The organism is Achromobacter aegrifaciens (genome assembly GCF_902859965.1).
Taxonomy (GTDB): Bacteria; Pseudomonadota; Gammaproteobacteria; order Burkholderiales; family Burkholderiaceae_B; genus Achromobacter; species Achromobacter aegrifaciens.
On record NZ_CADIKO010000001.1, the window covers coordinates 850456 to 907866 of the forward strand.

Here is a 57411-nt window from a genome sequence, read left to right on the forward strand (position 1 = left end):
CAGCTGGAAGCGTCGCTGGGGCTCCAGGTCTTCACCCGTTCCCGCAAGGAAGTGGCGGTAACGGCGCTGGGCGAACAGGTCATCGATCACGCCCGCGCGATGCTGTCTCACCTGGAGTCCATCCGCGCCCTGGCCGACGACAGCCAGGGACTGAGCCAGGGCCGCATTCGGCTGGGCAGCTTTCCCTCGGTCATCTCGACGCTGCTGCCACCCCTGCTGCACGGCTTCCGGCTGCGCCACCCCGGCATCGAGGTGGTGGCCTTGGAGGGCACGGATGAAGAGGTCGAGGAATGGCTGTCGCGCGGCGCCATCGATCTGGGCGTGGTGATGAACCCCGCAACGCAAAGGCAAGCCCTGATCCTGGGCCGCGATCGCTGGATGGCGCTGCTGCCCGGCATGCATGCGCTCAGCCGCCGCGCGTCGTCGCGGGGCGTCGCACTGGCCGAGCTGGCCGATGAACCGTTCATTCTCGCGACCGGCGGCTGCGCCGTGAATGGCCTGAGCCTGGCGCGCAAGGCCGGACTGGAACTCAACGACATCCGCGTCACGGTCCGCGACTGGGCCAGCGCCTGCGCGCTGGTGCGCGAGGGCATGGGGGTCGCGGTGGTTCCCGAGTCCACGCTGCCCGCGGACATGCGCCAGTTGCGCGCCTTGCCGCTGAGCCCGGCGGCGCGCCGGGAGTTTGGGCTGGTGCGCTCTGCCGCTGGACGGCAATCCGCGGCAGTGGGCGCGCTGTGGCAGCATGCCGCCCACGCCCTCAGCTCAAAAGCTTCGGCCAAAGTACGTACCCACTGAGACGAATCGCACGCGTATCCCAACCGCCAGCCGAAACTCCGCGCTACGATCTGATCATCGTTCCATCCCGCTTTTTCCGGACACGATCGCCGAAGCGCTGCCCAAGGGAAACACCGCGCCATGACACCCCGCCTGTACGCGCTCACCCTGCTCTCCATGCTTGCCTTCGCCGGCAACTCGCTGCTGTGCCGCCTTGCGCTCAAGCAGACCGCCATCGATCCGGCCACCTTCGTCGCCATCCGCATCGCTTCCGGCGCATTGGTGCTGTGGCTGGTATTACGCATGCGCAAGCCGGCCAAACAGCTGGAAGGCAATTGGCATGGTGCGTTGGCGCTGCTGGCCTATGCCGTGGCCTTCGCCTATGCCTACACCCAGATCCCGGCAGGAACCGGCGCCTTGCTGCTGTTCGCGTCGATCCAGATCAGCATGATCCTGTATGGATTTTTCATCGGCGAGAGGCTGAGCATCACGCAGGGGCTGGGCATAGGCCTGGCGGTGGCCGGCCTGGTGATCCTGATGTTGCCCAGCGTCAGCGCCCCGCCGTTGTTCCACGCCTTGCTGATGATCGCGGCCGGCGTCGCGTGGGGCGCCTATTCGCTGCTGGGCCGCAGCGCCAGGGACGCGGCCTCGGCGACGGCGGGCAACTTCATCCGCGCCACCCCTGTCGCATTGTTGCTATTCCTGCTGCACGGGCTGAGCTCACGCGTGGGCTACGACGCTGCGGGCGTGGCATATGCTGTGGCTTCCGGCGCGGTGACCTCGGGCCTGGGCTATGTCGTCTGGTATGCGGCGCTCAAAGGCCTGAAAGTGACTCACGCCGCCACCGTGCAGCTCAGCGTGCCAGTGTTGACGGCATTTGGCGGGACCCTGTTCCTGGATGAGCCCGTGACCGGAATCCTGGTGACGGCGTCGGTGCTGATCCTGCTCGGTATCGCGTTGGTGGTGCTGGTCAAGCGGCCGGCTCGATAGCCCTTTTCAGTTCACGCGCTTGGGCAGCACCGCCCGCATCCAGCGCGACAAGCGCGGCCGGATGCGCTGGTTGTGCAGCAGCACGGCGCCCACGGCGCCGATGAACGCGCCGACCACCGTATCCAGGAAGCGGGCCTCGATGACGGCCGCGGGATAGCCCTGTCCCAGGTGCGGCGCCTCGGCCAGGAAGATCGTCAAGGGCGTGATCAGCACCACGGCGCTGGCGTAATGGCGCACCACCAGCGTTTCTATGCCGAACGACAGCGCCATCATCACCAGGCTCAGGGTCCATACGTTCAGCGGCAGGCTCAACAAGGCCCATGCCACGCACAAGCCCACGGCGGTGCCCAGGATGCGATGCAGCTGACGGTTCCAGGCCGCCATCAGGGTCGCGCCCTGGATGATGGCCAGGCAACTGACGGGTACCCAGTAGGGGCGCGGCAGTTGCAACAACTCGGCCACCAACAGCGACACACCCACGAACAGGCCAATGATCACGGAGTCGTAGACCACGAAATCGAACGTGGGCCTGGGCAACGCGGTTTCGGGCGGCGGCGGCGCGACCCGCGTCATGTGCAGGGAATACACAAACGCCACCAGGCACGCGACCAGGCTGCCCAAGGCCACCATGCCGACGCGTGTGGGGATTTCTTCCACGCTCCCCGGCGTGTAGGCCGCGATCGCAGTCGCCATGATGTAGAACAGGCTGCCCGGCGGCCCCAGCCGGTAGCAGCGGCAGACCATGTTCACCACCATGGCGATGAAGGTCAACGCCACCAGCATGACGGCAGGCCAGAACTGCGTCAGCGCGCCCACCGCATAGCAGGCCACCATGCCGAAGGACGCCGCCAACAGCATCATCATGCGGTGCTGTAGCGATGAATTGGGCAGGCTCAGGAACACCATGCCGCCCAGGCTCGACATCAGGCCGTAGTCCATGCGGCCGAAATAGGCACCCACCAGCAAGGGCAGCCCAGAGGACAGGGCCGCGGCCAGGGGCATTTCCCAGGGCCGGTCGCTGGCGTTGACCCGGATCAGTTCGCGCCACACGCCCAAAAGGCGCGCTTTTGCAAAGGCGAATGAACGCCAGGAATCGGGACGGCCGCCGCCGCCCTGCGGCTCATCGCTATTGTTCATGTACAGGCCCGATCGGAAATTCCATGCTTGCCATTGTCGCCGCCTGGCTGCAATGTGGATAGAGGCGGCAAGGACGCCCAACCGGCGGCATCACAGTAAAATCCGTGCTCAGTCCGTACGTTCAGCACGTCCAATGCGTGTGCCGTTGACAAAAATCATGATGCTCATTGCATTGCTTCGGATAGGCTTATGCGCAATATAAAAGGCAAGTCCTCGTCCAATACGGATGGCTATTTGTTTTCTGATCAAGTCGGTCACCTGCTGCGGCGCGTGTACCAGCGGCATACCGCCCTATTCCAGCAGTACATTCCCGATTCCCAACTCACCGCGGCGCAGTTCGTCGTGCTGTGTTCGGTGCGGGACAAGGGCGCGAGCTCGCTGGCCGATCTGGTCAAGGCCACGGTCATCGACCAGGCCACGGTGCGCGGCGTGGTCGACAGGCTCAAGCAGCGTGAACTGGTCCAGGTGGACCATGACCCCGTCGACCGCCGCAAAGTCGTCATCAACCTGACGCCCATCGGCCAGGAACTGGTGCAGCAGATGGAGCCGTTCGCCAAGCAGATCACGGAAAGCACGTACGGCAACCTGAATCCTGCCGAACGCCTGGCGCTGAACTATCTATTGACGAAAATGCTGAACGGCGACGAACAGGGTTGACTGTTCGCCGCCGTCCGTCAGGCAAAGGTCAGTCCAGCGCGCGGTTGCGCGATTCCACGTCGACCGACCAGATCGCGATGGCGCCTGCGACCAGCATGCTGGACAGCACGGCCAAGGACAGCGTGAAGTGGCTGGCCATGATGGGCGCGATGATGGCCGGCGCGAAAAGTCCGCCGAAACGCGCCACGGCTCCCGCCATGCCCATGCCGCTGGCACGCAGGTCGGTCGGATACACCTCCGGCGTGAACGCGTACAAGGCGCCCCACGTTCCCAGCAGCGAGAAACTCATCAGCAGGGTAGATCCGATCACCACGAACGGCGACGTGCCCAGGCTGTACAGCATGCATCCCACCGCGCTCAGCAACAGGAATCCGACCAGCGTGGGCTTGCGTCCCCAGCGCTCCACGCCGTAGGCGGACAGCGCGAAGCCGGGCAGTTGCACCAGCGCCAGCACCACCAGGAACTCCTGCCCGCGCATGAAGGCGAAGCCTTCAGTGCTGAGCTTCACCGGCAGATAGACAAAAACGCCGTAGTACGCGATGGAGATCAGCGCCCATGCAAGGAACAGCCCGATACTGCGGCGCCGATAGTTGCCCGAGAACAGCGCGAACATGGACTTATGCACCGGCGTCTCGGGCTGCAAGTGGGGCATGTCCACATCGCGGCGGTTGACCCGCGCCACCCTTTCCAGCACCTTGCGCGCCCGGTCCGACTTGCCGTTGCGGTTCAAGTACATGGGAGATTCGGGGATATAGAAGCGCAAGGCCACCCCGACCAGCGCCGGCAGGCCGGTCACGAAGAAGATCACGCGCCATGCATCGTCGCCCCACGACGTCGCCGCCAGCGCCAGCAGCGCGAGAAGAATGGTGCCCACGGCCCAGAACGATTCCAGCAGCACCAGCCAGCGGCCGCGGCGGTCGCTGGGCAGGAACTCGGCCATCATCGTGTAGTCCACCGGTAGCGTGCCGCCCACGCCGATGCCGGTCAGGAAGCGCAGGAACAGCAGCCAGGTGAATTCAGGCGCAAAGGCCGACGCCACGCCGGCGCAAGCGTCGATGATCACCGCAATCATCAGGACAGGGCGGCGGCCAATGCGGTCGGCCATGCGTCCGAACACGAACGCGCCAATCAGCATGCCGATGAAGAAGAACGTGCCGCTTTGCAGTGCCTGCGGCACGGTAATGCCAAAGGTCTTGGCGATCGACGGCGCGCTGAAGCCGATCGACAGCACCTGCATGGCATCGGCCATCCAGACCAGGCCAAAAATCACGAATAGCCGATACTGGAACTTGCCGACGCCGGCCACCAAAATGGCCTTGTCCACTGAAACCAATGAAGCTGACATAGATGAAACCCCTTGTTGTGATCAACACAAACTGCCGCACGCGTTGTGGCCGCGCTTCCTTTAGTTCAGCTCCGCGTGCTCGCGCAGCTTGCTAATCGTGTTCGTCGTGTCTGGCCAGGCGTCTTTCCCTGGCGCGTGGCGTTCCCGCAAATAGCCGACCAGGTCCGCGATCTGTCTGTCGTCAAGGCTGTCCTTGAATCCCGGCATGTAGCCCAGCTCGTCATTGGCCGGATTCTGGATGCCGTTGAGAATCACCTGGATCAGGTTGTCGGGCGTAGCGGCGTGCAGATTGGTGTTCGCGTTCAATTGGGGTTTCACGCCAAACAGCGTCGGGCCGCTGCCTGCCTCGTGGCAGACCGCGCATGCGTTTTGGTAGACGCGTTCGCCGTTTGCCCGCCGGCCCTGTAGGGATTGGATCGTGGCTGCGGCCGGCGCGGGAGCCGGCGAGGCCTCAGCAGCTTTGGCCCCGGCAGAGCCCGCCGCTTGCGGCAAATCCAGCAAATACGTGGTGATGGCCCTTACGTCGCTGTCCGGCAGCTCGGCCAACCCCTGGATCACCGGCGCCATCGGACCCGCCGCCACACCGTGGCGGGGCGAGTACCCCGTACGCAGATACTGGAACAGTTCCTCTCCCGTCCAGGCCCGCGAGCCCGCAGCCAATTGGTTCAGTGCCGGCGCGGTCCAGCCCTCGGCCTCGCCGCCAGCCAGGTAATGCACGCCCGTCTTTTCCGCCCCCAGGCGGTTGCGCGGCGAGTGGCATGCCGCGCAGTGTCCGGCCCCCTGCACCAGATAGGCTCCCCGCAGCCACTCCGCGCTGCGCGACGCATCGGGCGTGAACGGCGTGGCGTCGTGAAACAACGCATTCCAGCCTGCCAGCAAGGGACGGAAACTGAAGGGGAAGGCCAGCTGCGTCTTTGGCGGCTCGGCGCGCACGGCGGGCTGCGACATCAGATAGCCGTACAGCGCCTGCATGTCGGCGTCGCTCAGCTTGGCGTAGGCCGTGTACGGAAAGGCCGGGTACAGCTGGCGCCCGTCCTGATGCACGCCTTGGCGCATGGCGCGCTCGAACGCCGTGTATGACCACCGGCCGATGCCTGTCTCGTTGTCAGGCGTGATGTTGGTGGTGTAGATCGTGCCGAATGGCGTGTCCAGCGCCAGGCCGCCGGCATTGGCCTTGCCGCCCGGCGCGGTGTGGCAGGCAATGCAATCGCCCGCCGCCGCCACCAGGCGACCGCGCTCGATCGCGCGTGACGAATACAGCGACACGTCGGGACCGGCCGTCAACGGCAGCGCCGGTTTGACAGGCCAGAGCGCGGCGGCCATGCCGGCGACGCCCGCCATGCCTGCCGCCAGCCAGACCCAGCCGCGCCTCAGCGGATTGCGCATGCGCTCGCGGCGACGGCTGGCGAGCGCCAGCCGCAACTGCTCGGAATCGAAAGGCGCCTGCCGCAGGCGCACGCCCGTTGCGTCCTGGATGGCGTTGGCAATGGCGGCTGCGGCGGGCAGCGTAACCACGCCATCCATGCCCAATTGTCCCTGGACCAACACGCCGTCCTCGGTTGCATCACGGCGCGACAGGCCATCGTGTCCTTCGTATAGGCTCAATGCGCCGTGCTGTTCGTCTTCGGCATCCAGCGCTGGACTGCGCCAGTCATCGAAGACTGGCGGCCCCGCCAGCAGGCGACGGGCATTGGCCAGCAGCCGGGGCGTCTGATGCTCGATTGCCGCACGTATCGGCGCGCCTTGGGCCTGCTGCAAGTGCTGGCTGTCATGCCCGGCGACCACCCGCGTCACATCGACCTGACCGGTAAGAGGCTGTACGGTGACCTCGGCCACCCAGGCGCTCCATACCGTCCGCGCGGCGCCCGTCTCGTCCTCGCACTGCACCTGCGCCGTGGCGAAGCCTGTGCCGCGCAACGCGCCGATGCGCGGCGCGTCGTTGTCGTCCCTGGACAGCTCCGCCCGCTCCACCACCTGGCGCGCGAGTTCGAGCCCCGGTCCTTCGGGCAAATGCCGCAGGCGCCACGCGAGCGGTTCCTCGCCGCGGGCCAAAGCCTGCTCATGCCACAGGCTTTCCTGGGCAAACACTTGCGCCGCATTCAATTCGTCCACGCTGGCGCGCAGGGGAAGCGCCGCCCGAGTACCGGCCTGCACGGCGAAATCGCTGCGCACCGTCGCTTGGGCGGACGCGCGCGCGTGCCCGGGCTGGCTCAACAAGCGCGCCAGGCTCGGGCGCATGGCCCAGGATGCGTCCGCCCAAAGAATCGCGGGCTGATCGCGAGTGCTCTCGACGCCAGGCGTCGTTGCATGCGGGTTCGAGGCAGGTTCCGGCGCTACCGCTGATTGAGGGACTTGCAACACCAGTTCGTCCGCAGCCTCTGCGCGGCAGGCCACGCACACAGGCCGGCCCACGGCCTGCGACAGCAAGGCAGCGTCTGCAGCCGCATCCATCAGATCCAGCGGATGCGGCATGTTCTGGTGGACTGCGGTCGCACCATTGGCGTCAACAATGTTCAGCCGTATCGCCGCCTCGGGCAGCTGTAGCAAGGCCGCGAGCTCACGCCGCAGAATATGCTGCACGCCAGGCGCACACGCCGGCAGCCATACGCCTGCATACCCATCGACGCTCCAAGCCGTGACGCGAACGCCGGCTTGCGGCTCGGCCGACGGCAGGCGCAAGCCGTAACGGATCTGCTCCGAGCCGGACATGGACATGCGTGTTGTCTCGCCCGCATCAGCCGATTGCCACACGGGGGCCAACTCTGCCGCGGCTTGCCGGGCATACAGCAGGGTCACCGCAACCACGCCGATGAACTGCGCACGCTGCGTCGTCGCCACCACGCCAGCCAGGGCTCCGGCCTCTGCCAGTCTCGCGCTCAGCAGCCGGCTCCCGCGGTAGCGCAGGCCGTCCCACGCCAGTTCAGGCGGCCGCAGCGCAATGCCATGCAATACGTCGGTGGGCAAAACCGTCGGCAGGCCGCCATTTGCCGGCGGGGCCCCGAAAACGTGCGCGCTCATGGGGCGGGATCGTCCGCGACGCCAGCCGTGCGCAATTGCACGGCGCGCACGGCCGCCTGCATGATCTCTACATGGGTGCCGCAGCGGCACAGGTTGTGGTGCAACTCGCTGCGCAATGCTGCTTCAGTGGGGCAGGGATTGCGCCGCAGCAGCGCCTCCACCGTCATGATCATCCCGTTCAGGCAGTAACCGCATTGCGCCGCCTGACACTCGATGAAGGCTTGCTGGGTTGGCCCGGGCCGTTGCCGCGTACCCAGGCCCTCCAGCGTGGTGATCGCACGCCCAAGCGCGGCCTTGACCGGAATCACGCAGGACCGCGCCGCCACGCCATCTATCAACACCGTGCAGGCCCCGCACTCACCCAGGCCACAGCCGTACTTCGGGCCATTGAGTTCGAGATCATTGCGCAGCACGTGCAGCAGCGCCGTGCCGGGCGCAGCCGGCACATCGTACGCGCATCCATTCACCATCAGGCGGATCGGCTGCGGGGCGCTGCTTGGATAGACGGTGGATCCCATGGGCGTGGCACGTGGCTGAGTTTGAAAGGTAGGAAGGTTGCCGCTACGCAGGCCGGGGATCAAGTCCATTTTTCCCCACGCAGCGCAAACCCTTACGCCACGGCTCGCGCCTTGGGTTCGACCAACGGTTCGTTGAACACGTCATAGCCGAAGCACCACGAAGGGTCTTCATTGGTGCGCAGCCAGGTGTTGTCGTGCGAAATGCGCTGCACCTTGCTGGCGCGTTCCGCGCGGTTCGCCTCATACAGTGCAAACGCCAGTTCATGCTTATCTACGCCTACTTCCCGGAAGCAGCGCGCCAGCATTGCGCCGTCCTCGATCGCCATGGCTGCGCCCTGCGCCATGTGCGGCTTCATCGGATGGCAGGCGTCGCCCAACAGCACCATGCGCCCGCGGCTCCACAGCGGCAGCGGATCGCGTTCCAGCAACGACCATTTGGTCACTTCGACGGTGGCGTCGATCAGCGCCTGCACCGTGGGATGCCAGCCGTTGAAAGCCTCGCGCATTTCATCCTTGCTGCTGGGCAGCCAGCGGTCGTTCAAGTCCCAGTGTTCTACCGGCACGCCGGTCACGTAATAGAGCTCGTCGGCCTTTCCTGTCACGAAATAGACCATCATGTGGCGGTCGTCGCTCCACCACTTGACGCAGGAATCGAAGGGCAGCATGCCGTTCTTGACCGGCGGCGTGGGGAACACCGCGCGGTGCGCCAGATAGCCCGCGTACTTAGGCAGTTCCGGCCCCAGCAACTCTTCGCGGATGCGGGAGTTCACGCCGTCGGCGCCGATCACGATATCGGCCTCTTCGGACGTACCGTCGGCAAAGTGCATCACCACCACATCGCCCCGGTCCTCGACTTTGGTCAGCGATTTGCCGTAGGCGACGGCGCTTTTCGGCAAGGCATCGATCAGCAGCGCGTGGAAGTCGCCCCGATGCACGGTGAGATAGGACGCGCCGTAGTTCTTGACGGCGTAGTCGCCCAGCGGGATCTGCGCCAGGATATCGCCCGTCTCCCAATGGCGGCTATACCAGTAGTCCGGGTGGGAGCCTTGGGCATTCAGCGCATCTTCGACGCCGATCCGCCGCAGGATCTTCATGACGTTCGGCCCCACATGGATGCCAGCCCCTAGCCGCGAAAACCCCGACGCCTGCTCGTAGACACGGACGTTCAGTCCTTCCTTGAGCAGCAGCGCAGCGGTTGCGGCGCCGCCAAGACCGGCGCCAACAATGGCGATACGAGGGGATTTGGACACGGGGGCTACTCCTTGCTGAATGATGAATGACTGGACAAGTGATTGCGCGAACGCGTTGCCGGCCGGCTTACGAAGATGCTGCCGCCAGGCGCTGGAGTTGAAAATTTATGAAGTACACACTTCATTTTTTGATATCAAGAATTTCAACTTGCTCGCAATTCCGAAAATCGAAATCAAAAATATCGTATATTTTTCACCTTATTAGGTGAAAACCACTACTAAAACCAGGTTGGCTACCGGCCTCACTCTTTGCAAGAATAGAGCGTATACACTTTATTTTGAATTTATCGGAAACCCTAGGTCCGATTCTCAAGGCACCCCCATGACGACGAACTCCAGCACCTATCTCTACGGCGGCCAGGTCCATGCGAATGGCATCCGCCAGCACTACCTGCGCTATGGCGGCCCTGAGGGCGAACGCGCCGAACGCCTCGCGGTCATCATCATTCCCGGCATCACCAGCCCCGCCGTCACCTGGGGCTTCGTGGCCGAACGCCTGGGCCGCCAATTCGACACCTATGTGCTGGACGTGCGCGGACGCGGGCTGTCGGCGTCCGGGCCTGACCTGGACTATGGCCTGGACGCGCAAGCGGCCGACGTGACGGCGTTCGCGCAGGCGCTGGGACTGGAGCGCTATGCGCTGGTCGGCCATTCCATGGGCGGCCGCATCGCCGTGCGCGCCGCGGGCAAGACGCCGCAGGGGCTGGCGCGCCTGGTCATCGTCGACCCGCCCGTCTCGGGCCCGGGCCGCCGCGCCTACCCCGCCAACCTGGCGTGGTACGTGGACTCCATCCGGCAAGCGGCGCGCGGCATGACCGCCGAAGACATGCGGGCGTTCTGCCCGACCTGGACCGAACCGCAACGCCAGTTGCGCGCCCAGTGGCTGCACACCTGCCATGAACCCGCCATCGTCCAGAGCTTCGAGGATTTCGGCCGCGACGACATACACGCCGACCTGCCTGGCATCGCCTTGCCCCTGCTGCTGATGACCGCCGAACGGGGCGGCGTCGTGAGCGATGAGGACGTCGCCGAATGGCAAGGCCTGGCGCCGCAGACGCAGCACGTCCGGGTGTCGGGCGCCGGCCACATGATTCCGTGGGACAACGAAGCCGGCTTCTACGCCGCCTTCGGCGATTTCCTTGGCCACGCCGTGGACTGATACCGCGCACGGGACCTGCACGCCCCCCCATTCAGCCGCTCCAAGGAACCCTCATGTCCGTCAGCGATACCGATCTGATCCATGCCTGGAAACAGGTGCTCACCCTCTCCCGGCTGGAAGCCGGCCAGATTGTCACCGTGCTTACCGGCGCCGACACACATCCGCAGACCCTGCGTTGCGCCATCGCCGCAGCCACCGACATGGGCGCGCGCGTCACCCGGCTGGACCTGCCGCCCGTCAACGCCGACAAGTCCATCAGCCGCGACGCCCTGGCGTATCTGGGCGCTACGCCACTTACCGGCAATGCCGCGGCCATCGCGGCACTGACCGCCAGCGACCTGGTGCTGGACCTGATGACACTGCTGTTCTCCCCCGAACAACACGAGATCCTGCAGACCGGCACCAAGATCCTGCTGGCGATCGAGCCGCCCGAAGTGCTGTGCCGGCTGGTGCCGAACGAGGCGGACCGCGCCCGCGTGCAGGCCGCCGCCCGCCTGATCGAAGCATCGCGCCAGATGCACATCACGTCGGCGGCCGGCACCGATCTGCGCTGCCAGTTGGGCGACTTCCCCGCCATTTCCGAATATGGTTTCGTGGACCAGCCCGGCCGTTGGGATCATTGGCCCAGCGGCTTCGTGCTGACCTGGCCCAACGAGGGCCATAGCCAAGGCCGCGTAGTACTGGACCGCGGAGACATCCTGCTGCCTATGAAGGATTACGTGACCGATCCGATCGAGCTCGTGGTCGAAAATGGCTACGTCACCCGCATCAATGGCGGGCTGCAGGCCGACATTCTCAAGGAATACATGGCCGCGTATGAAGATCCCGAGGCCTATGCCGTATCCCACATAGGCTGGGGCCTGCAGCCGCGCGCCCAGTGGTCCATGCTGGCCCACTACAACAAGGAAGCCCATATCGGCATGGACGCCCGCGCCTTCGAAGGCAATTTCCTGTGGTCCATGGGCCCCAACAACGAAGCTGGCGGCAGCCGTACTACCGCCTGCCACATCGACATCCCGATGCGCCGCTGCAGCGTCGCCCTGGACGGCCAGCCAGTCGTAATTAACGGAGTCGTGCAGGATGCACCGGGACTGGCCCGCGCTGCGCGCCGAGGAGAGCTCAAATGAACGCGCCCCAGCAACCCGCCCGCATCGATGACACAGCCGGCGACATCTCCACTTATGCGCGGCAGGGTTTCGGCACTCCGCTGCCGCTCAAAGCCCCCTATGGGCTGCTGATCATCGACTTCGTCAACGGCTTCGCCGACCCGGCCGTTCTGGGCGGCGGCAACATCCCCGAAGCCATCTCGCAGACGCGCCATCTGTTGGCCCACGCCCGCGCGCAAGGCTGGCCGGTAGCGCACAGCCGCATCGTGTTCTCGGACGACGATGCCGACAGCAATATCTTCTGCCTGAAGGTACCGGCCATGCTGGCGCTGAAAGAACACAGCCACAACAGCGCCATCGTGCCGGAACTGGCCCCTGCCGCCGGCGAGTATGTGGTGCGCAAGAGCACCCCGTCCGCCTTCTTCGGCACCATGCTGGCGCCATGGCTGGCGCAGCGCGGCGTTCAGACCCTGCTGGTTGCGGGCTGCGTCACCAGCGGCTGCGTGCGGGCCAGCGTGGTGGACGCCATGCAGGCGGGGTTCCGGCCGCTGGTCGTGTCCGATTGCTGCGGCGACCGCGCGCTGGGGCCGCACGAGGCCAACCTGTTCGACATGGCGCAGAAGTACGCCGCCGTCATGCCCATGGACCAGGCGATAACCAACACGCGACCATGAACGGCGGCCCTGCCCTTGGCGTCCGGTAATGCCGGCATAATCATCCACCGGCCCGGACTCTGTCAGCCCCATGAACCTGCCTCAACCTGAAGAAATGCCTGGCGCGCTGCTCGCCCATACCGACGCCTTGCTGGTCGTGCGCGAACCCACGGCCCCGCCGCGCCCCGCGCCCGGCCAGCCCGGTGTCGCGTCGGACTATGTCCAGGCTACGCCGGAGATCTTCATTGCGTTGCTGGGCGACAGCGGCCAGCCATCCCAGGACACCGCGTCCGCCGGCTGGCGCGTGCTCGCCTTCAACGGCCACGTGGACCTGGGCACCGGCATCCGCACTTCGCTGGCCCAGATCGTCGCGGAAGAACTCGAGGTTCCCTTGTCGCGCCTGGAGATGGTGCTGGGGCACACCAATGCCGCCCCGAACCAGGGACCCACCATCGCCAGCGCCAGCATCCAGATATCGGCGGTACCGCTGCGACGCGCCGCGGCCCAGGCCCGCGAACATCTGCTGATGCTCGCGGCTCGGCAATGGGACATCCCGCGCGATGCCTTGCGGGTGCGCGAGGGCGTCATCCAGCCCGCCGACGCCAACGACCCGCGGCAGCTGTACTATGGACAGCTGCTGCGCGGCCAGCACATACGGCTGCTCCTGGCGCCCCCTGACCAGGAGGTCCGCCTCAAGCCCGCCCACGAATACAAGATCGTGGGACAGGGCGTCGCCCGCGTCGACATTCCCGCCAAGGCCACCGGCGAACTCAGCTTCGTGCACGACGTGCGCGTGCCCGGCATGCGCCATGGCCGCGTGATCCGCCCTCCCCATCCGGGGCGTGACGCCGGCAGCTTCATCGGCCGTTGCCTGGCCGATCTGGACCGCGACTCCGTCGCCCACCTGCCGGGCCACGTGCAGGTGGTGGCGCAGGGTGATTTCATCGGCGTGGTCGCGGATCGCGAGGAACAGGCGATCGCCGCCATGCGTGCGCTGAAAGTACGCTGGAAGCCTGTTCCGCCCGCGCCGCGCCTGGATGATCTCGAGCAAGCCATCCGCGCCAATCCATCGACGGCCCGGCCGCTGATCGAGGAAGGCGACATCGATACGGCCTGCGCCCGCGCCGCCACGCATCTGCGCCGCAGCTATGTCTGGCCCTATCAAATGCATGCCTCCATCGGCCCGTCTTGCGCTGTCGCCGACTTCAGCGGCGGCCGCCTGACGGTCTGGACCGGCACGCAGAATCCCCACATGCTGCGCGCCGACTTGAACCGCTTGCTCAAGCTGGGCGAGGATCGGATAGACCTGATCCGCCTGGAGGCCGCGGGCTGCTATGGCCGCAACTGCGCGGACGACGTCTGCGCCGACGCAGCGCTGCTGTCGATCGCCGTCGGCGCCCCGGTCCGCGTACAGCTCACGCGCGAACAGGAACATCAGTGGGAACCCAAGGGCACAGGCCAATTGATGGACGTGAGCGCCGCGATCGATGCCGACGGCGAACTGCTGGCCTATGACTTCGGCGTCCGCTACCCCTCCAACGACGCGCCATTGCTGGCCCTGCTGCTGACTGGCGCCATTCCCGCCGAACCTCGCACGCTCGAAATGGGCGACCGCACGGCCGCGCCGCCCTATCGTTATCCCAACCGGCGCATCGTCTGCCACGACATGGCGCCGCTGGTACGCGCATCGTGGTTGCGCGGGGTGTCGGCCCTGCCCAACTCCTTTGCCCATGAGTGCATGATCGACGAACTGGCGCACGCGGCCGGCGCTGATCCTGTCGAATACCGACTGCGCCATCTGGAGGATCCACGCGCCATCGCGTTGCTGCAAGCCACGGCCGCCCGCGCGCAGTGGCGCCCGATGACGCCAGGCAGCCGGGGCCGCCCCGGCGCCGATGGCCGCTTGCATGGCCGGGGCGTCGCCTATGCGCGCTACGTGCATAGCAAGTTCCCCGGTTTCGGCGCCGCCTGGGCCGCATGGGTCATCGACCTGAGCGTGGATCCGGCAAGCGGGCGCATCGAGGTCGAGCGCATCGTCGTCGGCCAGGATACCGGCATGGTCGTCAATCCCGACGGCGTCCGCCACCAGATCCATGGCAACGTCAATCAGACGCTAAGCCGCAGCCTGTTGGAGAAGGTCGTTTTCGACGACGCCGGCGTGGCCTGCCGGGAATGGGGCGGATACCCCATCATCGGCTTCAAGAACCTGCCTGCCATCGACGTGCTGTTGATGCCGCGCCAGGACGAGCCGCCCATGGGCGCCGGCGAATCCGCGTCGGTTCCCGGCCCCGCGGCGATTGCCAATGCGCTATTCGACGCGACGGGGCTGCGCTTCTACGAAGCGCCTTTCACTCCTGAAGCCGTGCATGCCGCGCTATTCCCGGCGGCTCGCGACGCGTAAATTCCGCCTCATGGATTTAACGGGAATTCCCTGATACTCCCGCCCCGGCCCGCTGGCTACCATTCGCCGCACCTCAGCCTTCGGCTGATCGCTACAAATGCGCCGGATGGCGCGGAGACACCCATGAAAGCACTCAAACTGGCCGCGGCAGGCACCGCCTTACTCATTTCGTCCTTGACCGCCCACGCTGGCGCGACTTTCGAGGCGGTCAAGAACAAGGGCTTCGTCCAATGCGGCGTGTCCACCGGCGTCGCCGGCTTCTCGGTGAACGACAGCAAGGGCGGCTGGATCGGCCTGGACGTGGACCTGTGCCGCGCACTGGCCATCACGATGTTCGGCGACGCCTCCAAGGCCAAGATCATGGCGGTCAGCGCGCTGCAACGCTTCACCGCCCTGCAGTCCGGCGAAGTCGACGTGCTGCCCCGCAACACCACGCTCTCGCTGACCCGCGACACCACGCTGGGCCTGATCGGCGTGGGCGTGAACTACTACGACAGCCAGGGCATCATGGTGAACAAGTCCCTGAACGTGAAAAGCGCCAAGGAGCTGGACGGCGCCACGGTCTGCGTGCAGCCCGGCACCACCACCGAACTGAACCTGGCCGACTGGTTCCGCTCGCAGAACATCGTCTTCAAGCCCGTGGTCGTCGAGCGCCTGGACGAGATCATCCGCGCTTTCGCAGTGGGCCGTTGCGACGCCTTCACCGGCGACAAGTCGCAGCTGGCCGCGGCGCGCAGCAACCTGGAGAACCCGGAAAAGTACGACATCCTGCCGGAGAACTTCTCCAAGGAGCCGCTGGGCCCCATGGTCCGCCAAGGCGACGAACAATGGTTCAACGTCGTGCGCTGGACCATGTTCGCCATGCTGGAAGCCGAGGAATACGGCATCACGTCCAAGAACGTCGACGAAATGCTCAAGAGCACCAACCCCAACGTGCAGCGCCTCCTGGGCGTGACGCCGGGCATGGGCAAGAACCTGGGCGTGGACGACAAGTGGGCCTACAACATCATCAAGAACATCGGCAACTACGGCGAGAGCTTCGAGAAGAACCTCGGCCCCAGCAGCCCGCTGAAGCTGCCGCGCGGCCTGAACGCTTCGTACCGCGATGGCGGGCTGATGTACGGCTGGCCGGTGCGTTAAAGTCACAGCAGGACCACGCCAGGCATCGCCCGCTACGGCTTCGCGCCGTGGAACAGCGGCGATGCCTGGATTCTTTCCAGCATGCCTCTAGCCGCGCTGGTCAACGGTCGATTCGCCCGCACGATCAAGCGCGTCTGCGCCGCCTCGAAGATGGGATTAGTGGTGCGCAGCGCCACCAACTCACCCCGAGCCACCTCCTTCACCACCGAGTTCGCCGACGTGAAGGTCAGCCCCAGGCGGCTTTCCACATAGCGCTTGAGCGTCACCACCGAGTTGGCGATGAAGCTGGGCGACAGCACGATGTTCTCCGATAGTTCCGCCATCTCGATCAGCTGGCGCAAGCCGAAGCCCGGCCCCATCAGCGCAATCGGATAGCGCTCCACGTCCTTCAGCGTCGGCCGCTTGCGCTGCCGCGCCAGCGGATGATCCGGCCACGCGATCACGCACAACGGATGGTTGCGCGTGTGAACCACGCGTATGCCGGGGTCCGCCGGCGCGCCGAACACCACGCCAATATGGGCGTCGTCGTGCACCACGGCGCGCACCGCGTCGGAAGCGCCGGCCACTTTCAGCGAAACCCGCACGCCAGGATGCTGCCGGCAGAATTCATCCACCACGCCGCTCATCAGGATATCGACGAAGCCCTCGCTGGTGACGATCTGGATATCGCCGCGTTGCAAACCATTGACCTCGTCCAGCCGGGCCCGCAAGGCCTGCTCGCTGGCCTGCCGGTCGCGGCAGTGGTCCATCACAATCGAGGCCATGTCGGTGGGCACGATGCCCCGGCCCTTGCGCTCCAGCAGCGCCACGCCCAGCTCCGTCTCCAGCAACTGGATCTGACGGCTGACGATGGAAGGCTCCACCCCCAGGCGCTCGGCGGCGCCGCGCACCGATCCGGTCGTCACCGCCTCGAAGAAGTATTGCAGGCGCCGCGCGCTCAGCCCCCCGTCCATGCTTGTCCCCTTTTTCTACGATTTCTCTAAATCGTTGCCTTTTTGGCAACAAACTCCCTCGCAGCTTACATTGATTTACAGGCCTGCGATTGCGAATAATGCGCGTACTTTCAAATCCGCTCGGTTGCGAGCCGCAAGCTGGAAGCCAGCGGCGGCGGCAATGCGAGGTAACGCCCATTTCGAGCCTTTAAGCATGAAACTCTTCGCTTCGATCCTCGCTGCCGCAACCCTGAGCGTATTCAGTCAACAGGCCGCTTTCGCCTCGCCGGAAGCTGCCTACCCGAGCAAGCCCGTCAAGGTCGTGGTCGGCTACGCGCCGGGCGGCTCGTCCGACGCCGTGGCGCGGCTGATCGCCGGCCGCCTGTCGGACAAGCTGGGCCAGACCTTCGTGGTCGAGAACCGTCCCGGCGCCGCCAGCAACATCGCCGCCGCGACCGTGGCGCGCTCGCCCAACGACGGCTACACCATCCTGCTGGGCTCGAACGCCAGCACCATCAACGTGTCGCTGTACAAGGAACTGTCCTTCGACTTCCAGAAGGACTTCGCGCCGGTGGCGCTGCTGACGCGCTTTCCCAACATCATGGTGGTGAACAACACCGTGCCGGCCAAGACGGTGCAGGAGTTCATCACCTACGCCAAGGCCAACCCCAAGAACATTTTCTTCGCCTCGTCCGGCGCAGGCTCGTCGACCCGCCTGTCGGCTGAACTGTTCAAGATGATGACGGGCGTGGAAATGGAACACGTGCAGTACAAGGGCAGTGCGCCCGCCCTCACCGACCTGATGGCCGGCCGCATCCAGGTGATGTTCGACACCGCGCCTTCGGTCATGCAGCTCATCCAGGGCGGCAAGCTGCGCGCACTGGGCGTCACCAGCGCTACCGTCCAGCCCTTTGCGCCCGAGATCCCCACCATCGACGCCACCGTCAAGGGTTACGAGATGACGTCCTGGTACGCGCTGTTCACGCCTGCCGGCACCCCCGCCGACATCGTGGAAAAGCTGAACAAGGAAGTCAACGCGATCCTGGCAGAGAAGGAAATCCAGGAAAAGCTCGCCGGCATGGTCGCCACGCCCGGCGGCGGCACGACGGAAGAACTGCGCCAGCACGTCGCTTCCGAAATCGCCAAGTACGCCGACGTCGTCAAGGCCTCTGGCGCCACCGCGGACTAAGCACTCGTACCATGCGCGTTTTCACCGGTTCGCTGTCCACGGAGACCAATACGTTCGCTCCGCTGCCCACCTCGCTGGATGATTTTGCCGACCGGGGCTACTACCCCGCAGGCACCCATCCTCCCGAGATGACCATCTTCAGCGGACCTCTGTGGGCAGCGCGCCAGCGCGGCGCGCAACACGGCTGGACCGTGATCGAAGGCATGGCCGCCGGCGCCCAACCCGGCGGCATTACTACGCGCCATGCCTACGAGACTTTGCGCGATGAACTGCTGCGCGACCTGCGACAGGCCTTGCCCGTCGACATGGTGGTGCTGGGCCTGCATGGAGCCATGGTGGCCGAAGGCTACGAAGACTGCGAAGGCGATCTGCTGGCGCGCGTCCGCGGCATCGTCGGCCCCGAGGTCGTCGTGGGCGCGGAGCTGGATCCGCATTGCCATCTGTCGGACGCCATGGTCGCCAACGCCGACATGCTGGTCGCCTACAAGGAATATCCCCACACCGACATCCGCGAACGCGCGCTGGAACTGGTGGACTTCTGCGCGGCAATCGTCGATCGGCGCATCGCCCCGGTTGCCGCCGTGGCCGACTGCGAGATGGTCGTCACCATCCGCACGCCACAGGAACCGGCGCGCAGCTATATCGACCGCATCAGCGCGCTGGAAGGCAGCGACGGCATACTCTCCATTTCCGTGGTGCACAGCTTCGCCTGGGGCGACGTACCCGACATGGGGACGAAGCTGCTGGTCTATGCCGACGGCAATGCCCAAGCCGCCCAGGAGCTTGCGCGGCGCCTGGCCGACGAGCTCATAGGCATGCGCGAAGTGTTGACGCCCATCTACCCCAAACCGGACGAAGCCATCGACCAGGCTCTGGCATATGGCGCAACGCCTGTCGTCATTGCCGATGCCGCTGACAATCCCGGCGGCGGGGGTGCGGGCGACTCCACCTTCCTGCTGCGCCGCCTGCTGGAACGGGGCGTGCGCAATGCGGCGATAGGCCCCATGTGGGATCCCATCGCCGTCCGCATCGCTTTCAGCGCTGGCGTCGGCGCGCGCTTGCCCTTGCGCATCGGGGGCAAGATCAGCCCCCTGTCAGGGGAACCGCTGGACTTGATGTGTACGGTCAAGGCGCTGACGCCGGACATGGTCATGACGGGCTTGTCCGGATCGCCGGCTGTCGTGGGGAATTCCGCCCTGGTCGAAGCAGATGGTATCGAGATCGTGCTGATCACGGTGCGGGCCCAGGCCATGGATATCGATGTGTTCACGCAGTTGGGGTGCCGGCTGGAGGAGAAAGCGCTGATCGTGGTGAAGTCGGCGCAGCATTTCCAGGCGTCGTTCTCGAAAGTAGCGCGGCATGTGATCTTTGCGGATGCGCCGGGGTCGGCGACGCTGGATCAGAGGAACCTGCCGTATAAGCATATTCATAGGCCAAAGTGGCCGATCGATATGTGACAAAATTTCCGGAACGCTGGCCCCCGGACGTCTTGTATTGAAGGGATACACAACAGTCGTCAGTGGTTCATCATCCGCGAGTTACCCTAGCCTAGCCAGCGCCAGTCCGCTGAATGCGTTACTCTCCCCCTCCCCAATTCAAGTCCGCAAGGAGCCCCAAATGGCACAAGCCTCCGCCCGCCACATCCTCGTCTCCACCGAAGCCAAGGCCAACGAACTGAAGACCGCCATCGAGAACGGCGCCGACTTCGCTCAGCTGGCCAAGGAAAACTCCAGCTGCCCGTCCTCGCGCGACGGCGGCAACCTGGGTACGTTCGGTCCGGGCCAGATGGTCAAGGAATTCGACACCGTGGTGTTCAGCGCCCCGGTCGGCGAGGTCCAGGGTCCGGTGAAGACCCAGTTCGGCTACCACCTGGTTGAAGTGACCAGCCGCAAGGACTAAGTCCAGCAGCAGTCTCAAAGAAAGCCGCCGCCAGGCAACTGGCGGCGGCTTTCTTTATGGCTCGCGCATCTGGGCCGCCGCTCTCAGGCAGTCCACGAACGCGGTCAATCCGGCGCTGTCACGGCGGCCACTGCGGGTGACGATGGCGTAGTCCAGCGCGACGCGGGGCGTAAGGGCCCGGAGCTGCACGCGCCAGCGCGTGCCGGTCAAGGCGGCAAACGAGGGCACGACGGCTTGGCCCAGCCCGGACTCGACCATGGCCAGGATAGTTTCCAGGTGGCTGTAGACGCGGCGCGGCGGGAGGTTCGCGACATCGGGCATGCGAGGAACGTGCCGGTCTATCAGTTGCTGGATGGGGTTGCTGGAAGGCAGCACGATGAGACTGGCGGGATCGAGCCGCTGCCAGGGCAAGGGAGCGCGGCGGGTCCGGGCGATATGTTCGGCCGATTGCGCCAGCACCAGTTCGGCGGGGAACAACCCGCGGCGGCGCAGGCCAGCCGCCTTCTGGAAGAAGGCGCCGAAACCGGCGTCCAGGGTTCCGTCTTCGACACCCTGTTGGATCAGGCTGCGGTCCATGTCGGCCACTTCGACACGCCATTCCGGCTGTGCTGCCGAGCAGGCGCGCAGCACCTGCGGCAGGATGCTGCTGGCGATGAGCGGGGTGACGCCCACGCGCAGCACGCGCGCCTGCGGCGTACTGGCGGCGGCCAGTTGACGCAGCGTGCCGCCCAGTTCATCGACCATGCGCTGGGCGACGGGCAGGAGCGTTCGTCCCGCATCGGTGAGCAACACGGCGCGGGTGCTGCGTTCGAACAGGCGGCTGCCTATGCTCTGTTCGAATTCGCGCACCATGGCGCTCAGGCCGGCCTGCGTCAGGTGCAGTTGGGCCGCGGCCTTGGTGAAGCTGGCATGTTCGGCTACGGCAAGGAAGCCGCGCAGTTGGCGCAGGGAGAAATTCACGCGTGGACTACCAGATAATTAATAAAACTTCTTTGTTAATAGACAAGATAACGCAGTTTTACTTGTTTATCCGTTTGCGTTGCAATTGCGAAATGCGCTGCCTTCCGTCCGGATGGGCCCAGAACAAAAGCGCAAATGCGCCTACAGGAGACAAGCATGTTCCGATTCCCCCTGCGAATTGCCTCGGCATTCGCCATCGCGTGCGCGGCCCTTGCGCCGGCGCCCGCCGTCCAGGCTGCGGACTTCCCCGAGAAGCCGATCCGGCTAGTGGTGCCATTTCCGCCCGGTGGCCCGACCGACACGAGCGCGCGCCTCTTCAGCAAGACCATGGCCGAACAGCTGGGCCAACCGGTCATCGTGGAGAACCGTGCAGGCGCGAGCGGCTCGGTGGGCACCACGTCGGTAACGCGCGAACAGCCTGACGGCTACACGCTGCTATGGGGCGGCACCAGCAGCATGGTGGTGGCGCCCGCGCTCTATCCCAAGCTGGACTATGACCCCATCGCCTCCTTCACCCCCATCGGCATGGCGGTGCGCGGCCCGCTAATCCTGGTGAGCCGACCCGCCCTGCCCAGTGCTGACCTCAAGGCGCTGCTCGACCTTGCTCGGCGCCAGCCGCTGACGGTGGCCTCGGCCGGCACGGGTTCGGTCGGACATCTCACGGCCGAACTGTTCGATCGCAGCGCGAACGTGGACATTCTGCACATTCCTTACCGCGGCGGGGCGCCGGCGCTCAGCGACGTGCTGGGCGGCCAAGTTGATCTGTTGTTCGACACGGTGACTCTGCTGTATCCGCAGATCGCGGCGCAGAAGCTACGCGCCTATGCCGTTACCGGCGCGCAGCGCTACCCGCAACTGCCCAACGTTCCCACCGTGGCTGAAGTGCTGGGCAAACCTTTCGAAGCCTATTCCTGGTTCGGTCTCATGGCGCCCGCCCACACGCCGCAGCCCGTCATCGAACGCCTGACCAAGGCGCTGGCCGCCGCAGCGCGCGATCCCGAGGTCAAGCGCCAGCTGGCCGACCTGGGCCTGGAGCCTGTGGGCGATACGCCGGAGCAATTCGCGCAATCGATCCGCACGGACCTGGACAAATGGACCCAGGTCGTCAAGCAAGCCGGCATCAAGCCTGACTAACCCACACCCCCGCAACATATGTCTCACAACGCCTCCCCCCTATATCTCATCGCCGGCGCGGGCCTGGGCGGCCTGACCGCCGCGCTGGCCCTGCAGCGGCGCGGCTTGCGCGTGCGCGTGCTGGAGCAGGCACAGGAGCTGCGCGAAGTCGGCGCGGGCATCCAACTTAGCGCCAACGCCAACCGCGTGCTGTATCAACTGGGTCTGGAACACGCCCTGACGGAGGTCGCACGCCCAACGGCCGGAAAGCGTATCCGCTTGTGGTCCAGCGGACGAACCTGGCCACTGTTCGACCTGGGTGCGGAATCGGTGGCCCGCTATGGTTATCCGTACCTGACGATCTATCGCGCCGACCTGCACCGGATTCTGGCGCAGGCGGTGCAGGCCAATGACCCGCGAGCCATCACGCTGGGCGCCAAGGTCACCAGGTTCACGCAGGACGACACAGGCGTCACCGCCGTACTGGAGTCGGGCGAAAAAATCGAAGGCGCGGCGCTCATCGGCGCCGACGGCGTGCACTCGCGCGTGCGCGCCGCGCTGTTCGGCGCGGACGCCGCGGCGTTTTCTGGCACCGTCGCCTGGCGCGGCGTGATCCCGGCCGAAAAGTTGCCCGCGCATCTGCGCGAGCCCTATGCCTGCAACTGGGTAGGCCCGGGCGCCCACGTCATCCACTATCCGCTGCGGCAGGGAAAACTGGTGAACTTCGTGGGCATCCTGGAGCGCGACGATTGGCAGGTGGAGTCCTGGACCGAGCGCGGTAGCGTAGCGGAATGCGCGCGGGATTTCGCGGGCTGGCATGAGGATGTGCAGACACTGATCCAGGCGCTGGACGAACCCTACAAATGGGCGCTGATGCTGCGCGAACCGCTGCCTGAGTGGTCGCAGGGCCGCGTGACGCTGCTGGGAGACGCCTGCCATCCGACGCTGCCCATGCTGGCCTCGGGCGCGGCGATGGCAATCGAGGACGGCTATGTACTGGCGCGCGCATTGGAGGCGCAGCCGGACGATGTTCCCCAGGCATTCAAACGCTACGAAGCGGCGCGCGTGGAACGGGCATCTCGCGTGGTGCGCGGTTCGGCCGAGAACGCTCGGCGCTTCCACAATCCGGCACTGGCACACGCGCAAGGCGCCGCCGACTACGTGGACCGCGAGTGGAACGAAACGCGCGTGCGTGAACGCTATGAATGGCTGTTCAGCTATAACGCGGATGAAGCGCCGGTCTGACTCTGCCGCCACATGAAAAAAAGGCCGCCGCCGGGTCTATCGCTGGCGGCGGCCTTTTTCATTCGCATGGCCGCTGGGGCCAAGCGCGGCCTTACTCTTTGCCCGTCATCACCATATGCGCCAACGCGTCCGCATCCAGCCCGGCCACGTCGCGCTCGATGACCTTGGTTCCGCTCTTCAGGATCGCCACCCTGTCCGCCAGCGCCACCACGTCGGCCATGTTGTGGCTGATGAGGATCACAGTGCGGCCCTCTTCGCGCAGCTTGCGCACCAGGTTCAGAACCAGCGCCGTTTCCTTGACGCCCAGCGCGGCGGTGGGTTCATCCATGATGACGACGCGGGCGTCCCAGCGCAGGGCGCGGGCGATGGCGACGGCCTGGCGCTGGCCGCCGGACATGCGCTCCACGGGCCGGTCCATGTCATCGATGGGCACGGACAGGCGTTGCAGGTAGCCGCGCGCATCCTCGGCCATGCGGCGTTTATCCAGGATGCTGAGCGGCCCCACGCGCCGCACCAGTTCGGCGCCCATGAAGATGTTTTCCCAGATCGACAAGCGCGGAGCCAGCGCCAGATCCTGGTAGATGGTGGCGATGCCTTGCACCAGGGCGTCGTGGGGCGATCCGAACGCGACCTGCTGCCCGTTCAGGCTCATCGCGCCGGCGCTGGGTTCCTGCGCGCCTGAGATGATGCGGATGAGCGTGGACTTGCCCGCGCCGTTGTCGCCGCAGATGGCCATGACCTTGCCCTGGGGCACGTCCAGGTCCACGCCCTTCAGAGCTTCGACGGCGCCATACGACTTCTTGATCTGGCGTAGCGACAACGCGGCGGTCATGGCTCTTGGCTCTTACTTGGCGGGTTGCAGGAATTTCTGGACATTGCTGGCGTCGACCAGGACGGAGTCCATGAAGAGGTAGGGCCCGGCGGCGATGCTTTCCCTGGGTTCCTTCTTTACGACGATCCGGTCGATGGCGTAGATGGCCTTGGTGCCCATCTGCTCGAAGGGAATCATCATGGTCGCGGTGATGAGACTGTTGGGATCGGCGATGCGGCGGTAGGTCTCCGGGCTGCCGTCGACGGACACGAGCGTAATGTCGCCTTTTTTCATGCCCTGGGCCTGCAACAGATCGTCGATGACATAGGCCTGGCCGTCGAACGAGGCCCAGATACCCTTGAACTGGCCCTGATGGCGCAGCAGCAGCGCCTGCATGCCGTTGCGCACATCGTCGCGCCAGCTCTGGGTGCGGGCCATGCTGAACTTGGCCAGGTCCTTGACGGCGGTGTTCTCGGTCAGGACGGCGTCCAGCATCTTGCCGCGGATGCGGGTGCCGGAGTTGCCGTCGAAGCGGGCGGACAGAATGTTGCCCTGGTAGCCCATCTTGCCCAGCATATAGAGGACGGACTGGGCGCCAGTGGCGTATTCGTTGACCTCGACGTCGAACAGCATGTGGGGGCTGGCGCCGGACATCACGCCGACGACGGGTATGCCCTTCTCCTTGGCGGCCTGCAGCTGCGCGTCGGTTTCCACGGGCTTGCCCATGGCGATGACGATGGCGTCGACCTTCTTGTTGACCAGGGTGTCGAGCTGTTCGGCCAGCTTGGGCAGCGAGCCTTCGGCGTTCAGCTGGGTCACGGTCCAGCCCTTGGAGCGGGCGGCTTCGGCAGCGGCGTTGGCGACGCGCGCGTGGGTTTCCGAAGACATCTGGAACGCGACGATGCCCACGTCGAAGGCGTGCGCCGCCGCGCCCATGGCCAGGGCCGGCACCGAAAACGCGGCCAACAGCAGATTGCGCATCAAGGATTTACGCATGGTTCTCTTCCCCTTCCGATCAGAATTTGAAGGCCGCTTTCTTCAGCACGGCCGATGACACCGCGACGGACGCGATGATGATGAAGCCCAAAACGATGTCCTGCACGTAATACGGCGCACCCATGAGGACCAGGCCGTTGCCCAGCACCTTGAGGATCAGCGCGGCGACCAGCGTGCCGGGTATGTTGGCATGGCCGGGGTTGAACATGGTCATGCCCAGCAGCACCGCGGCGATGGCGTACAGGAAGTAGTCGCCGGCCATATTCGGCGCGGCCGAAGACAGGCTGGACGTGAGCAGCACGGCCGCCAGCCCCGCGCACAGGCCTGAAAGCGCCAGGCCTATGCTTTTCATGGCACGTATGTTGATGCCGGCCAGCCGCGCGGATTCGCCGGCCTCGCCGGTGGCGGTCATGCGGGCCCCGGTGCGGGTCCATTTCACCAGGAAGAACGCCAGCAGCACGGCGCCCAGCATCCACAGCACCAGGGCAGGAATGCCGAAGGGCTTGCCGCGCGCCAGGTCGGTGAAGGCGGCGGGCCAACGGCCCACATAGGACACGCCGTCGGTCAGCATGAAGGCGAAACCGCGCGCCATGGCTGCCATGCCCAGCGTCGCGATCAGCGAGGGCACGCGCAGCCGCGTGACGGCGATGCCGTTCACGAGGCCGCACAGCAGGCCTACGCCCAGGCCCGCGCCTATGGCCAGGAGCACCGGCTGGCCGGTATGCACCAGGGCGCCCGTGACGACCGCCGCGAGGCTGGCGACGTCGGCCACCGACAGGTCCAGTTCGGCCGTGACCAGCGCCAGCGTGAAGCCGATGGCAATGATGGCCAGGAAGCTGGTTTCCTTGGCGATGTTCAGAAGATTATTGGGCGCCGCGAAATTCGGGGCTGCCAACGCGAAGAAAACCACCAGGACCAATCCCGCGATTGCCGTGCCGTACTTTTCCAGGATGCCGCGCATCGACTCAACCCTTGCTGCGTTTTGCTTGTTATGTGGGCGCGTCGCTGCGCCCCGCTGATGGCGAGGTAGTTTATACCTGGGCCATCAGCCCATGTCGATGCCGGCCAGCGCGCGCGATACTGGCGCCAGCGCGGCTTCCGCGGCGCGGAACTGGCGATACATGCGGCGATAGGCGTGCGCCCGCTCGGCCTGGGGTTCATAGCGTTGCGCCACGCGCACCAGCGCGTCCTGGGCGGCCGCGAAGCTGCCGTAGCGTCCCAGGCCCGTCCAGGCGGCGACCGCCGCGCCCAGTACGCCGGGCTGTTCGGCCTGGCCGACCACCAGAGCGCGTTCGCAGATGTCGGCCTTGACCTGGCACCACTGGGCATTGGACGCCGCGCCGCCGCCGAAGCGGATCTCTTCCACAGGACTGCCCAGTGCGCTTTCGGCGCGCTCCAGCACGATGCGGTTGAGAAAGGCCACGCCTTCCAGCACGGCCCAGGCCAAGTCGCCGGGGCCGTGGCGACGGTTCAAGCCCAGAAAAGCGCCGCGCAGGTGCGGATCCCAATACGGCACCCGTTCGCCTTGCAGATAGGGCAGGAACAGCGCCGGTTGCGGATCGCGCGGCGCATCGAGCAAGGCGTCCATGGCCTCGCCCACCCCGGCCATGCCTTCGTCGCCCAGGCGGCCCAGCAGCGGCAAGAGCCACGCCACCGTATCCGCGCCATTCTGGCCTGGCCCGCCGATCTGATGATGTCCGCCGCCCCAGTCCACCGTCATCAGGCCTTGCGCCTGCACCGGCTCGGCGCCCACGGCGCCGAAAACTTCGGTGGTGCCGGAGATGTTGTAGGCGTAACCCGGCCGCAGTGCGCCCAGGCCGGCCACGGCCGCCCAGGTGTCGTTGGCGCAAGCCACGACAGGACGTCCCGACAGACGCGCCAACGCGCCCGATAGACCCTTTTGCACGACGCCGACGACCTCCAGCGGATCGAGCAGACGCGGTACCCAGGCCGGATTGGCCCCCACCGCCGTCAGCAGGTCGGCGCAGTCCGGTCCGGCCGTGGCGGCCGCCGCCAGGCGCGCCATCGACACGGTGTCGCTCACGGTGCGTCCGGTCAGGCGGAAATTCAGATAATCCTTGGGTTCCAGCACCAGCCGCACCCGCGCCGCGTGCTCTGGCTCTGCGTGCAACAGCCAGGCCACGCGCGCCCAGGGATGGAAGGCGTTGATCTGTCCATGCTCGGGATGGGAGGACGGCATGGACGCGAGCCACGCGCCCACGTCCGCCGCCGCGCGCGTATCGCGCCAGGTGATCGCCGGCCGGATGGCAGCGCCGTGCGCATCGATGAAGACCTGCGTGCGCGTGACGCCGCAGATCGCGATGGCCTCTACCGCACTGAAAGCGGCGTCCGCCTGCGCCGCCAGCGCATCGGTCAGGGCTTGCAGCCCGTTCCACCAGGCATCGGCGTCGATCTCGTCCCAGCCAGGATGAGCGGCGGGGCTGGCACGCGCCGGACTTTCGATGAAGCACGAATGCGCGATGCCGCCGCGATCGTCCACCAACGCGGCGCGAAAGCGCGTGCCACCCAGATCCACTGCCAGGACGTAGCTCATGCCGGCACCTGCATCAGGCGGATCTGGCCGCGCCCGGGCTGCATGGCCCGCAGCGGGCGGAGGGTCTGGATATCAAGCATGGGAGGCGGCTTCTGCGTGATCGGATGGCCGTCGGAACGGGCGTTCCGGCATAGGCAAATTGTAGTCCTGTCAGGGCTGGCGCGCAGCGCTGGCGTCCAGCGTCGCTGCACCGCAGCACCGGAAATCCTATCAATTGATTATTTCTGTTCAGGTGACACGGGCCGCGGGCGTGGGACAGAATGGCCCACACCCGGAGGAGACAACCGGGGCCATGAAAACCATCAAGAACGCATGCGCAAGCGCGCAGCCCGAGGCCCATGAAAAAGTCCAGGAACAAGGTCATCATTACCTGCGCCATCACCGGATCGGTCCATACGCCGTCGATGTCGCCCCATCTGCCCGTCACGCCCGATGAGATCGCGCAGTCCGCGTTGGATGCGGCCAAGGCCGGCGCCGCCATCGTGCATCTGCATGCGCGCCAGCCCGATACCGGGCAGCCTACCCAGGACCCCGCGCTGTATGCGCAGTTCCTGCCCCGCATCAAGAACGCTTCGGACGTGGTGATCAACATCACCACGGGCGGCTCGCCCGTGCTGCCGCTTGCCGACCGCATGGCGCCCGCGCTGCAATTCAAGCCCGAGGTGGCCTCGCTGAACATGGGTTCGATGAACTTCGGCATGTATGAACTGCTGGAGCGATTCAAGGAGTTCAAGCACGCCTGGGAACGTCCGTATCTCGAAGGCAGCAATGACCTGATCTTCAAGAACACCTTCAAGGACATCGAGCGCATCCTGACCTCGTGCGGCGACAACGGCACGCGCTTCGAGATCGAGTGCTACGACATCGGGCACCTGTATACGGCGGCGCATTTCGTCGACCGCAAGCTGCTCAAGCCGCCCTTCCTGATCCAGTCCGTGTTCGGCATACGCGGCGGCATCGGCACGCATCCCGAAGACGTAATGATGATGAAGCGCACCGCGGACCGCCTGTTCGGCGACGACTACATCTGGTCGGTGCTGGCCGCCGGACGCAAGCAGACGCCGCTGGCGACCATGGCGGCCACCCTGGGCGGCAACGTGCGCGTGGGCCTGGAGGACTCGCTTTGGGACGGGCCGGGAGAATTGGCGCGCTCGAATGCGGACCAGGTGCGGCGCATCCGCCGCATCCTGGAAGACCTTTCGCTACAGATTGCCACGCCCGACGAGGCGCGCGAAACGCTGCAATTGAAGGGCCGCGACAACGTCGCGTTCTGACCCAGATCCATTCAGTGGGGAGACAGACATGAAAATGACATTGTGCGCAGCCGCGCTCGCGACGCTGTTGGGGACGGCCGGCATGGCGCAGGCCGACGACGGCGTGATCCGCATCGGCTTCATCACCGACATGTCCGGCCTGTCGGCGGATGCCGACGGCCCGGGCGGAGCCGAGGCGATCAAAATGGCGGTGGCGGACCTGGGCGGCGTGGTGGCGGGAAAGAAGGTCGAGGTGCTGGTGGCAGACCACCAGAACCGGGCCGACATCGCCTCGTCCAGGGCGCGCGAATGGCTGGACCAGAAGGGCGTGAACATGCTGATTGCGGGCGCCAATTCCGCGGCAGCGCTGGCGATGGCGAAAGTGGCCGAAGAAAAGAAGACGCCGTTCTTCGTGGTGAGCGCGGGCGCCTCCGAGCTGACGAATTCGCAATGCACGCCCTACACCGTGCACTATGTGTACGACACGGTTTCGCTGGCGCGCGGCACGGCCCGCGCGATGATGAAGGAAGGCAACAAGGACTGGTACTTCCTGACGGTGGACCACGCCTTCGGACACGCGCTGGAGCGCGATGCCTCAGCGGTGGTGCAGGCCGACGGCGGCAACGTCAAGGGGCGGGTCCGGCACCCGCTGAACGCGGCGGATTTCTCTTCCTTCATCCTGCAGGCGCAGGCATCCGGCGCATCGGTGCTGGGGCTGGCGAACTCGGCCAGCGACACCAGCAATGCCGTCAAGGCAGCCAATGAATTCGGCCTGACGCCCAAGATGAAGATCGCGGGCCTGCTGGTATTGATTACGGACGTGCACGCGCTGGGACTGCAAGCCGCGCAGAACATGTATCTGACCACGGCCTGGTACTGGGACCAGGACGACGCCTCGCGCAAGTGGGCCGCGCGCTTCGAAGCCGCCATGAAGAAAAAGCCGTCGATGCTGCAAGCCGGCGACTATTCCGCCGCCACGACCTATCTGAAGGCAGTGGAAGCCACCAAGAGCACCGATGGCGACACCATCATGAAATGGCTGAAGGCGAATCCGGTCAATGACTTCTTCGTGAAGGACGGAAAGATCCGCGCCGACGGCCTGATGGTGCACGACATGTTCCTGATGCAGGTGAAGAGCCCGTCGGAGTCGAAGGCGCCCTGGGACTACTACAAGCTGGTGGCCCGCGTGCCGGGCGATCAGGTCTATACCTCGCCGGCGGAATCGACCTGCCGTTTGATGAAGCCCTGAGCCGTAACGGCAAGGATCTGGCATGACTATGAAGAACGTTGTTCCGGGGGACATTTCCGCGTTGCCCGTGGATCTGTCCGGCAAGCGCGTCATCGTGACCGCGGGCGCCGCCGGTATCGGCGCGGCAATCGCCGCCGCATTCGCGGACCGCGGCGCCAAGGTGCACGTCTGCGATGTGGATGAGCAGGCGCTGGCGGCCTGCCCTCACCCCTGGTCGCGCGCCGACGTGAGCCGGCGCGAAGAGATCGACCGCTATATGCAGGAAGCGCTGGCGCAGCTGGGCGGCCTGGACGTGCTGGTCAACAACGCCGGCATCGCCGGCCCCACGGCAGGGATCGCGGACATCCAGCGGCAGGAACTGGACGCCACGCTGGACATTAATCTGGCATCGCAATTCCACACGGTGCGGCATGCGCTGCCGGCGCTGCGTACCTCGGGCGGCGGCAGCATCATCAACATCAGTTCGGTGGCGGGCCGCATGGGCATCCCCATGCGCACGCCCTACGCAGCGACCAAATGGGGCGTGGTGGGCTTGACGCGTTCGCTCGCGGTCGAACTGGGCGGCCATGGCATCCGCGTCAACGCGCTGCTGCCCGGACTGGTGGCGGGGCCGCGGATCGACCGCGTGATCGAGGCGCGTGCCCGGAACATGGGCCTGACCGTGGAAGAAGAGACCCGGCTGGAGCTGGCCGGCGTCAGCCTGCGGCAGTTCGTGCGGGCCGCCGACATCGCCAACATGGCTTTGTTCCTGGCCAGCCCGTTCGGAGCGATGATCAGCGGGCAGGCGATCAGCATAGACGGCGACCTGCAATCGCTGCCCTGGCAGCCGCCGGCGGAGTAAGGCCGCCGTCTATTCCAGCAACTGGACCGTATGCGCATAGACGCCCTGGCGACGGTCCTGAGCCGTGGCGCGCAGGGCGTCCAGCAGCCGCTCGGCCAGGTCCTGGCCGCGCTCTTCCTGGCGGGTGATGAGGTAGAAATCGAACCACTGCCGCGACGCCAGGGGCCGGGCGACCAGATCGGGATAGGCCGCCACGATGTCCCAGGCGGAGAGCGCATTGACCAGGCTGATGCCCCGGACCGCCCGCACCGTGCTGGGCAGCAGCGACATGTGCGCCCGCATGCCCGAGCTAAGCAACAGCGTATCCGCGATGTCGCCCTGGGCCACTACATAGTCGGACCACAAGGGCTTCACATAGGTGTCTGGCGGTACATCGGCCGCCGCGATGGTGTCGCGCCCGGCCAAGGGGTGGTCGCGATGCGCGATGGCCATGACGTCGGCGCGCAGAAACGGCGTGAACGCCAGGCGGGCGCTGTCGCGCTCCACCGCGCCAAGGCCGAAGTCCGCGCGCATGGTTTCGACCGCGCTGATGGCCTGCACGGATGATTCGATGTCGATGGAAAAAGGCCGGGTGCCGTTGGCGTCCAGATAGCGCCGCACCGCGTCGGGCGCGTAGCCCAGCGCCAGCGCGGGCGAAGACGCGATGCGCAGGCCGCGCCCGCCGAATTGTTCGATGCTGTGCAGGGCCTCGTCGATGCGGACCAGCTCGTCCAGCACGAACTTGGCCTCGCTGTACAGGTACTGTCCGGCCTCGGTCGGACGCAAGGTCTTGTGGGACCGGTCAAACAGCTGCACGCCGGTCGCGCCTTCCAGGCGGGATATCGCGTGGCTGACCGCCGGCTGCGTCAGGTGCATGGACTGCGCGGCCTGCCGGGTCGATCCGGTCATGACCACCGCGTAGAAAATGCGCAGGTCGTGAATATTGAAATTGCGCTTCATGCGGCGCGAGCCTCCCTGGGTGGTCGGTTGCCCGACTGCGCCCGGCCGGACGTCGATGGCCGGCCTGCGCGAGGCCTTCTTGTAGCCCAGACCGCCGCTAGTGTCGAACCTGGAGCGGGGAAGGCGCGGACCGCGCCTGCGGCGCCTGTCTGGCCCGCTCAATCTGCGGCGAAGTCCACTTTCCTTCCAGCAGCGCGGGCTTGGGCCAGTAGTACCGCAACGTGACCATGAAGGGCCCCGCCGGCGCGGGCAGCCAGTTGGACTCTTTGCCCTTGCCGGGCGACTCCGACTGGATGTAGATCGTGATGCCGCCATCGCGATCGCGTTTGAGCGACGGCAGCATGGACGAATTGATCAGGTACCGCTTGAGCGGATTGGACGCCAGCAGCTGTTCGGGCAGGCGATACATGGTCATGGACCAGAATGCGTTGACGGGCGGCAGGCTGCGCGGGGCGAAGCGCAAGGTGTATTTGTTGCGGCCGTCCAGCGGCTGGCCTGTGCTGTCGTTTTCCAACACGGGATAGAGCGCTTCCTCGCGGCTGTTGCCGCCGATGCCGACCTGCGTGCCGGTGGCGCGTGCGAGGTAATCGTTCTTCAGCGTATTGCGGTCGCCGAAGAGCCGATCGGTCTTGCCATTCAGGGCCTCGCGGTTCTTGTCGATATCGTTCTGGCCGTCGTGCATGCCTTCCTGCAAGGCGCGGCGCAACGCGGGGTTCATGCTGTTGAAGTCGAACTCCCGGCCGGGTTCCAGGCCGATGCTGGCAAAGCGTTCGCGCAATGATTGTTCCGAAGAATGGGTCGGCGCGAACTGCAGCAGGAAGGCAAGCTGGTTGTAGAACTCCAGCGAACTGCGCATCTGCGCGGGCGGCTCGGGCGCTATCCAGTCCACCGCCGGCGCCGGTTCCGGCGCGCGCTGCTTGCGGTAGGCGGACAGCGCCTGGATCTTGTAGCGTGACTGGATGCGCTTGACGTTGGGCAGGTCGCCCGCATTAAAGAGCTGGGTGCGCCCGACCAGATTGACCAGATCGGTCTCCGACCGGATTACCTTGGTGATGCCTGCCGGCGCCTTGCCCTTCCAGCGCGGGCCGGCCACCAGGAACCGGCCGCCGCCATTGCCCGTGCTGCGGCTGCCGATGTAGGCGAAGTTGTAGGTGTACAGGTCCATCAGCTGCAGCACGAAGTAGCGGCGCGGCTCCATGGCGGGCACGGTGATGACCACGGGTTCGGCGCGCAGGTCCAGCACCGCGAAGGTGTACGGCGTGTCGGCGTTGGGCGTGACGAAGGCGGTGTCTTCGGGCGTGAAGACGCGCGCGACGTTGTTGACCGTATTGAACGGACCTTTGTACTGGGGGTTGTTCTTGTCGATGCTGAAGGCATGCATGGTCTGGTAGCTTGCGACCATGGGCGTGCCGTAGAGATAGGCTTCGCGGGCGATGGCGCGCGCCTGCTGCGCGGTGACGCCGTCGATGCCTACCGATTGCGAACCGCTCGAATCATGGGAGTTGAAGGCGCATCCCGCCAGTCCGCCCGCCAGCGCGGCCGCGACCATCAGGCGCGCCGCCATCAGCGCGGGACCGCTGCCGCGGACCTTGGAGGAAAATCCAGTGCTACTCTGGCTATCGCGCATCCGGTGCTCCAACACAACACTGCGTGAGGTTGGCGACGCCCATGCGGCCGGCATCGCATTCAAAGCGTAAAGTCCGGGGAATTCTGGCATATTTCCTGGCGATGTAGAAGAAACAGCGAGCCAGAACAGGAACAGCACCAGCCCATGCATACGCAAGATCCGGCCGCGGAATACCCGCAGATGAACATACGCGCGTCCTCTTACTTCGTGCTGCAGGCGACGCATGCGTGCACGCGCTGCGGCGAAGAAACGCCGGTGCACGCCCTGGCGGTGCCGCCCGGCCATCAATGCACGGAAGCCGACATCGAGCTGGACGAAGCCGATGCCGACAGCCCCGGGCTGAGCCCCACGGATTTCAGCACGTGGCTGTTCAGCCCGCCGCAATGGCTGGATATTGCCGATCCCGCGCTGATTTCCCAGACCGGGCTGCTGTCGCCCGCGGTGGCGCAGGCCATGCAGGCACTGTCTCCCCACTACCGCCAGAACCCCGACAACCAAGGGCAATGGACCAACTTTTGCGCCCACTGCGGCAAGCCGATATGGGAGGGCGATCTATACCCGACACCGGGCCAGGCTTTCAGCCCCGCGGACGCCGAGGCGGCCGCGCGAATCCAGGTCCACAAGGTGGAAGAGCCATTCGGGGCCTACTACGGCATGTGCTGGACAGCCAACTACCGCAACAAGTGGCCGCTGTTCGCCCGCCTGGGCTACGAATACAGCGAAGCGGATTGACGGCGAGGGTGGCTCCGCACTCTAGCGGGACGCCTTGCCCGCCACGAATTCCAGCCCCTGCCTGGCCACGTCGAACACGGGGTAGGCCAGCGACTGCATCTTGATCATGGTGTCCAGCACCGCCGTCAACACCGACTGCCCGCCCGCGGCTTGCGTCCACGCCTGGTAGGTGGGATGCGAGGTCAGCGGCGTGCTGATGGCCGCGCGCGCCAGCAGGCAGACCAGCAGCACCGCGGCCAATAGCGCCCCCGCCTTGACCAGCGGACTCCTGAAGCGCCAGCCGCTCGCAAGCTGCGCCAGCAGCAGGTTGGTCTTGCCGATGTGGACCAGGGCGCCCAGCAGCGACAGCGTCAGGGCGAACACGGGCGCGATCATGGCTTCATAGGCCTTTTTTCCTTCGGCCTCGCGCTTGCCGCCGGCGCCGTAGTCGCGGGCCTGGCTGCGGTAGTCCTGCAGGCGGTCCATGGTGCGGCCGGCCAGCACCGGCTGGTAGTAGCGCTTGTTGAATTCGTCCGCCGAGATCACGGCCAGCGTCAGGCGCGCCACCTTTTCCGGATAGCCCAGGCTCATGCGCCATTTCTTCTGCACGACCGGATGCGCGGCAAACGCCTCCAGCCCCAGGTTGGGCGGCATGCCTTCCAGTTCGCGTTGCAGCGCCTCGTCCATCTGCTTGCGGTACTTCTGCTGCGCCAGGCGCACGAAGTAGGCTTTGTCGCCGGTGCGCCAGGAATCGGGCACGTCCAGCCCCATCTTGCGCACTTCGTCCCGCACGCGCGGCGCCACGAAGCCGGGTACCAGCTCGCCGCTGCGGTCGCGCAGGCGGGCGCGGCCCCACTTGCGGTTCTTGGCGTCCAGCCGGTCCAGGTAGTGTTCCCAATCGCGCTCGGCGCGCGCCGGGATTCGCGCCAGTTCTTTCTGGTGGTTCTGGATGCCGCGCTCGTAGAAGTATTTGTGGCGGCCGCGGATATCTTCCTGGCTGTCGACGAAACGCTGGTACTCCGCGTCCCGCCCGCCCACGTTCTGTTCGATCACGGCGCGCACCACCTCGGGCGCGATCGCCATGGTCTGCCGGCGCGCCGCGTCGGATTGCGCGGCCATGTAGGACACCACGCCCACGAAAGCCTTGCCGGCCACCGACTGTGCATTCTCGTCGGCCCATAGCCCATCGAGCATGCTGGCGCTTACGGTGCCGGTGGCCAGCCCTTGACGCAGCAAGGCGCCAGTGACGGCGGCGGCGCGGCTTTCAGCGGTGGAGCTGTCCACCAGGGAGTCGATCAGCTTGCGCTCCCCCTGATACACCGCAGTGATGATGGCCAGCGACACAACGATCAACAACGGCACCGTGATCCGCCATCGGCGGGTGCGCGCGAAAATGACGGGCCAGACCAGCAGGGCCACGGCAAAGCCCGAAATCAGGCGTCCCCATGCCTCGGCCGTGTCCACGCGGTTGCTGGCGTTTTCAGACATCACGTCCAGCAGCCAGGCGCTGAAGCTGAATTCGATGTAGAGATACAGCAGCGTGACCACGGTCAGGACACGCAGGCCGCGGGCCTTGGGATCGCGGGTCAGGAAGCGCTGGCGCAGGCGCTGCCAGCGGGTGGGCGGCGGATTGGGTGTTTGGGTGGCCTGCTTTATCTTGGCTGCGAGATTTCGTCTCAGCGCCTCGATCGATACTTCACTCATGGGGGAATTCTTGGGTTGCTATGACCGGAGGCGGCAGTCTGCCATCCCGCCTGCCTGCCGGTAAGCGGGAATACGCCGCGACTAGCGGCGAAGATCAGCGTTTAGGCGGCCTGGGCCTGGGCTTCGAGCCGTTGGACCGGAATCGCGACAATGGCGCTTTCGCTGGCGGAAGCATCCGTGGTCAGGTGCTGGATCAGGTCCACTGTGGTGGAACGGCGGGTCAGCATCAGGCAGGTGACTTCCTCGTCCGTGACGCGCGTGGCGTGCCAGCAGCCCGGGCGCATGCAGACGCCCTGCCCCTGCGGCACGCGGAATGCCGCGAGCGTGGCCAGGTCCGGACTGCCGTCAGCCGCGCTGCGCGCCACGACCTGGATGATCTCGCCCGTCAGCGGCACGATGGCCTGCTGCGTCAGCAGATGCTTTTCCAGGCTGGAGATTTCAAAGGACTGGCTGCGGTAGTTGACCCACAGCAGCTCGGCGTCGCCGCCGGCGCCGGTGTTGAACAGATGCTCCTGCCAGAAGTCAGTATCCGGATTGGAGAACAGCGGCACGCCATTGCCGTCCGGCATGGGCTTGCCCAGCATCCAACCGTAGGCCCTGAAGGCGTCCGGCGTCAGATCGTTGATGTCCAGCTGCTTGTCGCTCGTCATGCGGAACCCTGTGGTGGCTTGGTCGCGCCGCCGCGCTTGGGAAACTCGGCGTCGTAGTCGAATTCGCCGCGCGCGATGGCCTCGAGAATGGCGGCCCGCCTGTCGGCGGCGCGCTTGAGGTTGGCGGCGGTGGGCTTGGCCCGGATGCGTTCGACGCAATGCCGGCCTTCATAGAAGAAGCCGATCTCGATGGAAGACTCGGACGCGGGCCTGACCCCGTCGAATCCCTGGCGCATCGCCCTCTCCTGTTATAGCCGATGAAGATGCACATGATATCGCTTTACACTGGCCCGACACTCCTCACCCCAGGAAGCGCAACATGACTACCAATCTGTCGTCGCACTATCTCCTGCTGGACGCCTCAGGCGCCTGTAGTGCCGTCGAAGGCGGCAACGCCTTCTGGTCGCAGCCCGAAGAGGAACTGGAGCGGTTCGGCCGCGGCTGGCTGGTGTCCGAATACGCCTTCGAAAAGGACTGGCCGCAATGGGAAATGCACCCGCAGGCCGACGAGGTCTTGCGCCTGATCGAAGGCGCCGCGGAATTGCGGCTGGAATGGCCGACGGGCGAGCAGGCCGTGCGGATGCAGGCGGGCGACGCCTATGTGGTCCCCAAGGGCATCTGGCACACGCTCAAGGTGGCCGGTCCCTGCCGCATGCTGCACATCACCATGGGCGCGGGCACGCAGCACCGGCCGCTGTAGGCCACCCGCTATCCGGGCGCGCCCGCGGTGCGGACGCGGGGAATCTCGCGGTCGTCTATCGGCCAATGCAGCGCCGCCGACAGCACGCCCAGCGCCATCGCGCCCAGCCAGATCAGGTCGTAGGACCCCGTGGCCTCGAACACCACGCCGCCCAGCCACACGCCCAGGAAGGAACCGAGCTGGTGGCCGAAGAACACGAAGCCGAACAGGGTCGTGATGTAGCGCACGCCGAACACCTGGGATATCAGCCCGTTGGTGAGCGGCACCGTGCCCAGCCAGACAAAGCCCATGACCGCCGCGAACACATATACGGTCCACGACGACAGCGGCAGCAGCACGAACAGCGCGATGGCGGCCGTGCGCAGCAGGTAGATGCCGGCCAGCAGGTACTTGCGGCGGTGGCGTCCGCCCAGGACGCCGCAGACATAAGTGCCCATGACGTTGGTCAGCGCGATGATGGCCAACGCCGCCACCGCGTCGGACGCGCGCAGGCCTTTGTCCATCAGGTAGGCGGGCAAATGCGTGCCGATGAAGGCCAGCTGGAAACCGCAGGCCAGGAAACCCAGGTTCAGCAACCAGAAGCCGGGCTGGGCGAAGGCCTCGCGTATGGCCGCGGACATGGACAGCCCCGCCTCGCCCGCGGACGCGCCCTGCTCCCGGCCGGGAGACTCCCGCAGCGGCCAAGCCAGGGGCAGCAGCACGGCCAACGCCAGCGCGAACGACAGCAGGGCCGCGACCCAGCCCCAGCCGCTGATCAGCCATTGGGCGGCCGGCACCATGGTGAACTGGCCCAGGCCGCCCACGGCGCCCGCCACGCCCAGCGCCCAGCTGCGGCGCTCGGGCGCCACCAGCCGGCTGAGCGCGCCGTAGATCGCGGCAAATGCAGTGCCGGACAGCGCGATGCCTATGCATACCCCGGCGGTCCACAGGAACCCGGCGGGCGTAGTGGCATGCGCCATGCCTACCAACCCCAGCGCATAGAACACCAGCCCGCCCGCGATCACCTTGGCCGAACCGTAGCGGTCGGCAATCATGCCGGTAAAGGGCTGGACCACGCCCCATGTCAGGTTCTGCACCGCCAGCGCCATGGCGAAGGTCTCGCGGCTCCAGCCCCGGTCCATCGTGACGGGCAGGAGGAACAGGCCCTGCACGTGGCGCACGCCCAGCGCCAGGCCCATGATGACGCCGCCGGCCAGCACCAGCAGCAACAGCTGAGAAGCATCCAGTGAAGACTTGCGCAGGACGGGCATGGCGGACCTCGGCAGTGGAACGTCGCCTGCGTGCGAGCAGGCACCGGCGTCCATTACAGGGCCGCACGACGCGCGCATCAACCGATTATTTTTTGTCCGCTGCATGCATGGCGGGAATGCCAGCGCTGCCCCTTTCCGGACAGCGGCGGCAGTGTTGTTAACGGTTTGTTTTCTAAAGTTACATTTGCCGCGCAATTGCCCGCTGACGCTGGTTACAGTGCTGCCTTTCCCATCATTCTTGGCAGGCATACGACCATGTGGCACGCCCAGCCCGGCCTTTACGCTTGCGCGGTTGCAGCCCGCGCCGCTGCACAATGAAGACCCCGCTCGCCCTCAAACCCCTGGCGCTGGCCGTGGCGCTGGCCGCCCTGCCCGTCGTGCCTGGCGCGGCGCAGGCCAGGTCCAACTGGATCGACCAGTGCGCCCCTGGCTACAACGAATACAACGGCGCCAACCTGGAATGCCAGCAGGCCTTCCACGAAGGGCTGGCCGCCGTGCTGACCGGATCGGCCGATGACGACGCCGGCCGCTGGGGCTATCTCGACAAGCGAGGCCGCATGGCCATCGCGCCGTCCTTCCAGGAGGCCAAGTCCTTTCAGAACGGCCTGGCCGCCGTGAACCAGGATGGGCTATGGGGCTATATCGATACGCAAGGGCAATGGGCGATCAAGCCGCGCTTTTCCGAGGCAACGGGCTTTAACGCCGAGGGTTCCGCACTGGCCGAGGAAGACGGGCACGATGTGCTGATCGACCGCAAGGGCAACATCATCAAGACCTTCGAGCTGGGCACGCGCTCGTGGGGCTTCCAGCGGGGGCAGAAGCTGGCATCGATGGAGATGCCCATGCCGCCGCGCCTGTTCAATACCGCAACCGGCAAGGCGGCGACGCTGCCTGCCGGCGTCATGGCGCTGGCCGCGCCCAGCGGCGGCTACCTGCCCGCCCAGTTGCGCGATTCGCGCTACAGCGGCTGGTGGGGGCTGCTGGACGAGCAGGCCCGCTGGGCGATCGCGCCGGACGTGTTGCGCGCCCGCGAGCCCGCATTGCGCGACGGCGACGTGCTGGCGGTGAGCCGCGACGCAGGCTGGACGTTCGTGGATCCGCGCGGCAAGACCATCCACAAGCAGCGCTATGAGCACGTGCAACTGGCGGGGCCTGGGCTATGGCTGGTCAAGCAGAAAGGCGCGGGCAAGGCGCTGCTGTTGAACGCCAAGCTCGGCGTCCAGCATGCATTCAAGGGCAATTACATCGGCCTGGATGAACGCGAGGGCTGGCGCGTCATGATCGATGACGAAGCCGTGCTGCTGATCGATCCCGCCGGCAATTTCCGCAAGATAGACGCGCGCCATGGCCGCGTGCAGCTGAGCAACGGACTGGCCTGGGTGACGGCTTCCCTGCCACCGCGCGCCGTGGATATGGCGGTCGACGCGGCCGAGGCCGCGGCAGTGGCAGCCGATGCCGCAGCGGCCGGCGCCGCCGCGGTCCCTGATGACGGTCCCGGAGAGGCGGTGGAGGCCTCGGCCGACGCCGCAATTGCGGCGCAGGAGGCGGTCGCCGCGGCAGCCGCGGCCTCGGAAGCCGAGACCGTGGCCGTCGACGTCGCCACGCCTGCCGCAATGGACGTGGCCGCCGCCGCAGTGGACGCCACCGCGCAAGCGACGAGCGCGGATGCCTCGCCCGACACCGGCGGCGGCCTGCTGCAGATCTATACGCGCGAAGGCAAGCCGCTGCTCGACGCCGACACCGTCGCACGCCTGCAGGACTACGACATCAGGGCCTTTTCCGCGCGCGAGTCCACACACGGCCGGGCCTTCGCGGACAGCTTGCCGCTGGCCCTGTTGCGGCCCCTGGACTATACGCAGCCTCTCGGCATACTGACGTCCAAGGGCAAGATCGTGACCAACCCGGACTGGGAGGACATGTCCAGCTACGACGTGACCATGCCCTTGCCGGTGCGCGCCGCCAACGGCAAGTATGGCGCCATCGACGCCGACGGCAACTGGGCTGTGCAGCCGCGCTACAGCGTCATCCATCCGTTCCGCGGCGGCTACGCGCAGGCGGGCGCGGGGCGCAACCGCAGCGACGGCGACCAGTTGATCGACGCCCGAGGCAAGGCCGTCGCGGTCCCTGCCGAGATACTGGACGGCGCCAGGTACTTCGATGGCGAACTGATCCAGTACCGCGCGCCGGACGAAAACCGCGAGAACCGCTGGGGCATCTGGAATGTCGCCAAGGGTGCGCCCGCCGTCAAGCCGGTGTACGAAAGCATGGAGAAGTTCGAAGACGATTGGACCAAGGTCCAGCACCAGGACCGCTGGGGCGTCATGAACCGCGAGGGCAAATGGGTGGTGCCCGCCACGCAGGACAGCTCGTACAAACTCGAATATCTGGGCAACGGCCTCATGCTGGTCGAGGACAACGCTCCCGGACAACGCTCCCGCAGCTCTTTCGACACCACCTACCGCCTGGTGAACCTGCGCACCGGCAAGCCCAGCGAGCCCGTGACCGGCAAACCTGAGCGCCTGAAGGACGGACGCTACCTGGCCGCGCTGGCGGGCGGCGGAACCATGTTGTTCGACGCCAAGGGCGGCGCCACGCGAGTCTCCGACGGCCGAGCCAAGCGCACGGAGCTCTACCAGCACTGGCTCTACATCGAACATGACGACCGCGAGGGCGCCATCGATGCCCGCGGCAACATGAAGGTTCCCGCCATCTACGGCGAGTTCAATCCCTTCTTCGCGCAGCCCGAGGGACTGGCGCGCGCCTACAACGGCTCCGACTACCGCGTGATCGACCAGGACGGCAAGACCGTGCTGGGCAAGCTGGGCGACGGCTCGCCGCTGGCAACCATGCAGCGCATCGTGTTCCACGACTCGGAAAATTCCGTCAGCATCATGACGGACCTGCAGGGCCGCGAGATCACGCGCATCGACGGCACCTACAGCGTGGAAGACCGCAGCGCCAACGAAGGCGTAGCCCCCTATCGCAGCCGCTCGGGCAACGGCAGGCACGGCTTCATCGATGCCAACGGCAAGCGCATCGTGGGACCGCACTTCGACACGCTGGGCCCGCTGAACAACGGCCTGGCGGTGGCGCGCCGCCTGCAGTATTCCGGCACGCTATATGGCTACATCGACCTGACGGGACGCTATGCGATTCCGCCCGTCTTTACCTGGGCCGGAAACTTCAGCGAAGAACGCGCGCTGGTCCGCAGCAACCATCAGGGCCGGAACACGCAGTACATCGATACCAAGGGCGTGCCCATCGCCACGTTCACCGAGGTATGCGACACGGTGACCATCCTGGACGACCAGGGCAGGATCACCTGGCCGCAGCAGAAAATGGATTGCCCCGTGGCCGACAAGTTCGAACTCGCCCCCGACAACGCCAAAGCGAAACAACCATGAAGTCACGCGCGATACGCACCACCCGCCTTGCCTGCGCCCTGGCCGCGCTGGGCGCGTCCCTGTCGGCGCATGCGCAATACTCGTACTGCATCGAGGAAAAGCCCTACAGCGTCGCAGCCGACGACGACATCAGTCCCTACGCGAACGGCTGCATCCGCACGCTGGCGGACCAACGCGCCGCAGTGCTGCTGCCGTCCGCGCTGGTGAACATCGACCGCGTGCCGCGCGATCATTCGCTGCGCCGCCATGCCTGGGGTTTCCTGGACCAGAACGGCCGGCTGGCGATTTCGCCCATCTTCGAAGCGGTGGGCGATTTCCGTCACGGCCTGGCCGCGGTGAAATGGAAAGGCAAGTGGGGCTTCATCGACACCAAAGGCCGGATGGCGGTGCCGCCGCGCTATGACGCCGTGCAGGACTACGCCGAGATCGGCCTGACCGTGGCCATACTGGACGGCCGCTATCTATTGATAGACCGCAAGGGCCAGCCGGTGGGCGCACCGTTGGACGAAGGCGTGCAGTCCTTGCACGTGGGCGCGGGCGTGCCGGCGCTGGCGACGGTGGAATACAAGCCGGAGTACCGCTCCAGCACCGGCGAACGCCGTTACAGCGATGCCGGCGTCAGCATCATCAAGTCCTATGGCAATGGCCTGTACATCGCCACCAACAAGGAAGGCCGGTACGGCCTGGTGGACCGGGACTGGAAGTGGGTGCTCGAGCCCGACTATCAGGACATCTCGGTGCCGGGCGAAGACGGCTCGATGGCCGTCGCCTATGCCGACGGCGGTGCGCTGCTGCTGGACCTCGATGGCAAGCCCGTGGGCGCTGACCAGGGCTATCGCAGCCTGATGCCCGTGACCAAGGCATTCTGGAGCGCCGAGCTCGGCCGCGGTTCCTATGTGGTGCTGGATAGCGGCGGCAAGCCCGTCGTTACGCTCAAGTCCGCCGAAGCGCAGGAATCGCAGCGCCACGGCGACGCCATCGTCTACCCCTCGGGCGGCAAGCAGATGGCGCTGGTTCCGGGGCGCGCGGAGCCGCTGACGCTGGGCGCGGGCCTGTTCGTGGCCGAGGACCAGAACGGCTACGTGCTGTTCTCGAACGAGGAACGCGTACCGGTTGGCCTGCTGACGCCGATGGGCAACTGGCTGCACGGCGAAACGGCGCCCGCCTGGCTCAAGGACACCGGCAGGATGGTGGTCAGCCAGGGCAAGCTGTGGCTCTTCAAGCAGGAAGGCGAACTGCTCAACGTGCTGGACGATGAAGGCCGCCTGCTGCTCAAGCCCGAAACGGTGGAAGCCGCCAAGAGCCGCTCGCTCAAGGAGCTGCCGCTGGACATACCCGGCAGCGCACTGGGCCTGCTGGCCCAGGACCACTGCCAATGCACCGAGGACGGCGCCGGCCTGCTGCTGGCCGACGGCGGCATTGCCTCCGACCCGGCCTGGCGCAGCATCATCCCGCTGGACGGATCCGACGAGGATTACGGCGCGCAGGCGGATGCGGAAGCCGCCGGACTCAAGGCGGAGCAGCTGCGCTACGCAGCCCAGACCGCCGCAGGCCTGCTGCTGCTCGATGCCGTGGGCAAGCCCATGGATCTGCCCGCGCAGCAGCACATCGGGCCGTTCCGCCATGGTTACGCACCGGCCTACGCCGATGGCGTGAGCCGCATGCTGGACCGCAGCGGCAAGACCTACGACCTGCCCCGCGACTTCTTCGAAGCGCCGATCGTCGCCCCCGGCGTGGTCCGTTTCCTCAAGACCGCAGCCGAGGGCTCGCCCTGGGGCCTGTACGACTTCGTCGCCGGCAAGGAAATCGCCGCGCCCGCGTTCCAGGACATCGGCCTCTTCCAGGACGGCCAGGCGGTCGCCTCGCTGGGCCAGGATCGCGTCGGGATCATCGACCTTAAGGGCAAGTGGATCGTGCCGCCCAGCCACCACAGCGCGGAACGCATCACCGCCAAGATCTGGAAGCTGCGCCAGGCCGGCCCGCAGCAGGAAGAGTACGAACGTCCCGCCGCCGTCTTCAACGCCGAGGGCCGCGCGCTGACCGCCTTCCGGCCCAAGCTCTCGGTCGGCGTGGACAGCGAAGGCTCAATCGCAGCCAGCGACGACAAGCACCGCTGGACCATTGCGCCTGACGGCTCGCAAGCGGTGGACATGGAAGATGCGGACTACGTGCGCATGGGCGACTGGACGGTGCTGCGCCGCCAGCCGCGCCAAGGCTATCTGGACAGCCAGGGGCAATGGCAGATCGCGCCGTCCTCGGCCGTCGCCGGCACCTTCCGCGGCACCCCCGCCCGCGCCCTGCTGACGGGCGAAGACGGTCCGCGCCTGATCGACGACCAGGGCAAGACCGTGACCGCGTTGCCCGCCGGCGAATGGCGCTGGCCGCTGGGCTCCGACATGCTGCTGCGGCATTACTACGCGGGCAACCGGGAGATGACCGACTACACCGGCCTGGACGGCAAGAAGCGGCTTTCCGTCGAGGGCCTTGCGTCAGCCTATTCCGAAGGGCGCGCGGTAACGCGCGTGTCCAACCGCGGCATGCGCGCGCTGGACGGCAAAGGCGCGCTGTCCGGCCCGGCATTCGACGCGCTGGGCCCGCTGCGCGAAGGCCTGGCGCCGGTCGGCATCGATAGCGGCTACGGCTACGTGGATGCGCAGGGCAAGGTCGCGATCGCCGCGGATTACCGGGTGGTCGCGCCCTTCAGCAAGGGCCGCGCGGTGGTATCCACGCTGGAGCAATCGATGATCATCGATCCCACCGGCAAGCAGGTGGCGCGCGTGGAAATGGAATGCGGCATTCGCACGCTGTACGGCTCGCACAACCAGCGGCTGTGGCCGCTGAGCCTGCCGAGCCGCTGCCCCCGCTAGCGCCGCGCGCTTACTGCGTGTCCAGCGCCAGGTAGCGGCGCGTCTGCACGATCTCCTCCCGCTCCTTGAAGCTGGTGAGCTGATCGGCCAGCGCGCTGCTGTCGCCTGTCTGCTTGATGGCCGCAAGCGTGGCCTGCATGGCGTGGATGGCGGCGCGCTGCAGGTCCGATGGGATGATCGCCAGGCGGTAGCCCATGGCCGCCAGGTCGGCCAGCGGCGTGAGCGGCGTCTTGCCGCCGTAGAACATGTTGATGAGCTTCAGGCCCGGCAGGCGTTCGGCGATGGCGCGGATCTGCTCCAGCGTCTCGGGCGCTTCCACGAAGATCATGTCCGCGCCCGCCTTCAGATAGCGCTCGGCGCGCGAAAGCGCGGCCTCGAAACCTTCGACCGCAATGGCGTCGGTGCGCGCGATCACCAGCGCATCGGGGTCGCTCAGCGTCTGGCGCGCGATATGCACCTTGCGGCACATTTCCTCGGCGTCCACCAGGCTCTTGTCGTCCAGGTGGCCGCAGCGCTTGGGGAAGGACTGGTCTTCGATATGGAAGGCCGCCACGCCGGCGCGTTCCATGATGCGCACGGTGCGCTCCACGTTGGCCGAACCGCCAAAGCCGGTGTCGGCATCGGCCACCACCGGCAGGCCGCTGGCGTCCACGATCTTTTCCACGCGATCCATGACCTCGGTGAAGCTGAGCAGGCCGATGTCCGGATAGCCGGCTGCACGCGCGATGGCGCCGCCGCTGGCGTAGACGGCGGAAAAGCCGGCCGCGGCCACCAGCCGGGCCGACATGCCGTCATAGGCGCCGGGCGCCACGACGATGTCGCGGGCCAGGTGCTGGCGCAACAGGGTGCTGGGTTTGATGGAGGCAGTCATGCGGATTCCTTTGCGGGTGTCGTCGATGTATGCATGATCGGCCCGTCACAATAGAATGTCCAATATATGGAAAATTCATAATCAATACTTTCAAAGTACCAATATGGAACTGCGTCACCTGCGTTACTTCGTCGCCACAGCCGAGGCCCAGCACTTCACACGCGCGGCCGAGCAGCTGGGCATGGCGCAGCCGCCGCTGTCGCAGCAGATCCGCCAACTGGAGCAGGAAGTCGGCACGCCGCTGTTCGATCGCACCGGGCGTGGCGTTGCGCTGAACGATGCCGGACGCGCCTTCCTGGTCTGCGCGCAAGACATCCTGCAGCGGGCAGACGCCGCTGTGCGCACGGCGCAGCGGGCCGCGCGCGGCGAAGTCGGCGAACTGACATTGGGATTCACGGAATCCGCGTCCTTCAGCGGCGTGGTGACGGAATTGATACGGCAGTACCGGCAGCGCTATCCGGACGTGGAGATGACGCTGTCGCAGGGCGATAGCGAAACGCTGGTGACGCAACTGCGCAGCGGCGCGATCGACGCGGCCTTCGTGCGCCCGCCCTTCGCGCTGGACGGCGGCCTGGCATTCACGCAACTGGCGCAGGAACCGCTGGTGGTGGCGCTGCCGCTGGGCCACGCGCTGGCGCGGCGCAAGCGGCTGGCGCCTGCCGATCTGCAGCAGGAACGCTTCATCCTGTATTCGCGCAAATCCGGCTATGGGCTCAGCGCCGACATCATGGCCGCCTGCCGCCAGCATGGACTGAATCCGCAGATCGGCCAGCGCGCGCCGCAACTGTCGTCGGCGGTGAACCTGGTAGCGGCGGGCATGGGCGTGGCCATCGTACCGGAATCGCTGCGCCATCTGCGTCCCGACGGCGTGGTGTACCGCCCTTTCGCGCTGGACTGGCCGCGCGCAGTGCTGGGCCTGGCTGTGCGCGAAGAAGGCGCGGGCGGGCGGGTACGCAATCTGCTGGCGTTGGCCGGCGGCTGAAGATCTTTACTCCCTCGCCAGCCGACGATTCAGCCTTCGTGCGATTCGTGCACAGCCACGGCGCCGCGTTTCCAGTAGCTGGCCGCGCGGATGCGGCTCTTGTCGACGCCATGCTGCGCAACCATGATTTCCCGCACGGCCTTGGCCGCGGCCGATTCCGCGGCCACCCAGGCATAGCCTTCGCCCGGCGGCAGCGTCAGCTCGCGCGCGGCTTCCAGCAACAGGGTGCTGTAGCCCGCCGCGGTGCCGTTGCGGTGCAGCCAGCGCACCGAGGCTTGCGCTGCGGTAGCCAGCGGGATTTCGTTGGAAGCATCCGGCACTTCGATCAGCACCAGCGCCTGCGCGCTGGCCGGCAGCTCTTCCAGTCGGCGGGCGATGGCGGGCAAGGCGGTTTCATCTCCGATCAGCACATGCCAGTCGAAGCCCGTGGGTACGACGAAGGAGCCGCGCGGCCCGCCTATGCCCAGCAGTTGGCCCGGCTTGGCCTGTTCGGCCCAGGTGGACGCGGGGCCGTCGCCGTGCAGCACGAAGTCGATGACGAGCTCCTTGCGCGCCGCGTCGAAAAAGCGCGGCGTGTAGTCGCGGGCGGCGGGCTTGGGCATGTCCTCCGGGAACTTGATGCCGTCCGGTGTCACCGCCGGCAGCGCTGGCGGCAGGGAAGGATCGGCGGGAAAGAACAGTTTGACGTGGTCGTCGAACGAGGCGGACACGAAGTCCTGCAGTTCGTCGCCGGTGAAGGTGACGCGGGCCATCAGGCCTGCGACGCGTTCGACGCTGGCCACGGTCAGCGTGCGCATCTTCAGGTTGTGGCGGACGCGTTCGACATTCAGGTCGTTGCGGGTCATGGATACTCCAGGAATGAGGTCTTCAGGAACAGCTCTGTTCCGTGATGTCGGCAGTGGCGCGGGCCAGGATGGCCGCGATGCGCCGCTGCTCGGCGGGCGAGGCGTCGGTGCGGTCCAGCAGCGCGCGCTTGAGCGCCTGGCGCGCGGCCACGAACTCCGGCAGCCAGCCGGTGGCGGTGTCTTCGCCTTCGGGGCCGACGTTGCGCGGCTGGCCGCTCCAGGCCTGGCGCATCCAGTCCATCTTGCGCGCCACGTGCTTGAGCTTGTTGAACATCAGCGCCAGGCGTTCGCGATTGCCGTCCAGGTGCGCACGGCCCGGTTCCGCCAGGTGATAGCGCTTCTTCGCGCCCTCTTGCTCGACGGTGGCGTAGCCCAGCTCTTCCAGGTAGGTCAGCGCGGGATACACCATGCCGGGGCTGGGCGTGTAGAAACCGTTGCTGAGCGCACCCAGCGCCTTGATCAGCTCGTAGCCATGGCTGGGATTCTTTTCCAGCAGGCCCAGCAGCATCAGCTGCAGGTCGTCGGCGCTGACTTTGCGGCTGCGGGTCCAGCCGCGGCCGTCGTCGCCGAAACCGCCGCCGAAGCCGCCGCCTTCGCCGCGCTCGTCGGCCGGACCGGAGAACCAGTCCCCGCCCGCGGCGGCGTGGCGCTGGTGGTGGCCATGGCCTTCGCCGTGGTGGCGATGGTGCGCATGGGGATGATGGGAATGGGAATGACCGTGGCGGCCCTGCGGCTTCTGGCGGGCTCGGCGCACGAATGCGGTAAGGAATTGGGCGTCACGCATGGTTTACCTCCGGTGTCTATCGTACGAGTTATATCTTACGACATATATCTTACGATATACCTGCGATAGTCCGGCCGTCAAGCGCGACGTTCGATCACCCCTGCCGCGATCCCTCCCACGATGAGCGCCATGCCCAACAGCAGCGAAACGCTGACCGGCTCGTGCAGGAACAGGGCCGAGCACAGCAAGCCGAACACGGGTACCCCCAACAATCCGATGGAAGTCACGCCCGCGGGCAAGGCACGATTTACATTCACGGCAGCCCAGTGCGCCACCGCGATGCCGAAGACACCGGCATAGCCCAGCAGCCATGCCAGGTCGGCGCTCCACGCCACTTGCGGCGGACCTTCGGTTGCGTACGCCACGGCCGACAGTACGGCCGAAGCCAACAGGGCCTGCCACAGCGCGAGTTCGAAGGGCGGCGTAACCCAGCGGTGTGCGCGCACGTAGACGATATTGGCCGCCCAGCACAGCGCCGCCAGCAGGATCAGGCCATTGCCCAACAGGGCATCGCGATTGGTCCAGTCAAAAGCCAGCGGATTGAAGATGACAACCAGCCCCAGGAGGCCCAGCGCCAGCCCGGCCCGCCGGGCTGGCCCCACTGACTCCCTCAGGAACAGCCAGGCGCCCGGTATCACCCACAAAGGCGTGGTGTAGGCCAGCACGGCCGAGCGGCCCGCCGGCACGTACAGCATGCCCAGGCTGACCAGCGCGGCAAACGCCCCCATGTGCAGCAGCCCCACGCTGAAAATCACCGGAAGGTCGGCCTTGACCGGCCGGGCCACGCGGCGCAGCGCGAGACCCAGCAACAGCAATGCGACGGTGCCCGCGATGCTGCGCGCGGCCGCTGCCCAGATAGGCGTCATGTACTGCAACAGCAGCTTGTTGACGATCCAGGTGAAGCCCCAGGCCAGCACCACCACGCCCAGCAGCAGCAAGGCGTGGCGGCGGGAAAGCGCAGTGGTGGACATGGCCGGCGGAAGCATCCGCGAGGACGCGGCGGTATGAAGATGCCCCGACTATAGGAGCCGCCCGCCACGGCTCCGTAGACCCACGGCGCGCCTATTCCCTGGTGCCACGTGCGGGCTTGGATCGGGCCGCTACGCGCCCCGCGAGCCAACGCTCGAACGCCGCCGCCTTGGGTTCGTCGGGCGCGGGCGCGTAAACCACCAGCCGCAGGTGCCGGCTCTCGTCCACCGACAAGGTGGAATGCTCGAACGCCAGCGCGCCCAGGGCTGGCAGGCAGAGGCTGCGCAGGCCCATGCAGGACCCGTGCACATCGTGTTCGCGCCACCAGCTCTTGAAGTCCGGCGATACGCGCTCCAGTTCATCCACCAGCTCTCCGACGTCCGGCGCCTGGCCCGCGCTGGCGAAGTCGCGCCGGAATGTGGACAGCATGGCGGGCGCTTGCGCTGGCCAGTCCACGAACAGTTCGCGCATCGCCGGATCCGCGAACAGCATCCACAACAGGTTTCTGCGGCCCGGCGCCTGCGTTGAAAAATTGAACACGCGGTCTGCGGACGCATTCCACGCCACTACGTCCCAGCGCAGATTGAGGATGTAGGCCGGGCGCGCGGGCAGGTCGTCCATCAGGCGGCGCACCTGTGCGGGCACCGTACACCAGGTGCGCCCCGGTTCCGATGGCGGACGCTGGTGCGCCAGCAGGTAGAGATGACGGCGTTCGGCCGCGTCCAGCTTCAGCACGCGCGCCAGGTTTTCCAGGAAGCCTGCCGACACGCTGATGTTGCGCCCTTGTTCGAACCAGGTGTACCAGGCCAGGCCCACGCCGGCCAACGCGGCCACTTCCTCGCGCCGCAATCCCGGCGTGCGCCGGCGGCCTCCCGCGGGCAGCCCCAGCTCGGCAGGACTGAGCCGTTCGCGGCGCAGCCGCAGAAATTCCGACAGATCGGCGCGGGTGCGCTCCAGGCGCTTGGGGGCTGCGGTTGCGGTCATGAGTCTATTGCACCTGGTAATAGCATAAACAGCTAAATTGTATAAGGCTAAAAGCCTCTCCAGAATAGCGCCCATCCTGACTCCGATGGCGCTTTCCATGTCTTCTTCCACACTCCCCTGCCCTGGCGCGCACGCCGCGCCGCAGCCCGCCCTGGGCCGCCTGGGCCTGGCCGTGCTGCTGTCTGGCGGCTTCATCACGATCTTCGATCTGTTCGTGGTGAACGTCGCCATTCCCAGCATGCAATCCACCTTGTCCGCCAGCTTCGCGCAGATCAGCTTCATCATCGCCGCCTACGAGCTGGCCTATGGCGTGCTGCTGATCGCGGGCAGCCGGCTGGGCGACCGCCATGGCCGGCGGCGCCTCTTCATGCTGGGCATGGCGGGGTTTGCGCTGGCCTCGGCGCTGTGCGGCCTGGCGCCCACGGCCGACACGCTGATCGCCGCGCGCATCCTGCAAGGCATGGCCGCGGCCATGCTGTTTCCGCAGGTGTATGCGCTGATCCGAGTCAGCTATCAGGGCCAGGAACGGCAGCGCGCCTTCGGCTTGCTGGGCATGACGCTGGGACTGGCGGCCATCGCCGGACAGGTGCTGGGCGGCTGGATCGTGCATGCCGACCTGTTCGGGCTGGCATGGCGCAGCATCTTCCTGCTCAACGTGCCGCTGGGCCTGTTGGCGTGGCGGCTGGCACGCCATATCCCGGAATCGCGCGAGCCCTCGGCCGCCAGCATGGACTGGCCCGGTTCGGCGCTGGTGGGCGCAGGACTGGCCCTGCTGCTGCTGGCGCTGATAGAAGGTCCCGCGCGCCGCTGGCCCGCGTGGACGGTGGCCTGCGGCGTGGCAGCGCTGATCGCGCTGGCGCTGTTCGTGCGCATGCAGCGGCGTGTCGCGGCCCGCGGCGGCGCGCCGCTCGTTGACATGGCCTTGCTGGCGCAGCCGCGCTTCGCGGCGGGTTGACTGCTGGTCATGCTGGTGTTCTCCACCGCCAGCGCCATGTTCCTCTGCTATGCGCTGCTGGTGCAGACTGGCTTCGGCCTGGACGCGCTGACGGCCGGCCTGATCTTCGCCCCCGCCAGCGTGGGCTTCGTGGCCGGATCGATGGCGGCGCCGCGGCTGGTGGCGCGCTTCGGCACGCATGCCATCGCGCTGGCCGCCCTGCTGTATGGCGGCGCCACGGCAACCTTGATGCTGCAGGTGGAGGCGGCCGGCGCGAGCCTGGCGCCGTGGTCGCTGTTGCCGGCGCTGGTGTGGCTGGGCGCGGCCCAGGGCGCCGTCAACACGCCGCTGGTGAATCTGGCGCTGGGCTTCGTCGACGACCGCCACGCTGGCATGGCGGCCGGCGTGGTGTCGACCTTGCAGCAGGTGGGCGCGGCGCTGGGCGTGTCGGCGGCGGGCATGCTGTATGCCGGCACGCTCGATGCCCATGCCGCTGCAAGCGGGGCCGAACGTCACGCCAGTGCCTTTGCCAGCGCCATGCAGTTCAATGTCGCCGCGATCCTGATCGCGACGATTCTGTTGTGGCGGCTGGGGCGCCGCTACTGATAGCTCATCGTGAACGTGGCCCGCGCATTGGCGGTTCCGACAGTCACGACCTCGTCGGTTTGCACGTAGCGCGCCGTCAACGGGATGGAAAAGACACTGGCTCCGGGCGACACGGTGCCTGCCTTCCATTGGCCAGGGTTGCCAAGCACGTTCGAGTCCGCGCCATATCCCAGCACCGTGGTGCCATTCAATATTTCGACCCCGACGCCCGTGGCGCCGGACCCGGGCGACAAGTTCAGCACCTTGGAGCGGTTGCCTGGCTTGGTGGCGTCCGTCAACGTGGCGTACACATCCAGCGAGCTCAGGCCATCCCCTCCCTTGCAACTCAGATCGATCTTGAAAGGGCGCTCAGCCGACGTCGAGCCGATACCCTTGAAAACCGTCTTGGAAACCACGCCCAGCGAGGTATGGATGGTGTCATTCGACGAAAAGGAACAAGTCGGCGGCCTTCTCACTCGTACGGTGGTCGTCCCGGCGTACCGGAACCGAGCATAGGTGTTCTGGGTACTTCCGAAGGTCCAAAAGGCGATATCCTCGCAACACCCAAAGGATCCAGAACCCACATTCCCAGTCTTGATCAGTTCATACTCGATCGTTACCTTCGGAGGGGTCCCTTCCACTACGGTCTCGCATTCCGTCGGCCAATAATTGGAGACGCAGGACCTGTACCGGGACTTGATGCGAGCGCCTACCCCGGGAATGCCAGTATTAAAGACCCCATTCTGTTCATATACGTCTAGGTAGATAAGCAAAGCGCCCGGGGGAGACTCTTCGGACGCACATCTACCAGGTATAAGCGCTCGGGTGCCCACCGTACCGGACCACATCACCTGACCGACACCCACGTCGGCATTAAGCTCGATCGTGGCAGGAAGGACGATCCCCAAAAAATGGGGTTGCTCACACGGAAATTGATCGCCGGCAGCGTTGGCGGGGGAGTAGACCAGCGACAGCAACGTCGCGCCAAGCAAAAACAGTATTCGAAACGTATTCATCTTGCGATTCCGGTCGAAGGTAAATTGAGAGATATCTAGCTGCAGCGGGTTTCGATCTGCCGATAGCTGTCCGGACCCATGCCTTTTTCCGTGGCCGGAAGTTCATAATCCATGCGGCATACATCGCCAGGCAGTTCGCCCCACTTGACGGTCAATTGGCCGCGGTCCTGCAGGCCGCGCGCCAGTACACGGCTTGCCTGCCCGACCAGACCGACTTCCACACCATGCTCATCCACCACGCTGGCGCCGAACGGCAGCGGCTTGCCATCGGCTTTCAGCACCTGCAGCATGGCCGACCGCCCCGAGACCGTGGCGTACCGCAGCATCGCGACCGCACCGGCGCGCGGCGCCACCTGCTGGCTGGTGACCTGCAGTTCCACATCGGTGGACAGCCCCTTGGGATCGATTTCCACCGTGTTCATGCGATACGGCGTCAGATGCGGCACGACGGCATATCCACGGCTGTTGACGCGCACGCCCGAGGCATTGAGCAGACGCGCGCCTTCGGCGTCGGGCGCTTCAACGATGCCGAAGGTTTCCGAAAGCGGCTGCGACAGCGTAAGGCCGCCCGGATGCGCGACGAGCGCCCCGCGCACGCCTACCGAGCTTTGCGAATAGCCCGTACCCACGCCTGCGCTGCCCGTGAATTCGGCGACCGGCGCGCGGTAAAGCACGCTGGCGCTGCCGCCGTTCATGCTGTCGCCCGAACCGCCGGAAGCATGGTCGGCGCTAAGGCTGTAGGACAGATCATTGTCCTCGCCCGTGGAGCCGGACAACGTGCTTTGCACCCGCAAGCGGCCGTCGGAGTCGCGTCCGGCATTGGTCGACAGGCTGAGCGGATTGCTCTTGCCCAGCGGAATGCTGATGGTCGCGTAGACCGCGGTGCCCATCTGCTGTCGGCTGTCGCGCTGACGCTGGACGCTGATGTTGTAGCCCACGGTCTTGTACCGGTTCGCATAGGCGATGCTGTAGTTCACGTCGCGGCCGTCGCGGTTCCAATGGTCCACGCCCGAGGCGGTCAGGTTGATGCTGCCGCGCTGCCCGCCCAACTGCTGGCTCAGCATGATCGAGGCGCGGTTGCGCTCGCGCACCATGCTGCCGGTATAACGGTACTGGCCATAGCCGTAGAGCGAATTCATGGCTTCGTTCAGGCCGTAGAAGCCGCTGGTGGAATAGCGGTACGCCGCGATGGAGACGTTGGTGCCAGTGTTGGGCAGGTTCTTTGCATAGCTGGCGCGCATGCTGGTGCCGGTATGCGTAGCGTCTGCCTGCGACAGGCGCGACTGGGTCGCGTCCAGGCCGAACGCTCCGGCCGACGTATTCAGGGCCCCGCCCAACAAGACCGAGGTGTAGTTTTGCGCCACCGTGGCGCCGGCATAACCCGTGACCAGATTGGACAGGCCGCGTTGGTAGGTAGCCTGCAGGAAATGCGGGCTTTTCGACAATTGCTTGTTGCGCACGGCGCCGCCGACCACGCTATAGCGGCTCACGCCCGGGCGCAGCGACATCGGCACGGCGGCGTAGGGCACCGAAAACCTGCGCACGCTACCGTCGGCTTCCTGCACCGACACATCCAGGTCTCCGCCGTAGCCGGTGGCGTACAGGTCGGTGATTTCAAAGGCCCCCGGCGCCACCGTGGTTTCGTAGATGACGACCGAGTTCTGCCGGATGGTGACCCGCGCGTTACTGTTGGCCATGCCGCGCACCACGGGCGCGTAGCCGCGCATCGAGTCGGGCAGCATGCGATCGTCGCTGGCCAGGCGCACGCCCTTGAAGGGCGTGGATTCAAACAGTTCGCCGCTGGTATAGGCTTCGCCCAAGGTGAGTTGGGACGACAGCGCAACGATTTCGCGCTGCGCGTAAGTCGAGATGTTCTGGTACTGGCGCTGGCCCTGGGAATCGAAAGAATAGGAGCCATTGTGGCGCAGACGCCAATCACCCAGGTTGACGCCCGCGCGCAAGCCCAGATAGCCCTGCCGCTGCGTGCCGCCGAACGCTTTGTTGCGGTAGTTGTACAGGTTGAAGTCGTAATCGACCATGGCCGCGTTGACGCCCGAGTCCCATAGTTCCGGACTGACGTAACCGCGGGCGTGGCGGCTCATGGAGGCCTGGGGAATGCTGAGGTCCAGGCGCTGGTCGCCGAAGTCGAAATCGCTGCCGGCGTCCGCGGCGATCTCGGCCAGGCGCAGGCTGGCGTCTTGCGCCAACTTTGCGGTCGCCTCGGCGGGCAGCTTGCCCAGGTCGACGCCGATGCGCTGCAACAGCTGACGGTCGAACACGGGCTGCGCCGCCGCCTCGCCGGCAACCGCCGCGAACGGCACATCGACGCGGCCGACATAGCCCTGGTTGATGAACAAGTCCACCGAATAGCTGCCGGGCGCGGCCATGTTTCCCTTGGCGAAGCGCGACAGGTCGGTGCGCGGGCCCGAGCCGCCCATCAGGAAGGCATCCTCGAATTCCACCGAAGCCACCATCGTTCCGGATGCGTCGGCCTCGGCGGCCTGCGCCACCCGCTCATGCGCAACCAGGGCCACCAGCAGTGCCGCGCAAAGAGGGGTCAGACGCAGGCTGACGCTATCTCGCGTATGCAGGAGCTTTGAAAGGGTTTTCTTCATAACGGCGGAGCTGAAAGAGTGGATTCGATGAAAACGCTGGACAACACTCTCCCCGGGGATACCGTTACCGGCATCCCTCACAAGAGGAGTTTGGTGAGATGAGGGCCGCGCGCGTGCGCGGCTTAGCGGCCTAGCGCAGGGACGAGGCGGGTCCCGACATCAGCGGCAGGGAGCCTTCGACGTTCGCGCCCCAATCGTTGATGCTGTTGAACTTGACTTGAGCGCCGCCAGCCGGCGCCGACGTCATTCCCGCGAGGGGAAACAGCGTGGACTCGCCCGGCTTGACGTAGCCGGCTCCGGCATCGAAGGACTGGCCGCCAGACTGCAGGCTGATCTTGCCCAGGTTCACGACATAGGGCGTGGGATTGCTGGCTTTCAGCGCATAGCCTTTGCCGGCCGCGGCGGGAGCGACCTCCCAACGCAGCTGCGCCGGCGCCTCGTCTGCCTGGCCCGGCAGGCCTTGCGGGCGATACATCACCTTGATGCGCGTGCGAAAGGCAAGCTGCAGGCGATTGGCGTCTTCGCCGGCCTGAGCCTTGGGCGGGACTTCCAGCACGTTGAGCCAGTACATGCTTTCCTTATCCTGCGGCATCGATTCCTTGGTGTGGATCAGACGCAGGGTCTGCCCCTTGCCGGGATCCACGCGGAAGATGGCGGGCGTCAGCACGAAAGGAACCTTCAGCGTTTCCGGCGCGTCGGTGATGCTGCCGTCGTCCAGCCACGACTGAACCAGGGCAGGCGTACGGCCGTCATTGCTCAGCTTGATGGTGACTTCGCGCTCTTGCGCCGGATAGATCACGCGCGTGCTGGCAATAACGACGCTGGCCTGCGCCTGGAGTGCAAAACAGCCCGCGGCAAGCGTTGCGGCGGCCATCAGGGTGCGGCGTAGAGTTTTCATGATGTAGCCCTTGGTGGTGGATGCTGCGTCTATGGTCGGTTTCCTTCCAAGCCGTCTCGGGGAGCGGGGTGAGACGGCTTGCAGGGAAACACCTGCCTCGGCGGCCCCGGGGAGGCAGCCGCCGAGTCGGCGCATTACTCGTAGGAGATCGAGTACTGCACGCGCGAGTTGGCGGCGCCGGCGGTGGCGTTGCCCAGCGAGTGGTACTCGACGAAGTAGTCCAGGTCAGCCTTGCCGCCGGACAGCGTCACCGTCTGCGAGTTCTGCTGGCCGATGGCCGCGCCGGCCATGATTTCGCCGAACGAGTTGTTCAGCAGGCCCAGTTCGACTTTCTCGGCGCCGCCGGCGTCAACGATCAGACGGCCGGTGGTTTGCGAAACGGTGGGGCCGCCTTCGAAGTGGACCGAAACCGGCTGGTCGGTGGTGCAGCTGCTCAGCGCGATCTTGAACGGCGTACGGCCGGCGGTGGCGCCTGCGGTTTCCAGCGTCTTGGCCGACACGGTGGGCAGGGCCACGGTGAAGTTCTCGCCGCCGTTGCCGCCGTTGATGACGCAGGTGTTGGCGGTGATGTTGCCGGTGAATTCGATGGTGCCGTCGGCGGCGTGGGCGCTGGCGAAAGAGGCGAGGCCGGCGATGGCCAGAGCAGCGGTCAGGAGGGTCTTTTTCATGATGAGTCTTTTAAGTTGGGGTTTTTGAGGTGAGGGAAATCGCCTTTGCGGGCGGATCTTTGCTGCGTGCGCTAGTGCATGAGGGACCGTTGGGGACAGGTCTTTTTCAGCTCGCGTACTCAACAACTGCATCGTAGATTTCGCAGCGCAGGCCGCCCATCGGGCTAGTCCTCTCCGATCCGGGCAAGACATAGGACTAGGCCCATTTTTTGGCGCAG

General features: G+C 66.2%; 47 protein-coding genes and 1 pseudogene (1 of these 48 only partly in view). 22 read left to right on the forward strand and 26 right to left on the reverse strand.

All coding sequences use genetic code 11. The features are described 5' to 3' along the window. Positions 1 to 795 carry the 3' portion of a LysR family transcriptional regulator gene (locus HV793_RS03990; RefSeq protein WP_175212713.1) on the forward strand. The gene continues 114 nt to the left of window position 1, outside the view, so the window shows 795 of its 909 coding nt (coding positions 115-909); the start codon falls outside the window, past its left edge; the stop codon is at positions 793 to 795. A gap of 120 nt (positions 796 to 915) precedes the next feature. After that, positions 916 to 1764 carry a DMT family transporter gene (locus HV793_RS03995; RefSeq protein WP_175212714.1) on the forward strand — a complete coding sequence of 283 codons (849 nt, stop codon included), beginning with the start codon at positions 916 to 918 and terminating at the stop codon, positions 1762 to 1764. A gap of 6 nt (positions 1765 to 1770) precedes the next feature. On the opposite strand, the gene HV793_RS04000 is transcribed toward HV793_RS03995, so the two are convergent. After that, on the reverse strand, positions 1771 to 2901 hold the full coding sequence (locus tag HV793_RS04000; protein ID WP_054458887.1) for an FUSC family protein: 1131 nt from the start codon (positions 2899 to 2901) through the stop codon (positions 1771 to 1773). A gap of 189 nt (positions 2902 to 3090) precedes the next feature. Between HV793_RS04000 and HV793_RS04005 the strand changes: the two genes are divergently transcribed. Beyond that, positions 3091 to 3558, forward strand: a complete 468-nt coding sequence (locus HV793_RS04005; protein ID WP_054458885.1) for a MarR family winged helix-turn-helix transcriptional regulator — start codon at positions 3091 to 3093, stop codon at positions 3556 to 3558. 28 nt (positions 3559 to 3586) lie between these two features. Here the strand turns inward: HV793_RS04005 and HV793_RS04010 are convergent, their stop codons facing one another. The 4 genes from HV793_RS04010 to HV793_RS04025 all read right to left on the reverse strand — a co-directional run bounded on the left by HV793_RS04010 (position 3587) and on the right by HV793_RS04025 (position 9689). Beyond that, the gene (locus HV793_RS04010; RefSeq protein WP_119451707.1) at positions 3587 to 4903 is read right to left on the reverse strand and encodes an MFS transporter; all 1317 of its coding nucleotides are present in this window, start codon (positions 4901 to 4903) and stop codon (positions 3587 to 3589) included. A gap of 60 nt (positions 4904 to 4963) precedes the next feature. Then, positions 4964 to 7921, reverse strand: a complete 2958-nt coding sequence (locus HV793_RS04015) for a c-type cytochrome (RefSeq protein ID WP_175212715.1) — start codon at positions 7919 to 7921, stop codon at positions 4964 to 4966. Beyond that, positions 7918 to 8439 (reverse strand): (2Fe-2S)-binding protein, encoded by a 522-nt coding sequence (locus HV793_RS04020; RefSeq protein WP_175213152.1) that lies wholly within the window; start codon positions 8437 to 8439, stop codon positions 7918 to 7920. Before HV793_RS04020 ends, HV793_RS04015 begins: the two co-directional genes overlap by 4 nt. Positions 8440 to 8531: 92 nt before the next feature. Further along, positions 8532 to 9689, reverse strand: a complete 1158-nt coding sequence (locus HV793_RS04025) for an FAD-dependent monooxygenase (protein ID WP_054458878.1) — start codon at positions 9687 to 9689, stop codon at positions 8532 to 8534. A 322-nt stretch (positions 9690 to 10011) separates the two neighbouring features. On the opposite strand from HV793_RS04025, the gene HV793_RS04030 reads away from it, so the two are divergent. The 5 genes from HV793_RS04030 to HV793_RS04050 all read left to right on the forward strand — a co-directional run bounded on the left by HV793_RS04030 (position 10012) and on the right by HV793_RS04050 (position 16148). After that, a complete protein-coding gene (locus HV793_RS04030) occupies positions 10012 to 10848 on the forward strand; it encodes an alpha/beta fold hydrolase (protein ID WP_175212716.1) in 837 nt (278 codons plus the stop codon). Positions 10849 to 10901: 53 nt separating this feature from the next. Next, the gene (locus HV793_RS04035; RefSeq protein WP_054458875.1) at positions 10902 to 11975 is read left to right on the forward strand and encodes a 2,5-dihydroxypyridine 5,6-dioxygenase NicX family protein; all 1074 of its coding nucleotides are present in this window, start codon (positions 10902 to 10904) and stop codon (positions 11973 to 11975) included. Next, complete coding sequence (locus HV793_RS04040; protein ID WP_175212717.1) at positions 11972 to 12628, forward strand: N-carbamoylsarcosine amidohydrolase; 657 nt, start codon at positions 11972 to 11974, stop codon at positions 12626 to 12628. The genes HV793_RS04035 and HV793_RS04040 overlap by 4 nt, the downstream gene beginning before the upstream one ends. 70 nt (positions 12629 to 12698) lie before the next feature. Beyond that, a complete protein-coding gene (locus HV793_RS04045; protein WP_175212718.1) occupies positions 12699 to 15008 on the forward strand; it encodes a xanthine dehydrogenase family protein molybdopterin-binding subunit in 2310 nt (769 codons plus the stop codon). 123 nt (positions 15009 to 15131) lie between these two features. After that, positions 15132 to 16148: an amino acid ABC transporter substrate-binding protein gene (locus HV793_RS04050; protein WP_054458869.1), complete on the forward strand. Its 1017-nt coding sequence runs from the start codon at positions 15132 to 15134 to the stop codon at positions 16146 to 16148. 32 nt (positions 16149 to 16180) lie between these two features. Here HV793_RS04050 and HV793_RS04055 read toward each other — a convergent pair whose 3' ends face one another. Then, positions 16181 to 17101: a LysR family transcriptional regulator gene (locus HV793_RS04055; RefSeq protein WP_175212719.1), complete on the reverse strand. Its 921-nt coding sequence runs from the start codon at positions 17099 to 17101 to the stop codon at positions 16181 to 16183. A 193-nt stretch (positions 17102 to 17294) separates the two neighbouring features. Here HV793_RS04055 and HV793_RS04060 point away from each other — a divergent pair, with 193 nt between their 5' ends. The 3 genes from HV793_RS04060 (at position 17295) to HV793_RS04070 (ending at position 20168) form a co-directional block, all read left to right on the forward strand. Next, on the forward strand, positions 17295 to 18269 hold the full coding sequence (locus HV793_RS04060; protein ID WP_175212720.1) for a tripartite tricarboxylate transporter substrate binding protein: 975 nt from the start codon (positions 17295 to 17297) through the stop codon (positions 18267 to 18269). 11 nt (positions 18270 to 18280) lie between these two features. Beyond that, entirely contained in the window at positions 18281 to 19726 is a 1446-nt protein-coding gene (locus HV793_RS04065) for a M81 family metallopeptidase (protein ID WP_175212721.1), read from the forward strand. A gap of 160 nt (positions 19727 to 19886) precedes the next feature. Then, complete coding sequence (locus HV793_RS04070) at positions 19887 to 20168, forward strand: peptidylprolyl isomerase (RefSeq protein WP_006385706.1); 282 nt, start codon at positions 19887 to 19889, stop codon at positions 20166 to 20168. A gap of 54 nt (positions 20169 to 20222) precedes the next feature. Here the strand turns inward: HV793_RS04070 and HV793_RS04075 are convergent, their stop codons facing one another. Further along, positions 20223 to 21128 (reverse strand): LysR family transcriptional regulator, encoded by a 906-nt coding sequence (locus HV793_RS04075; RefSeq protein ID WP_054458860.1) that lies wholly within the window; start codon positions 21126 to 21128, stop codon positions 20223 to 20225. Positions 21129 to 21284: 156 nt separating this feature from the next. Between HV793_RS04075 and HV793_RS04080 the strand changes: the two genes are divergently transcribed. Both HV793_RS04080 and HV793_RS04085 read left to right on the forward strand, forming a co-directional pair. After that, a complete protein-coding gene (locus HV793_RS04080; RefSeq protein ID WP_175212722.1) occupies positions 21285 to 22262 on the forward strand; it encodes a Bug family tripartite tricarboxylate transporter substrate binding protein in 978 nt (325 codons plus the stop codon). Positions 22263 to 22280: 18 nt separating this feature from the next. Further along, on the forward strand, positions 22281 to 23486 hold the full coding sequence (locus HV793_RS04085; RefSeq protein ID WP_054458857.1) for an FAD-dependent monooxygenase: 1206 nt from the start codon (positions 22281 to 22283) through the stop codon (positions 23484 to 23486). A gap of 91 nt (positions 23487 to 23577) precedes the next feature. Here HV793_RS04085 and HV793_RS04090 read toward each other — a convergent pair whose 3' ends face one another. The 4 genes from HV793_RS04090 to HV793_RS04105 all read right to left on the reverse strand — a co-directional run bounded on the left by HV793_RS04090 (position 23578) and on the right by HV793_RS04105 (position 27847). Then, positions 23578 to 24318: an ATP-binding cassette domain-containing protein gene (locus HV793_RS04090; RefSeq protein WP_054458855.1), complete on the reverse strand. Its 741-nt coding sequence runs from the start codon at positions 24316 to 24318 to the stop codon at positions 23578 to 23580. Between the two features lie 12 nt (positions 24319 to 24330). Then, positions 24331 to 25293, reverse strand: a complete 963-nt coding sequence (locus HV793_RS04095) for a sugar ABC transporter substrate-binding protein (protein WP_175212723.1) — start codon at positions 25291 to 25293, stop codon at positions 24331 to 24333. A gap of 19 nt (positions 25294 to 25312) precedes the next feature. Beyond that, the gene (locus HV793_RS04100) at positions 25313 to 26254 is read right to left on the reverse strand and encodes an ABC transporter permease (RefSeq protein ID WP_054458851.1); all 942 of its coding nucleotides are present in this window, start codon (positions 26252 to 26254) and stop codon (positions 25313 to 25315) included. An 84-nt stretch (positions 26255 to 26338) separates the two neighbouring features. Then, positions 26339 to 27847, reverse strand: a complete 1509-nt coding sequence (locus tag HV793_RS04105) for a xylulokinase (RefSeq protein ID WP_175212724.1) — start codon at positions 27845 to 27847, stop codon at positions 26339 to 26341. Positions 27848 to 28185: 338 nt separating this feature from the next. Between HV793_RS04105 and kce the strand changes: the two genes are divergently transcribed. The 3 genes from kce to HV793_RS04120 are packed head-to-tail and all read left to right on the forward strand — an operon-like array spanning position 28186 to position 31190. Beyond that, a complete protein-coding gene (gene kce / locus HV793_RS04110; protein ID WP_175212725.1) occupies positions 28186 to 29121 on the forward strand; it encodes a 3,5-dioxohexanoate:acetyl-CoA acetone transferase in 936 nt (311 codons plus the stop codon). Between the two features lie 28 nt (positions 29122 to 29149). Continuing rightward, on the forward strand, positions 29150 to 30349 hold the full coding sequence (locus HV793_RS04115; RefSeq protein WP_175212726.1) for an ABC transporter substrate-binding protein: 1200 nt from the start codon (positions 29150 to 29152) through the stop codon (positions 30347 to 30349). A 22-nt stretch (positions 30350 to 30371) separates the two neighbouring features. Then, positions 30372 to 31190, forward strand: a complete 819-nt coding sequence (locus HV793_RS04120; RefSeq protein ID WP_175212727.1) for an SDR family oxidoreductase — start codon at positions 30372 to 30374, stop codon at positions 31188 to 31190. 9 nt (positions 31191 to 31199) lie between these two features. Here the strand turns inward: HV793_RS04120 and HV793_RS04125 are convergent, their stop codons facing one another. Both HV793_RS04125 and HV793_RS04130 read right to left on the reverse strand, forming a co-directional pair. After that, a complete protein-coding gene (locus HV793_RS04125) occupies positions 31200 to 32129 on the reverse strand; it encodes a LysR family transcriptional regulator (RefSeq protein WP_175212728.1) in 930 nt (309 codons plus the stop codon). 97 nt (positions 32130 to 32226) lie between these two features. Continuing rightward, positions 32227 to 33756 (reverse strand): DUF1254 domain-containing protein, encoded by a 1530-nt coding sequence (locus tag HV793_RS04130; protein ID WP_175212729.1) that lies wholly within the window; start codon positions 33754 to 33756, stop codon positions 32227 to 32229. Positions 33757 to 33900: 144 nt separating this feature from the next. Between HV793_RS04130 and HV793_RS04135 the strand changes: the two genes are divergently transcribed. After that, positions 33901 to 34488: a hypothetical protein gene (locus HV793_RS04135; RefSeq protein WP_125470304.1), complete on the forward strand. Its 588-nt coding sequence runs from the start codon at positions 33901 to 33903 to the stop codon at positions 34486 to 34488. Between the two features lie 21 nt (positions 34489 to 34509). Here the strand turns inward: HV793_RS04135 and HV793_RS04140 are convergent, their stop codons facing one another. The 3 genes from HV793_RS04140 to HV793_RS04150 all read right to left on the reverse strand — a co-directional run bounded on the left by HV793_RS04140 (position 34510) and on the right by HV793_RS04150 (position 37057). Continuing rightward, a complete protein-coding gene (locus HV793_RS04140; protein ID WP_175212730.1) occupies positions 34510 to 36171 on the reverse strand; it encodes a hypothetical protein in 1662 nt (553 codons plus the stop codon). A gap of 101 nt (positions 36172 to 36272) precedes the next feature. Next, positions 36273 to 36821: an ureidoglycolate lyase gene (locus tag HV793_RS04145; protein ID WP_054458830.1), complete on the reverse strand. Its 549-nt coding sequence runs from the start codon at positions 36819 to 36821 to the stop codon at positions 36273 to 36275. Further along, complete coding sequence (locus tag HV793_RS04150) at positions 36818 to 37057, reverse strand: Arm DNA-binding domain-containing protein (RefSeq protein WP_054458828.1); 240 nt, start codon at positions 37055 to 37057, stop codon at positions 36818 to 36820. Before HV793_RS04150 ends, HV793_RS04145 begins: the two co-directional genes overlap by 4 nt. Before the next feature lie 83 nt (positions 37058 to 37140). Between HV793_RS04150 and HV793_RS04155 the strand changes: the two genes are divergently transcribed. After that, the gene (locus HV793_RS04155) at positions 37141 to 37521 is read left to right on the forward strand and encodes a cupin domain-containing protein (RefSeq protein ID WP_054458825.1); all 381 of its coding nucleotides are present in this window, start codon (positions 37141 to 37143) and stop codon (positions 37519 to 37521) included. 8 nt (positions 37522 to 37529) lie between these two features. On the opposite strand, the gene HV793_RS04160 is transcribed toward HV793_RS04155, so the two are convergent. Then, positions 37530 to 38771 carry an MFS transporter gene (locus tag HV793_RS04160; protein WP_054458823.1) on the reverse strand — a complete coding sequence of 414 codons (1242 nt, stop codon included), beginning with the start codon at positions 38769 to 38771 and terminating at the stop codon, positions 37530 to 37532. A gap of 314 nt (positions 38772 to 39085) precedes the next feature. Here HV793_RS04160 and HV793_RS04165 point away from each other — a divergent pair, with 314 nt between their 5' ends. Both HV793_RS04165 and HV793_RS04170 read left to right on the forward strand, forming a co-directional pair. Further along, entirely contained in the window at positions 39086 to 42175 is a 3090-nt protein-coding gene (locus tag HV793_RS04165) for a WG repeat-containing protein (protein ID WP_175212731.1), read from the forward strand. Further along, entirely contained in the window at positions 42172 to 45042 is a 2871-nt protein-coding gene (locus tag HV793_RS04170) for a WG repeat-containing protein (RefSeq protein ID WP_175212732.1), read from the forward strand. The genes HV793_RS04165 and HV793_RS04170 overlap by 4 nt, the downstream gene beginning before the upstream one ends. A gap of 10 nt (positions 45043 to 45052) precedes the next feature. On the opposite strand, the gene HV793_RS04175 is transcribed toward HV793_RS04170, so the two are convergent. Continuing rightward, positions 45053 to 45913, reverse strand: a complete 861-nt coding sequence (locus HV793_RS04175; protein ID WP_119451688.1) for an isocitrate lyase/PEP mutase family protein — start codon at positions 45911 to 45913, stop codon at positions 45053 to 45055. Positions 45914 to 46016: 103 nt separating this feature from the next. Between HV793_RS04175 and HV793_RS04180 the strand changes: the two genes are divergently transcribed. Then, complete coding sequence (locus HV793_RS04180) at positions 46017 to 46895, forward strand: LysR family transcriptional regulator (RefSeq protein WP_054458817.1); 879 nt, start codon at positions 46017 to 46019, stop codon at positions 46893 to 46895. A gap of 29 nt (positions 46896 to 46924) precedes the next feature. Here HV793_RS04180 and HV793_RS04185 read toward each other — a convergent pair whose 3' ends face one another. The 4 genes from HV793_RS04185 to HV793_RS04200 all read right to left on the reverse strand — a co-directional run bounded on the left by HV793_RS04185 (position 46925) and on the right by HV793_RS04200 (position 50477). Then, complete coding sequence (locus tag HV793_RS04185; RefSeq protein WP_054458815.1) at positions 46925 to 47740, reverse strand: siderophore-interacting protein; 816 nt, start codon at positions 47738 to 47740, stop codon at positions 46925 to 46927. 22 nt (positions 47741 to 47762) lie between these two features. Continuing rightward, positions 47763 to 48524 carry a PadR family transcriptional regulator gene (locus HV793_RS31070; protein ID WP_054458813.1) on the reverse strand — a complete coding sequence of 254 codons (762 nt, stop codon included), beginning with the start codon at positions 48522 to 48524 and terminating at the stop codon, positions 47763 to 47765. A gap of 77 nt (positions 48525 to 48601) precedes the next feature. Next, positions 48602 to 49495: a DMT family transporter gene (locus tag HV793_RS04195; RefSeq protein ID WP_054458909.1), complete on the reverse strand. Its 894-nt coding sequence runs from the start codon at positions 49493 to 49495 to the stop codon at positions 48602 to 48604. A gap of 91 nt (positions 49496 to 49586) precedes the next feature. After that, positions 49587 to 50477, reverse strand: a complete 891-nt coding sequence (locus HV793_RS04200) for a helix-turn-helix transcriptional regulator (RefSeq protein WP_054458811.1) — start codon at positions 50475 to 50477, stop codon at positions 49587 to 49589. 97 nt (positions 50478 to 50574) lie between these two features. On the opposite strand from HV793_RS04200, the pseudogene HV793_RS04205 reads away from it, so the two are divergent. After that, positions 50575 to 52017, forward strand: a pseudogene (locus HV793_RS04205) (MFS transporter). Here HV793_RS04205 and HV793_RS04210 read toward each other — a convergent pair. The 4 genes from HV793_RS04210 to HV793_RS04225 all read right to left on the reverse strand — a co-directional run bounded on the left by HV793_RS04210 (position 52011) and on the right by HV793_RS04225 (position 57193). Continuing rightward, positions 52011 to 52472: a fimbrial protein gene (locus tag HV793_RS04210; RefSeq protein ID WP_158598578.1), complete on the reverse strand. Its 462-nt coding sequence runs from the start codon at positions 52470 to 52472 to the stop codon at positions 52011 to 52013. The pseudogene HV793_RS04205 and the gene HV793_RS04210 overlap by 7 nt on opposite strands. 575 nt (positions 52473 to 53047) lie before the next feature. Beyond that, entirely contained in the window at positions 53048 to 55627 is a 2580-nt protein-coding gene (locus tag HV793_RS04215) for a fimbria/pilus outer membrane usher protein (RefSeq protein ID WP_175212733.1), read from the reverse strand. 130 nt (positions 55628 to 55757) lie between these two features. Next, positions 55758 to 56525 carry a fimbrial biogenesis chaperone gene (locus HV793_RS04220; protein WP_054458803.1) on the reverse strand — a complete coding sequence of 256 codons (768 nt, stop codon included), beginning with the start codon at positions 56523 to 56525 and terminating at the stop codon, positions 55758 to 55760. Positions 56526 to 56659: 134 nt separating this feature from the next. After that, positions 56660 to 57193: a fimbrial protein gene (locus tag HV793_RS04225; RefSeq protein ID WP_054458801.1), complete on the reverse strand. Its 534-nt coding sequence runs from the start codon at positions 57191 to 57193 to the stop codon at positions 56660 to 56662. Positions 57194 to 57411: the final 218 nt, after the last annotated feature.

Excerpts from the sequence above, each read along its gene's own strand:
- HV793_RS03995 (WP_175212714.1), top strand. The coding sequence starts at position 916 with ATGACACCCCGCCTGTACGCGCTCACCCTGCTCTCCATGCTTGCCTTC.
- HV793_RS04000 (WP_054458887.1), bottom strand. The coding sequence starts at position 2,901 with ATGAACAATAGCGATGAGCCGCAGGGCGGCGGCGGCCGTCCCGATTCC.
- HV793_RS04005 (WP_054458885.1), top strand. The coding sequence starts at position 3,091 with ATGCGCAATATAAAAGGCAAGTCCTCGTCCAATACGGATGGCTATTTG.
- HV793_RS04010 (WP_119451707.1), bottom strand. The coding sequence starts at position 4,903 with ATGTCAGCTTCATTGGTTTCAGTGGACAAGGCCATTTTGGTGGCCGGC.
- HV793_RS04015 (WP_175212715.1), bottom strand. The coding sequence starts at position 7,921 with ATGAGCGCGCACGTTTTCGGGGCCCCGCCGGCAAATGGCGGCCTGCCG.
- HV793_RS04020 (WP_175213152.1), bottom strand. The coding sequence starts at position 8,439 with ATGGGATCCACCGTCTATCCAAGCAGCGCCCCGCAGCCGATCCGCCTG.
- HV793_RS04030 (WP_175212716.1), top strand. The coding sequence starts at position 10,012 with ATGACGACGAACTCCAGCACCTATCTCTACGGCGGCCAGGTCCATGCG.
- HV793_RS04035 (WP_054458875.1), top strand. The coding sequence starts at position 10,902 with ATGTCCGTCAGCGATACCGATCTGATCCATGCCTGGAAACAGGTGCTC.
- HV793_RS04040 (WP_175212717.1), top strand. The coding sequence starts at position 11,972 with ATGAACGCGCCCCAGCAACCCGCCCGCATCGATGACACAGCCGGCGAC.
- HV793_RS04045 (WP_175212718.1), top strand. The coding sequence starts at position 12,699 with ATGAACCTGCCTCAACCTGAAGAAATGCCTGGCGCGCTGCTCGCCCAT.
- HV793_RS04050 (WP_054458869.1), top strand. The coding sequence starts at position 15,132 with ATGAAAGCACTCAAACTGGCCGCGGCAGGCACCGCCTTACTCATTTCG.
- HV793_RS04055 (WP_175212719.1), bottom strand. The coding sequence starts at position 17,101 with ATGGACGGGGGGCTGAGCGCGCGGCGCCTGCAATACTTCTTCGAGGCG.
- HV793_RS04060 (WP_175212720.1), top strand. The coding sequence starts at position 17,295 with ATGAAACTCTTCGCTTCGATCCTCGCTGCCGCAACCCTGAGCGTATTC.
- HV793_RS04065 (WP_175212721.1), top strand. The coding sequence starts at position 18,281 with ATGCGCGTTTTCACCGGTTCGCTGTCCACGGAGACCAATACGTTCGCT.
- HV793_RS04070 (WP_006385706.1), top strand. The coding sequence starts at position 19,887 with ATGGCACAAGCCTCCGCCCGCCACATCCTCGTCTCCACCGAAGCCAAG.
- HV793_RS04080 (WP_175212722.1), top strand. The coding sequence starts at position 21,285 with ATGTTCCGATTCCCCCTGCGAATTGCCTCGGCATTCGCCATCGCGTGC.
- HV793_RS04085 (WP_054458857.1), top strand. The coding sequence starts at position 22,281 with ATGTCTCACAACGCCTCCCCCCTATATCTCATCGCCGGCGCGGGCCTG.
- HV793_RS04090 (WP_054458855.1), bottom strand. The coding sequence starts at position 24,318 with ATGACCGCCGCGTTGTCGCTACGCCAGATCAAGAAGTCGTATGGCGCC.
- HV793_RS04095 (WP_175212723.1), bottom strand. The coding sequence starts at position 25,293 with ATGCGTAAATCCTTGATGCGCAATCTGCTGTTGGCCGCGTTTTCGGTG.
- HV793_RS04100 (WP_054458851.1), bottom strand. The coding sequence starts at position 26,254 with ATGCGCGGCATCCTGGAAAAGTACGGCACGGCAATCGCGGGATTGGTC.
- HV793_RS04105 (WP_175212724.1), bottom strand. The coding sequence starts at position 27,847 with ATGAGCTACGTCCTGGCAGTGGATCTGGGTGGCACGCGCTTTCGCGCC.
- kce (WP_175212725.1), top strand. The coding sequence starts at position 28,186 with ATGAAAAAGTCCAGGAACAAGGTCATCATTACCTGCGCCATCACCGGA.
- HV793_RS04115 (WP_175212726.1), top strand. The coding sequence starts at position 29,150 with ATGAAAATGACATTGTGCGCAGCCGCGCTCGCGACGCTGTTGGGGACG.
- HV793_RS04120 (WP_175212727.1), top strand. The coding sequence starts at position 30,372 with ATGACTATGAAGAACGTTGTTCCGGGGGACATTTCCGCGTTGCCCGTG.
- HV793_RS04125 (WP_175212728.1), bottom strand. The coding sequence starts at position 32,129 with ATGAAGCGCAATTTCAATATTCACGACCTGCGCATTTTCTACGCGGTG.
- HV793_RS04130 (WP_175212729.1), bottom strand. The coding sequence starts at position 33,756 with ATGCGCGATAGCCAGAGTAGCACTGGATTTTCCTCCAAGGTCCGCGGC.
- HV793_RS04135 (WP_125470304.1), top strand. The coding sequence starts at position 33,901 with ATGCATACGCAAGATCCGGCCGCGGAATACCCGCAGATGAACATACGC.
- HV793_RS04140 (WP_175212730.1), bottom strand. The coding sequence starts at position 36,171 with ATGAGTGAAGTATCGATCGAGGCGCTGAGACGAAATCTCGCAGCCAAG.
- HV793_RS04145 (WP_054458830.1), bottom strand. The coding sequence starts at position 36,821 with ATGACGAGCGACAAGCAGCTGGACATCAACGATCTGACGCCGGACGCC.
- HV793_RS04150 (WP_054458828.1), bottom strand. The coding sequence starts at position 37,057 with ATGCGCCAGGGATTCGACGGGGTCAGGCCCGCGTCCGAGTCTTCCATC.
- HV793_RS04155 (WP_054458825.1), top strand. The coding sequence starts at position 37,141 with ATGACTACCAATCTGTCGTCGCACTATCTCCTGCTGGACGCCTCAGGC.
- HV793_RS04160 (WP_054458823.1), bottom strand. The coding sequence starts at position 38,771 with ATGCCCGTCCTGCGCAAGTCTTCACTGGATGCTTCTCAGCTGTTGCTG.
- HV793_RS04165 (WP_175212731.1), top strand. The coding sequence starts at position 39,086 with ATGAAGACCCCGCTCGCCCTCAAACCCCTGGCGCTGGCCGTGGCGCTG.
- HV793_RS04170 (WP_175212732.1), top strand. The coding sequence starts at position 42,172 with ATGAAGTCACGCGCGATACGCACCACCCGCCTTGCCTGCGCCCTGGCC.
- HV793_RS04175 (WP_119451688.1), bottom strand. The coding sequence starts at position 45,913 with ATGACTGCCTCCATCAAACCCAGCACCCTGTTGCGCCAGCACCTGGCC.
- HV793_RS04180 (WP_054458817.1), top strand. The coding sequence starts at position 46,017 with ATGGAACTGCGTCACCTGCGTTACTTCGTCGCCACAGCCGAGGCCCAG.
- HV793_RS04185 (WP_054458815.1), bottom strand. The coding sequence starts at position 47,740 with ATGACCCGCAACGACCTGAATGTCGAACGCGTCCGCCACAACCTGAAG.
- HV793_RS31070 (WP_054458813.1), bottom strand. The coding sequence starts at position 48,524 with ATGCGTGACGCCCAATTCCTTACCGCATTCGTGCGCCGAGCCCGCCAG.
- HV793_RS04195 (WP_054458909.1), bottom strand. The coding sequence starts at position 49,495 with ATGTCCACCACTGCGCTTTCCCGCCGCCACGCCTTGCTGCTGCTGGGC.
- HV793_RS04200 (WP_054458811.1), bottom strand. The coding sequence starts at position 50,477 with ATGACCGCAACCGCAGCCCCCAAGCGCCTGGAGCGCACCCGCGCCGAT.
- HV793_RS04215 (WP_175212733.1), bottom strand. The coding sequence starts at position 55,627 with ATGAAGAAAACCCTTTCAAAGCTCCTGCATACGCGAGATAGCGTCAGC.
- HV793_RS04220 (WP_054458803.1), bottom strand. The coding sequence starts at position 56,525 with ATGAAAACTCTACGCCGCACCCTGATGGCCGCCGCAACGCTTGCCGCG.
- HV793_RS04225 (WP_054458801.1), bottom strand. The coding sequence starts at position 57,193 with ATGAAAAAGACCCTCCTGACCGCTGCTCTGGCCATCGCCGGCCTCGCC.